The sequence below is a fragment of the Winogradskyella aquimaris genome (assembly GCF_042676105.1).
In the GTDB taxonomy this organism is placed as follows: domain Bacteria; phylum Bacteroidota; class Bacteroidia; order Flavobacteriales; family Flavobacteriaceae; genus Winogradskyella; species Winogradskyella aquimaris.
Map to the genome: position 1 here is coordinate 749730 of NZ_JBHTJQ010000016.1, position 57671 is coordinate 807400.

Annotated in this window: 57 protein-coding genes and 2 tRNA genes (2 of these 59 cut by a window edge); 37 read left to right on the forward strand and 22 right to left on the reverse strand. The window is 34.9% G+C overall.

The window, feature by feature from the left end:
- Together ACFQ1K_RS13405 and ACFQ1K_RS13410 are read left to right on the forward strand one after the other, a co-directional pair.
- Positions 1 to 1041, forward strand: partial view of a dihydroorotase gene (locus ACFQ1K_RS13405; protein ID WP_320554245.1) — the 3' portion only. It extends 303 nt beyond the left edge of the window; only the last 1041 of its 1344 coding nucleotides appear in the window; the start codon falls outside the window, past its left edge; its stop codon occupies positions 1039 to 1041.
- The gene (locus ACFQ1K_RS13410) at positions 1038 to 1487 is read left to right on the forward strand and encodes a DUF4296 domain-containing protein (RefSeq protein WP_320554244.1); all 450 of its coding nucleotides are present in this window, start codon (positions 1038 to 1040) and stop codon (positions 1485 to 1487) included. The genes ACFQ1K_RS13405 and ACFQ1K_RS13410 overlap by 4 nt, the downstream gene beginning before the upstream one ends.
- Here the strand turns inward: ACFQ1K_RS13410 and ACFQ1K_RS13415 are convergent.
- Positions 1484 to 2509, reverse strand: coding sequence for an NAD-dependent epimerase/dehydratase family protein (locus ACFQ1K_RS13415; protein WP_320554243.1), 1026 nt, complete (start codon positions 2507 to 2509; stop codon positions 1484 to 1486). The genes ACFQ1K_RS13410 and ACFQ1K_RS13415 overlap by 4 nt on opposite strands.
- A gap of 127 nt (positions 2510 to 2636) precedes the next feature.
- Between ACFQ1K_RS13415 and tyrS the strand changes: the two genes are divergently transcribed.
- Positions 2637 to 3932 carry a tyrosine--tRNA ligase gene (tyrS, locus tag ACFQ1K_RS13420; protein ID WP_320554242.1) on the forward strand — a complete coding sequence of 432 codons (1296 nt, stop codon included), beginning with the start codon at positions 2637 to 2639 and terminating at the stop codon, positions 3930 to 3932.
- 104 nt (positions 3933 to 4036) lie between these two features.
- Here tyrS and ACFQ1K_RS13425 read toward each other — a convergent pair whose 3' ends face one another.
- Positions 4037 to 5017 (reverse strand): LuxE/PaaK family acyltransferase, encoded by a 981-nt coding sequence (locus tag ACFQ1K_RS13425; protein ID WP_320554241.1) that lies wholly within the window; start codon positions 5015 to 5017, stop codon positions 4037 to 4039.
- Positions 5018 to 5089: 72 nt separating this feature from the next.
- On the reverse strand, positions 5090 to 7516 hold the full coding sequence (locus ACFQ1K_RS13430) for a lamin tail domain-containing protein (RefSeq protein WP_320554240.1): 2427 nt from the start codon (positions 7514 to 7516) through the stop codon (positions 5090 to 5092).
- A gap of 230 nt (positions 7517 to 7746) precedes the next feature.
- On the opposite strand from ACFQ1K_RS13430, the gene ACFQ1K_RS13435 reads away from it, so the two are divergent.
- Positions 7747 to 8430, forward strand: a complete 684-nt coding sequence (locus ACFQ1K_RS13435; RefSeq protein ID WP_320554239.1) for a response regulator transcription factor — start codon at positions 7747 to 7749, stop codon at positions 8428 to 8430.
- On the forward strand, positions 8430 to 9473 hold the full coding sequence (locus ACFQ1K_RS13440) for a sensor histidine kinase (RefSeq protein ID WP_320554238.1): 1044 nt from the start codon (positions 8430 to 8432) through the stop codon (positions 9471 to 9473). Before ACFQ1K_RS13435 ends, ACFQ1K_RS13440 begins: the two co-directional genes overlap by 1 nt.
- Here ACFQ1K_RS13440 and ACFQ1K_RS13445 read toward each other — a convergent pair.
- Positions 9456 to 10520 (reverse strand): glycosyltransferase, encoded by a 1065-nt coding sequence (locus ACFQ1K_RS13445; RefSeq protein WP_320554237.1) that lies wholly within the window; start codon positions 10518 to 10520, stop codon positions 9456 to 9458. The genes ACFQ1K_RS13440 and ACFQ1K_RS13445 overlap by 18 nt on opposite strands.
- A 76-nt stretch (positions 10521 to 10596) precedes the next feature.
- Between ACFQ1K_RS13445 and trmB the strand changes: the two genes are divergently transcribed.
- From trmB to ACFQ1K_RS13480, 7 genes are all read left to right on the forward strand, one after another.
- Entirely contained in the window at positions 10597 to 11271 is a 675-nt protein-coding gene (gene trmB / locus ACFQ1K_RS13450) for a tRNA (guanosine(46)-N7)-methyltransferase TrmB (RefSeq protein WP_320554236.1), read from the forward strand.
- A 3-nt stretch (positions 11272 to 11274) separates the two neighbouring features.
- Complete coding sequence (locus tag ACFQ1K_RS13455) at positions 11275 to 11907, forward strand: LysE family transporter (RefSeq protein ID WP_320554235.1); 633 nt, start codon at positions 11275 to 11277, stop codon at positions 11905 to 11907.
- On the forward strand, positions 11907 to 12236 hold the full coding sequence (locus tag ACFQ1K_RS13460) for an MGMT family protein (protein WP_320554234.1): 330 nt from the start codon (positions 11907 to 11909) through the stop codon (positions 12234 to 12236). Before ACFQ1K_RS13455 ends, ACFQ1K_RS13460 begins: the two co-directional genes overlap by 1 nt.
- Positions 12237 to 12368: 132 nt before the next feature.
- Positions 12369 to 13508 (forward strand): Mrp/NBP35 family ATP-binding protein, encoded by a 1140-nt coding sequence (locus ACFQ1K_RS13465; protein WP_320554233.1) that lies wholly within the window; start codon positions 12369 to 12371, stop codon positions 13506 to 13508.
- Positions 13509 to 13748 carry a NifU family protein gene (locus tag ACFQ1K_RS13470; RefSeq protein WP_320554232.1) on the forward strand — a complete coding sequence of 80 codons (240 nt, stop codon included), beginning with the start codon at positions 13509 to 13511 and terminating at the stop codon, positions 13746 to 13748.
- Positions 13749 to 13815: 67 nt separating this feature from the next.
- Positions 13816 to 14868, forward strand: a complete 1053-nt coding sequence (locus ACFQ1K_RS13475; RefSeq protein ID WP_320554231.1) for an NAD(P)/FAD-dependent oxidoreductase — start codon at positions 13816 to 13818, stop codon at positions 14866 to 14868.
- Positions 14861 to 15211 (forward strand): 2Fe-2S iron-sulfur cluster-binding protein, encoded by a 351-nt coding sequence (locus tag ACFQ1K_RS13480; protein WP_320554230.1) that lies wholly within the window; start codon positions 14861 to 14863, stop codon positions 15209 to 15211. The genes ACFQ1K_RS13475 and ACFQ1K_RS13480 overlap by 8 nt, the downstream gene beginning before the upstream one ends.
- 16 nt (positions 15212 to 15227) lie before the next feature.
- Here ACFQ1K_RS13480 and ACFQ1K_RS13485 read toward each other — a convergent pair whose 3' ends face one another.
- The 6 genes from ACFQ1K_RS13485 to ACFQ1K_RS13510 all read right to left on the reverse strand — a co-directional run bounded on the left by ACFQ1K_RS13485 (position 15228) and on the right by ACFQ1K_RS13510 (position 19990).
- On the reverse strand, positions 15228 to 16124 hold the full coding sequence (locus ACFQ1K_RS13485; RefSeq protein ID WP_320554229.1) for a metallophosphoesterase family protein: 897 nt from the start codon (positions 16122 to 16124) through the stop codon (positions 15228 to 15230).
- 29 nt (positions 16125 to 16153) lie between these two features.
- Positions 16154 to 16849: an SGNH/GDSL hydrolase family protein gene (locus ACFQ1K_RS13490; protein ID WP_320554228.1), complete on the reverse strand. Its 696-nt coding sequence runs from the start codon at positions 16847 to 16849 to the stop codon at positions 16154 to 16156.
- Positions 16850 to 16933: 84 nt separating this feature from the next.
- Positions 16934 to 18112, reverse strand: coding sequence for an acyl-CoA dehydrogenase family protein (locus ACFQ1K_RS13495; protein ID WP_320554227.1), 1179 nt, complete (start codon positions 18110 to 18112; stop codon positions 16934 to 16936).
- A 60-nt stretch (positions 18113 to 18172) separates the two neighbouring features.
- The gene (locus ACFQ1K_RS13500) at positions 18173 to 18886 is read right to left on the reverse strand and encodes a tRNA1(Val) (adenine(37)-N6)-methyltransferase (RefSeq protein WP_320554226.1); all 714 of its coding nucleotides are present in this window, start codon (positions 18884 to 18886) and stop codon (positions 18173 to 18175) included.
- Positions 18879 to 19409, reverse strand: coding sequence for a ribosome maturation factor RimM (gene rimM / locus ACFQ1K_RS13505; RefSeq protein WP_320554225.1), 531 nt, complete (start codon positions 19407 to 19409; stop codon positions 18879 to 18881). The genes ACFQ1K_RS13500 and rimM overlap by 8 nt, the downstream gene beginning before the upstream one ends.
- A 68-nt stretch (positions 19410 to 19477) precedes the next feature.
- Positions 19478 to 19990 carry a 30S ribosomal protein S16 gene (locus ACFQ1K_RS13510; RefSeq protein WP_320554224.1) on the reverse strand — a complete coding sequence of 171 codons (513 nt, stop codon included), beginning with the start codon at positions 19988 to 19990 and terminating at the stop codon, positions 19478 to 19480.
- 214 nt (positions 19991 to 20204) lie between these two features.
- Between ACFQ1K_RS13510 and ACFQ1K_RS13515 the strand changes: the two genes are divergently transcribed.
- The 11 genes from ACFQ1K_RS13515 (at position 20205) to ACFQ1K_RS13565 (ending at position 33212) form a co-directional block, all read left to right on the forward strand.
- Positions 20205 to 21404: a DUF6252 family protein gene (locus tag ACFQ1K_RS13515; RefSeq protein WP_320554223.1), complete on the forward strand. Its 1200-nt coding sequence runs from the start codon at positions 20205 to 20207 to the stop codon at positions 21402 to 21404.
- An 88-nt stretch (positions 21405 to 21492) separates the two neighbouring features.
- The gene (locus ACFQ1K_RS13520; protein WP_320554222.1) at positions 21493 to 22035 is read left to right on the forward strand and encodes a ferritin-like domain-containing protein; all 543 of its coding nucleotides are present in this window, start codon (positions 21493 to 21495) and stop codon (positions 22033 to 22035) included.
- Between the two features lie 135 nt (positions 22036 to 22170).
- Positions 22171 to 26556 (forward strand): DNA polymerase III subunit alpha, encoded by a 4386-nt coding sequence (dnaE, locus tag ACFQ1K_RS13525; protein WP_320554221.1) that lies wholly within the window; start codon positions 22171 to 22173, stop codon positions 26554 to 26556.
- Positions 26557 to 26639: 83 nt separating this feature from the next.
- On the forward strand, positions 26640 to 26939 hold the full coding sequence (locus ACFQ1K_RS13530; protein WP_320554220.1) for a hypothetical protein: 300 nt from the start codon (positions 26640 to 26642) through the stop codon (positions 26937 to 26939).
- On the forward strand, positions 26933 to 28087 hold the full coding sequence (locus ACFQ1K_RS13535) for a serine hydrolase domain-containing protein (protein WP_320554219.1): 1155 nt from the start codon (positions 26933 to 26935) through the stop codon (positions 28085 to 28087). Before ACFQ1K_RS13530 ends, ACFQ1K_RS13535 begins: the two co-directional genes overlap by 7 nt.
- Before the next feature lie 102 nt (positions 28088 to 28189).
- Positions 28190 to 28507, forward strand: coding sequence for a thioredoxin (gene trxA, locus ACFQ1K_RS13540; protein ID WP_320554218.1), 318 nt, complete (start codon positions 28190 to 28192; stop codon positions 28505 to 28507).
- Positions 28508 to 28574: 67 nt separating this feature from the next.
- On the forward strand, positions 28575 to 29504 hold the full coding sequence (locus ACFQ1K_RS13545; RefSeq protein ID WP_320554217.1) for a DUF58 domain-containing protein: 930 nt from the start codon (positions 28575 to 28577) through the stop codon (positions 29502 to 29504).
- Positions 29505 to 29578: 74 nt separating this feature from the next.
- Positions 29579 to 29652, forward strand: a tRNA-Asp gene (locus ACFQ1K_RS13550).
- A 468-nt stretch (positions 29653 to 30120) separates the two neighbouring features.
- Positions 30121 to 30291: a hypothetical protein gene (locus tag ACFQ1K_RS13555; RefSeq protein WP_320554216.1), complete on the forward strand. Its 171-nt coding sequence runs from the start codon at positions 30121 to 30123 to the stop codon at positions 30289 to 30291.
- Between the two features lie 133 nt (positions 30292 to 30424).
- Positions 30425 to 32461 carry an ATP-binding protein gene (locus ACFQ1K_RS13560; protein ID WP_320554215.1) on the forward strand — a complete coding sequence of 679 codons (2037 nt, stop codon included), beginning with the start codon at positions 30425 to 30427 and terminating at the stop codon, positions 32459 to 32461.
- An 82-nt stretch (positions 32462 to 32543) separates the two neighbouring features.
- Entirely contained in the window at positions 32544 to 33212 is a 669-nt protein-coding gene (locus ACFQ1K_RS13565) for a response regulator (RefSeq protein ID WP_320554214.1), read from the forward strand.
- A gap of 236 nt (positions 33213 to 33448) precedes the next feature.
- Here ACFQ1K_RS13565 and ACFQ1K_RS13570 read toward each other — a convergent pair whose 3' ends face one another.
- Positions 33449 to 33946: a DUF456 domain-containing protein gene (locus tag ACFQ1K_RS13570; RefSeq protein WP_320554213.1), complete on the reverse strand. Its 498-nt coding sequence runs from the start codon at positions 33944 to 33946 to the stop codon at positions 33449 to 33451.
- A 112-nt stretch (positions 33947 to 34058) separates the two neighbouring features.
- On the opposite strand from ACFQ1K_RS13570, the gene ACFQ1K_RS13575 reads away from it, so the two are divergent.
- Positions 34059 to 34535 carry a hypothetical protein gene (locus ACFQ1K_RS13575; protein ID WP_320554212.1) on the forward strand — a complete coding sequence of 159 codons (477 nt, stop codon included), beginning with the start codon at positions 34059 to 34061 and terminating at the stop codon, positions 34533 to 34535.
- Here the strand turns inward: ACFQ1K_RS13575 and ACFQ1K_RS13580 are convergent.
- From ACFQ1K_RS13580 to ACFQ1K_RS13595, 4 genes are all read right to left on the reverse strand, one after another.
- Positions 34532 to 35269, reverse strand: coding sequence for a Bax inhibitor-1/YccA family protein (locus ACFQ1K_RS13580; RefSeq protein WP_320554211.1), 738 nt, complete (start codon positions 35267 to 35269; stop codon positions 34532 to 34534). The genes ACFQ1K_RS13575 and ACFQ1K_RS13580 overlap by 4 nt on opposite strands.
- A 2-nt stretch (positions 35270 to 35271) precedes the next feature.
- Positions 35272 to 36135 (reverse strand): hypothetical protein, encoded by an 864-nt coding sequence (locus ACFQ1K_RS13585; RefSeq protein WP_320554210.1) that lies wholly within the window; start codon positions 36133 to 36135, stop codon positions 35272 to 35274.
- Positions 36136 to 36202: 67 nt separating this feature from the next.
- A complete protein-coding gene (locus ACFQ1K_RS13590) occupies positions 36203 to 37354 on the reverse strand; it encodes a glycosyltransferase (RefSeq protein WP_320554209.1) in 1152 nt (383 codons plus the stop codon).
- A complete protein-coding gene (locus tag ACFQ1K_RS13595; protein WP_320554208.1) occupies positions 37351 to 38319 on the reverse strand; it encodes a lysylphosphatidylglycerol synthase domain-containing protein in 969 nt (322 codons plus the stop codon). Before ACFQ1K_RS13595 ends, ACFQ1K_RS13590 begins: the two co-directional genes overlap by 4 nt.
- Positions 38320 to 38346: 27 nt before the next feature.
- Between ACFQ1K_RS13595 and ACFQ1K_RS13600 the strand changes: the two genes are divergently transcribed.
- From ACFQ1K_RS13600 to ACFQ1K_RS13640, 9 genes are all read left to right on the forward strand, one after another.
- Complete coding sequence (locus ACFQ1K_RS13600) at positions 38347 to 38985, forward strand: cell envelope biogenesis protein OmpA (protein ID WP_320554207.1); 639 nt, start codon at positions 38347 to 38349, stop codon at positions 38983 to 38985.
- Between the two features lie 74 nt (positions 38986 to 39059).
- Positions 39060 to 39620 (forward strand): hypothetical protein, encoded by a 561-nt coding sequence (locus ACFQ1K_RS13605; RefSeq protein ID WP_320554206.1) that lies wholly within the window; start codon positions 39060 to 39062, stop codon positions 39618 to 39620.
- 40 nt (positions 39621 to 39660) lie between these two features.
- Positions 39661 to 40215: a crossover junction endodeoxyribonuclease RuvC gene (gene ruvC / locus ACFQ1K_RS13610; protein WP_320554205.1), complete on the forward strand. Its 555-nt coding sequence runs from the start codon at positions 39661 to 39663 to the stop codon at positions 40213 to 40215.
- Positions 40216 to 40245: 30 nt separating this feature from the next.
- Entirely contained in the window at positions 40246 to 40632 is a 387-nt protein-coding gene (locus ACFQ1K_RS13615) for a hypothetical protein (RefSeq protein WP_320554204.1), read from the forward strand.
- Positions 40632 to 41765 carry a radical SAM family heme chaperone HemW gene (gene hemW / locus ACFQ1K_RS13620; RefSeq protein ID WP_320554203.1) on the forward strand — a complete coding sequence of 378 codons (1134 nt, stop codon included), beginning with the start codon at positions 40632 to 40634 and terminating at the stop codon, positions 41763 to 41765. The genes ACFQ1K_RS13615 and hemW overlap by 1 nt, the downstream gene beginning before the upstream one ends.
- Positions 41762 to 42511, forward strand: coding sequence for a cyclase family protein (locus ACFQ1K_RS13625; protein ID WP_320554202.1), 750 nt, complete (start codon positions 41762 to 41764; stop codon positions 42509 to 42511). The genes hemW and ACFQ1K_RS13625 overlap by 4 nt, the downstream gene beginning before the upstream one ends.
- Before the next feature lie 97 nt (positions 42512 to 42608).
- Complete coding sequence (locus tag ACFQ1K_RS13630) at positions 42609 to 43217, forward strand: DUF4230 domain-containing protein (RefSeq protein WP_320554201.1); 609 nt, start codon at positions 42609 to 42611, stop codon at positions 43215 to 43217.
- Complete coding sequence (locus ACFQ1K_RS13635; RefSeq protein ID WP_320554200.1) at positions 43214 to 43576, forward strand: MmcQ/YjbR family DNA-binding protein; 363 nt, start codon at positions 43214 to 43216, stop codon at positions 43574 to 43576. Before ACFQ1K_RS13630 ends, ACFQ1K_RS13635 begins: the two co-directional genes overlap by 4 nt.
- Positions 43577 to 43604: 28 nt before the next feature.
- Positions 43605 to 44168 (forward strand): PhnA domain-containing protein, encoded by a 564-nt coding sequence (locus ACFQ1K_RS13640; protein ID WP_320554199.1) that lies wholly within the window; start codon positions 43605 to 43607, stop codon positions 44166 to 44168.
- On the opposite strand, the gene ACFQ1K_RS13645 is transcribed toward ACFQ1K_RS13640, so the two are convergent.
- Entirely contained in the window at positions 44165 to 44305 is a 141-nt protein-coding gene (locus tag ACFQ1K_RS13645; RefSeq protein WP_320554198.1) for a hypothetical protein, read from the reverse strand. The two genes, ACFQ1K_RS13640 and ACFQ1K_RS13645, sit on opposite strands and share 4 nt — an antisense overlap.
- Before the next feature lie 328 nt (positions 44306 to 44633).
- Here ACFQ1K_RS13645 and ACFQ1K_RS13650 point away from each other — a divergent pair, with 328 nt between their 5' ends.
- Entirely contained in the window at positions 44634 to 44948 is a 315-nt protein-coding gene (locus tag ACFQ1K_RS13650; RefSeq protein ID WP_320554197.1) for an STAS domain-containing protein, read from the forward strand.
- Positions 44949 to 45035: 87 nt separating this feature from the next.
- Here the strand turns inward: ACFQ1K_RS13650 and ACFQ1K_RS13655 are convergent, their stop codons facing one another.
- The 5 genes from ACFQ1K_RS13655 to ACFQ1K_RS13675 form a co-directional block, all read right to left on the reverse strand.
- Entirely contained in the window at positions 45036 to 45479 is a 444-nt protein-coding gene (locus tag ACFQ1K_RS13655; RefSeq protein ID WP_320554196.1) for a YybH family protein, read from the reverse strand.
- 68 nt (positions 45480 to 45547) lie between these two features.
- Positions 45548 to 46648, reverse strand: a complete 1101-nt coding sequence (locus ACFQ1K_RS13660; RefSeq protein WP_320554195.1) for a DUF4407 domain-containing protein — start codon at positions 46646 to 46648, stop codon at positions 45548 to 45550.
- Positions 46649 to 46791: 143 nt separating this feature from the next.
- Positions 46792 to 49080 carry a M56 family metallopeptidase gene (locus ACFQ1K_RS13665; protein ID WP_320554194.1) on the reverse strand — a complete coding sequence of 763 codons (2289 nt, stop codon included), beginning with the start codon at positions 49078 to 49080 and terminating at the stop codon, positions 46792 to 46794.
- A gap of 2 nt (positions 49081 to 49082) precedes the next feature.
- Positions 49083 to 49448, reverse strand: coding sequence for a BlaI/MecI/CopY family transcriptional regulator (locus ACFQ1K_RS13670; protein WP_320554193.1), 366 nt, complete (start codon positions 49446 to 49448; stop codon positions 49083 to 49085).
- A gap of 313 nt (positions 49449 to 49761) precedes the next feature.
- Entirely contained in the window at positions 49762 to 51264 is a 1503-nt protein-coding gene (locus tag ACFQ1K_RS13675) for a toxin-antitoxin system YwqK family antitoxin (RefSeq protein WP_320554192.1), read from the reverse strand.
- Between the two features lie 354 nt (positions 51265 to 51618).
- On the opposite strand from ACFQ1K_RS13675, the gene ACFQ1K_RS13680 reads away from it, so the two are divergent.
- Positions 51619 to 53010 carry a M28 family peptidase gene (locus ACFQ1K_RS13680; RefSeq protein ID WP_320554191.1) on the forward strand — a complete coding sequence of 464 codons (1392 nt, stop codon included), beginning with the start codon at positions 51619 to 51621 and terminating at the stop codon, positions 53008 to 53010.
- Positions 53011 to 53012: 2 nt separating this feature from the next.
- Here the strand turns inward: ACFQ1K_RS13680 and ACFQ1K_RS13685 are convergent, their stop codons facing one another.
- The gene (locus tag ACFQ1K_RS13685; RefSeq protein ID WP_320554190.1) at positions 53013 to 54407 is read right to left on the reverse strand and encodes a dipeptidase; all 1395 of its coding nucleotides are present in this window, start codon (positions 54405 to 54407) and stop codon (positions 53013 to 53015) included.
- Between the two features lie 105 nt (positions 54408 to 54512).
- Between ACFQ1K_RS13685 and ACFQ1K_RS13690 the strand changes: the two genes are divergently transcribed.
- Both ACFQ1K_RS13690 and ACFQ1K_RS13695 read left to right on the forward strand, forming a co-directional pair.
- A tRNA-Leu gene (locus tag ACFQ1K_RS13690) sits at positions 54513 to 54594 on the forward strand.
- Positions 54595 to 55011: 417 nt separating this feature from the next.
- Positions 55012 to 57671: the 5' portion of a helix-turn-helix and ligand-binding sensor domain-containing protein gene (locus ACFQ1K_RS13695; RefSeq protein WP_320554189.1), read on the forward strand. It continues 145 nt past the right edge of the window; only the first 2660 of its 2805 coding nucleotides appear in the window; the start codon lies at positions 55012 to 55014; its stop codon lies beyond the right edge, outside the window.

Sequence of the window (57671 nt, forward strand, 5' to 3'; positions counted from 1 at the left end):
ACTACTGTAGAAAAATTAGAAGAGAAATTTGCGATTGCAGCTCAATCTTCTCATGCCAACTACTCGTTTATGTTTGGTGGTACCAATGATAATTTAGACGAAATACTAAAGGTAGATCCTAAAACAGTAGCTGGCTTAAAGCTGTTTTTGGGGTCTTCAACAGGAAATATGCTGGTAGATGATCCAAAAGTGCTCGAAAAGATTTTTTCAAGTACGGATATGGTCATCTCTGTACACTGTGAAGACGAAGGGACTATTCGAGAGAATTTAGCAAAGTATAAGGCAGAATATGGTGATGATATTCCGATGGAATTACATCCAATAATCAGAAGTGAAGAGGCTTGTTATTTGTCATCTTCAAAAGCTATTGAGTTAGCAAAAAAGACAGGTGCACGATTACACGTATTTCATTTGTCTACAGGGAAAGAAACCAGTTTATTTACCAATAAAATACCGTTAAAAGACAAAAAAATCACTTCAGAGGTTTGTATACACCACTTATGGTTTTCAGATGAAGATTATGCTAAAAAGGGAAGTCATATAAAATGGAATCCTGCTGTTAAAACCGCTAAAGATCGAGATCAGTTGCTTAAGGCATTATTGGATGATCGAATCGATGTTATCGCAACAGACCATGCCCCTCATACCTTGAAGGAAAAAAATAACCCATATACATCTGCGCCTTCTGGAGGACCATTGGTACAGCATGCCTTAGTCGCGCTTTTGGAAATGCATCATCAGGGAAAAATTTCAATTGAGAAAATTGTTGAAAAAGCGTGTCATAACCCTGCTATTCTTTTTGATGTTGAAAAACGAGGATATATTAAAGAAGGTTATTTTGCAGATGTGGTCATCGTAGATCTCAATAGCCCATGGACAGTGAATAAAGCCAATATTCTGTATAAATGTGGCTGGTCTCCTTTTGAGGGAAACACCTTTAAGAGTAGGGTCACTCATACCATTTTAAACGGTCAGCTAGTTTATAACAATTTTAAGGTGCTGGATGTTAAGGCGGCTAAGCGATTAACTTTTAATAGATGAAGCAAGCACTTTACATATTAATGTGTCTGGTTTTGGTGGTTTCTTGTAATGAGAACAATAAACCACCAAAACCAGAAAACCTCATCCCTAAAGACAAGATGGAACGTATTCTCTATGATCTTTATGTGATTAATGCCGCCAAAGGGGTAAATAGAAAACTATTAGAGGATAAAGGCATTGTGCCAGAATCCTATATTTTGAATAAACATCAAATAGATAGTGTTCAGTTTGCCAATAGTAATGCCTATTATGCTTTTGATCCAGATGCGTATAAGGAGATGGTTGAAAAGATCAAAAACAGATTAGAGAATGAAAAAAAAACGTTTGAAGATTTAGAAAAAAAAGAAGGTATTAAGGCTAAGCGACGAAGAGACTCTATAAGAAAACGTAACGAACTAAGAAGAGACTCTATTAAAGCGGCACTGAAAAAAGAAGTAGAAAATTAGTCTTTTTGTTTTAGGTCTTTTAAAAATAATTCACAAATTTCTTCAATTGACTGATCAATTGGTTTAAACTTAAAGTCTAAAGTGTTTTTAATTTTTGAATTATCATATTTGGTTATGCTATTTGCAGATTTAGCCGTTTGTTTAGCTAAGGCTCGTCGCTTTCCGAATAATTTGTGATTCAACCAATCTAGTCTCCAAGCTATATTTAGAAGCCAGGATTTAGCCTGTTTTTTAGGTGGGTTTACTTGTAAAACATTGGCAACTTTATATTGAAAATCCTTAAAACTTAGATTTTCTGAAACCAAAATAAAGCCTTCGTTTTTAACACTACTATCCATAAGCTTGATCATGACATCTACCACATCAAAAGCATCAACATACCCAACAACTCCGTTAACGTAGAAACGCATGCCCTCATATATTTTCCTAAATAGATTACCGCTGCTGCCACCTTTCCAGTAACCTGCGCCAAGGATAATTCCAGGATTTACAATAACTGCATCAATGCCCTCTTGCGTACCTCGCCAAACTTCGAGCTCTGCTCCATATTTAGTTATAGCATAAACGCTATTATCATCTTCTGGATTCCACGCTGTTTGCTCGTTGATGAGTTGCTCTGGGTTTTCATGATGTCCAAGAGCTGCGATGGAACTTACATAACAAAGTTTTTTTACGGAATGACTGATGCACAGGTTAACAATGTTGGCAGTCCCTTCAATATTTATTTTACGCAGTTGATGGTACTTGTCAGGCTCAAATGATACAAATGCTGCGCAATGATATACGTGTGTAATACCCTCAAAGGCTGTATTTAATTTAGGGATATCGTTAAGGTCTGCCTCAACCCATTTAATTTTTTTAAACAAATCATCATGCTGTTCTGAAAAGTATGAAAACACATGAGCAACACGTTTTAAAGTTTTTTCCCTTCTGTAAGTGGCACGTACATTTTTACCATTAGACACTAGCTCATATAGTAAATGAGCACCTACTAATCCTGTTCCTCCTGTAACTAAAATCATCTTTTCATACTGATTTAATTCAAACGCTCTAACTGGGTGTGACGAAGTAAAATTACGTTAAAATTGTCTTTTGTCTTTTAAAGTGGTAACATATCTTTGCCAACGGTCTAATAACACGAGTTTTACAATGAAGAATTTTATAGAGGAATTAGAATGGAGAGGCATGCTACATCAAAGTATGCCAGGAGTAGAAGAACATTTATTAGAAGCCATGCGAAGTGCTTATGTTGGTTTTGACCCAACTGCAGATTCCTTGCATATAGGCAATTTGGTTCCTATTATGTTATTGGCCCATTACCAGCGTTGTGGTCATAAACCGGTAGCTTTGGTAGGAGGTGCGACAGGTATGATTGGTGATCCTTCTGGGAAGTCTAGTGAGCGTAATTTATTAGATGAAAAAACGTTACGTCATAACCAAGAATCGATTAAGAAACAGCTATCCCATTTTTTAGATTTTGAAAGTAATGATGCTAATGCGGCAGTCCTGGTAAACAACTATGATTGGATGAAAGATTTCTCATTCCTGGAATTTATCAGAGATGTAGGCAAGCACATTACAGTAAACTATATGATGGCTAAGGATTCGGTTAAGAGTCGGATTTCTAGCGAATCGGATAGTGAAGGTATGAGCTTCACAGAATTTACGTATCAGTTGGTACAAGGCTATGACTTTTTGCATTTGTATAAAGAGAATCAATGTACCATTCAAATGGGTGGTAGCGACCAATGGGGAAATATTACAACTGGTACTGAATTGATAAGACGCATTGGTAATGGAAAGGGATTTGCTATTACTTGTCCACTTATTACAAAGAGTGATGGATCAAAATTTGGTAAATCTGAAGGTGGCAATGTTTGGTTAGATGCCAAAAGAACATCACCTTATAAGTTTTATCAATATTGGTTAAACTCGAGTGATGAAGATGCTGAAAAGTACATTAAGATCTTTACGTTTTTAAATGAAGAGGAGATTAATGAAATTATTAGATCCCATAAAGAAGCTCCACATTTAAGAGCACTACAAAAAAGGTTGGCCGAGGAAATCACAACTATGGTACATTCAAAGGACGATTTTGAAAATGCAGAACGCGCTTCAAATATTTTATTTAGCAAGACCTTTAAAGAGGATATCAAGACTTTAGATGAAACCACTTTTTTAGATGTCTTTGAAGGTGTTCCACAAGCCCATATATCTAGATCAGATTTTGATGAAGGATTAGATATGATTGGTGCATTGGCTGCAAAAACTAATTTCTTAAACTCTAATGGTGAAGCACGTAGGGCACTAAAAGAAAATTCTGTGTCAGTAAACAAGGAAAAGGTAACTGAAGATTATAGGTTGAGTGCTGATGATTTAATAAACAATACCTATATCATACTTAATAAAGGCAGGAGAAACACTTATATCATAAAAGTGGAATAATAAAAGTGCCCAAAATTTCTTTTGGGCACCTATAACCAATCAATCAACTATTGAAAATCTCTCTTTTCGATAGCCTTTGTTTAGTCGTAATTATTGGGTAAGCCTTACAAGGCCATTAAATTACAACCTCTAATATCGGAGTTGTCAAATCTGCCTATAATTTCAAATCGATTGCTTTCCGAAACCTTACCTAAATCTTGAGTAGCAATAAATGAGCAGGAATTCAAATTAGCCAGGTCTATAATATTTATCCCACCTGTTTTGTTCGGCGGCGTCAGTGTTAAAGCATCTTCCATATCTCTAGTAAAAACTTTCATCCAAGGAGGACACTCAAATATTCCACTACCTTGAGAATAGGCTTGACTTAAAAGCTCTGTCATGCCATATTCACTATGAATTTGATTGATACCAAAACCCGTTTTAAGCCTGTCGTGAAGTTCTTGTCTAATGATTTCTTTTCTTCTACCCTTCATACCACCAGTTTCCATTATAATGGTGTGTTTTAAATTAAATTGAAACTGTTCAACCATATCCAATAGTGCAAATGAAACACCAATCAATAATGTCTTTTGTCCTTTAGCTTCAAGATTATTTAGAGTTTCTGAGAGGTCTTTAAGATTGTTAAGGTAAAATCCGCTTTCAGGATGGTTAGATTTTTTAATCAAATCATCTACCATATAAATGAGTGAGGACCCTTCCCGTTCCAGATAAGAAGGCAATAAGGCTAAAACAACGTAATCTTCAATGTTACCGTAAAAATGATGAAAGCCTTTTAAATAGCTTTCTTGATAAAGGCTTAAATCTACCACATAATGGGTACTTGTTTTATTGCCTGTAGTGCCAGAACTGGTAAATAATTTTTCAGTCTTATTTCGAGAACTCAAGACTTTATGAGTTTTAAAAAACTGGATAGGTAAAAACGGAATATCTTTTATTTGTTTTACATCTGATGGATGCTTATAAAGTAAATCACAAAATGAACGATATACCATGTTGTTTTCAAACTGAAATCTAAAAACCTCAAGGGCCAATGCTTCAAATTCAGCACTGCTTTGGATATTAAAAATGGCGTCTTTAGAAATCATGCTGCAAAAGTATTGAAAATAAAAAAGCGCAGCTAAATCTTAACTGCGCTTTCTTTATGGTTTAAACAATCTTTATCTAATAACTAATTTCTTAGTTGTGGTTGCATTGTTTTGAGTAATCTTTAAAATGTACACACCAGTATTTAAATCAGATACATTAAGAGTATTGTTAGTTAAAGTTTCATTCTTAACTTGCTTACCAAGAATATCGAATACCTGTACATTCATTGCATCATTGTTAGATGATGAAATGGTTACTTTACCAGTATTTGTTGGGTTGGGGTAAACACTGAATGTTGTATTTGATAAACTTCCTGTAGAAAGTGTAACGTCATTTTCATTTCCTGGTGAAAATAATGCACCACCATTTCCTGTAATCGTAGAGTGGTCTACAAAAGCACCTGTAAAGTCAGGACTACGTCCAACAGATTGATCTGTTGCACCAACATAAGTGTAAGCGACAACAACAATACCAGCACCGTTCTTAATTACAACATCGTCACCACCATTGTTAAGGCCTAATCCACCTTCAGAAGAAACTTGGACAAGCCCTGGAATACCTGTTGGTGTACCACCACCAAATACTGTAATAAAACTGTTGCTTGGTATAATAGTACCACCTGGGAAGGTATGTCTTAAGCCAAATCCATCTTCAAGAGTGAAGCCAGAAATATCTAGGCTACTTCCACCAATGTTATATAATTCAACAAACTCATCTTGCGAGCCATCTCTAACTCCATCGCCATTAGCATCGCCAGTAATGTCTCCTGCAGGATCTGCATGGATTTCATTGATAACTAAATCAGTTGTTACAGGATCACATTGTGAAGATGGAACTGTACCAGATAAAGTAGTTCCATCGCAGTCACCACCATTTAAAGTCACACTCCATGCGTCACCCTCAGTTAAACCAGATATAGTTATAGTACCATCAGCAGTTAAAGCAGGGTCATCACCTCCAGGTGTTCCTCCAGTCGCTGAAACATTAACTATTGTATTGTCTAATCCAGTATAAGGAATATTAACAGTTACACCGTCATTATTATCACCAGCAGTGTTGGTCGCGCAAGTATAAGATTCTGTACCTAAAGTAACATCACAAACTGCACAATCAGAAACAGGTCTAGTCCCTAAGGTAGGACAAGAACCGAAAGCAGCTAAACTCATATTAGAAAGGTCCCAAGAAGAAAAACTTCCATCACTATCTAAGTATTGGATACCAACAAAAACTGCAGTCCCGGAAACACCAGATAAGTCAGCGCTGTAAGAACCAGAAGTACTAACAGTTAAAGCTGAGGTCCAATTAGCACCATCAGGACAATTAGCACTGTAATCAGTAGTATATTGAACATTTAAATCTGTACCGTCAAAACCTTCAGTTGCATCAAATAGTAATTCTAAATCAGTCACTCCAGTCATATCTAAAGGACCAAAAATTAACCAAGTGTTAGATTCTTCCATACATCCACCACCGCAGAAACCATTCATAGAGTATGTTCCTCCTGTTTCTGTCCATACATCACTATCAGAATTTGATGCAACAGTAACCAATTCAAATAATTCAGGTCCTGCACTAAGGTCAAAGCATGTGCTTGGTGTTGGGTCGCATTCTGCAGCAGGTACTGTGCCAGACGTAGTTGTGCCGTCACAGTCACCACCATTTAATGTTACGCTCCAAGCGTCACCTTCAGTTAGACCAGAAATAGTAATTGTACCATCAGCAGTTAAAGCTGGGTCATCCCCACCTTGAGAACCTCCTGTTACTGAAACTGAAACTATTGTGTTGTTTGAGCCAGTGTAAGGGATTTCTACAATAACACCATCGTTATTATCTCCAATAGTACTACTTTGACAATTGTATATAGCGGTACCTAAAGCAACACCACATGGCGATCCTGAATAACTAAATGTACCAATAGGAAAAGGAGAGGTACATGTAGCGTTAGTTGTACCTCCTTCGAGTTGGTTTGTGCCACTGTAAGTCCAATTTGAAGATGTAAATGTAGAGCCTTCAGGTCCTGTGCTGTCTAATCTATAGGCCCATCCGTCCGTGTGCTCCCACTCAGGACAAGTAGTTCCAGCTGCATTAGGGTCACAATCAATAGTTCCAAACACGTCAATTACTACAGGTGTAGTATCAACATTAGAAAATAATTCTATAGCATCATCACCATTTATACCCATAGCACCAGTGGTGTAATTAGGGGCAAAACCAAAAAAGTTAGCAAATTCAACGGCTTCTGTAGCTACATAAATGAATGAGCCTGCTGTAACAGCATCCGCAGGGAATGTAAATTCTACACCGTCAGAACCACCTCCATTATTTGCGCTTCCAATGCCGTAAGTACTTAAGTCTGCAATATTATTAATTACATATATTTCGACACCTTTAGGTGTTCCACCAGAGAGTGGTCCATCAAAAGCGCCTGTGATAACTAGATCTTGCCCAAAGGCGAAAAATCCTAACAAACTAAATAGTAAAAAGTAAAGTTTTTTCATAATTGATTTTTAAATACGTTAGACCTCAAATATAATAACATTTACTGAGTTTTGGCAGATGTTTTTATCAACAACATGCTTTTTTACAATAAGTTAACATGGGTATTTTACTCTATATTTTAAAACCACTGCATTTGAATTCAATGTTAGAGAATTGTTATCAATTTCTATATTAGTTATACTTAATAAGATATATTTTATCTTTACGGTAGCTTAAAATTATCTTAACAGTGAAAAAAAAGGACATTAAGATATTATTGGTAGATGATGAGCCAGATATCTTAGAAATTGTTGGCTATAACTTATCTTCTGAAGGATATCAGGTTATAACTGGTGAAAACGGTATGGAAGCCATTGAAAAAGCCAAAAAGCACAAACCGCATTTAATTATTCTTGACGTTATGATGCCAGAGATGGATGGCATTGAGGCTTGTGAACGTATCAGGCAAGACTCTAAACTTAACAATACTATCATTGCTTTTCTAACAGCAAGAGGTGAGGATTACTCTCAAGTCGCTGGTTTTGATGCTGGTGCTGATGACTACATAACTAAACCTATAAAGCCTAAAGTGTTAGTTAGCAAGGTGAAGGCCTTGCTAAGAAGACTGAAGGATACAGATAACCCAAATAGTTCTCTTAAAATAGGTGATTTAGTCATCAATAGAGAAGAATATAAGATTATAAAGAATGGCGAAGAGATTATCTTGCCTAGAAAAGAGTTTGAATTATTATCTTTGTTAGCAACCAAGCCTGGTAAAGTTTTTAAACGCGAAGAGATTTTAGACAAAGTATGGGGCAATGAGGTGGTCGTAGGAGGAAGAACCATCGATGTTCATATAAGGAAACTACGCGAAAAAATAGGAGATAAATCTTTTAAAACGGTAAAAGGTGTTGGGTACAAGTTTGTGGATTGATGTATAAAAAAAGCCTAAAAAAAACCTATAAGTTCGCCTTAAGAACTTCAATTTATGTTACTCTTTTTACAACACTCCTAGTGAGTGTTTTTTTGTACTACTATCATACATTCAATTGGCAAGTTATATTCTTTCCGTTAATGTGTTTCCCATTATGTTTTCTTATTATTCAGTATAGAGTGGAACGATTCATCTATAGAAGGGTAAAAAAAATATATGATGATTTAACACTTTTAGAGTCCACAAGCCTTAGGCAACAACCTATAACAACAGATATGGGAACATTAACCAAGGAAATTGACAAGTATGCGCGAGACAAAAAAATTGAAATTGAAACACTCAAAGTGAGGGAAGAGTACAGAAAGGAATTTATTGGTAATGTCTCTCACGAGCTTAAAACACCTTTGTTTACGGTACAAGGGTATATTGATACACTCTTAGATGGTGGAATTGAAGATGAGAAGCTGAGGAAAAAATATTTAAACCGAGCAAGTAAAGGAGTGGAACGTTTAACCTACATCATCAAGGATTTAGATATGATTACCAAGCTTGAGGTTGGTGATCTCAGTCTCAATAAAGAGCGCTTTGATATTGTAAAATTAGTTCAGAATGTATTTGAGCTTTTTGAAATGAAAGCCGCTAAAAAACGAATAACACTTACCTTTGATATGGATTACCCTAATCCAATAATGGTTTATGCAGATATTGAAAGAATCCAACAGGTACTCACAAATTTAATCGTTAATTCCATAAAATATGGAAGGGAGAAGGGAACAACAGAAGTCAGCATAGAAAACCTTATAAAAAATAAAGTTATCGTAAGGGTAACAGATAATGGTGAAGGTATAAAAAAAGAAAATTTGCCTAGATTGTTTGAACGCTTCTATAGAGTAGATAAAAGTGGTTCGAGAAAAGAAGGTGGCTCTGGGCTCGGACTTTCAATAGTAAAACACATCATTGAAGCTCATGAAGAAAAAATGTATGTAGAGAGTGAGCTGGGTGTAGGTAGCGAATTTTCGTTTACCTTAGAAAAGGCTAAATAGTTTTTTGTAATTAAGGTCGTACTGTAAGTACTTGAATCCGGAATAATTTTCAATATCCATTAACATCTCAACCTTAAACTCATTTTGTTTACAGGTTGGAGCAATAAGCTCATCTTCAAACTTTTTGGCTAAATATTCTTGTTCAAACTGTCCAGGTGTAGGGATGAGAAAAGCCTTTTTTTCTAATTTGGCATAATCCATTATAGAGGTATAACCAGATCTACTCAAAACAAGCGCACTTTCATTAAGTGCTTTTTCAAGTTCAGGGCTGGTCATAAAATTATAGGTCGTGATGTGGTTGGTTGTATTGATATGTTTTTCGTTTTCAATGAGGCCCTTTACAAAACAAACCTGGCCTTTAAAAAACTGTAATTCGTCGAGTAATTTATGCTCTAAATACGACCGTTGAGGTTCCGGTCCCGACAAAATCACGAGCAAATCATATTTTTTTGGAAGGTCTTGTTTTTTAAATCTACTTAAAGGCCCTAAATATTTAATAGAAGCGGTGTAACCCTCAAGATGGCCTAAATCGCCACTTAAGTTTTTAATTCCTAAATGGTCGGGCACCCAGCATTCATCAAATTTAGATATGATATTTTGATGAAGTTTAGAGCTCAACCAGGTGGTACTTCCGCTAAGAACACGCAACTGATGAGTGATAAAAACAGAAGGAACATCTTTGGATCTAACACCAAACCTATTGTCCGAAATAATTCCTGAAATATTTTCAGACCGCACCAGACTGTCGGTAACATTTTTCTCTCGTTTTATGGTCTTGAGTAAACTTGGAGAATCTTTGATGAGCTTAAGCTTAAAACTATTGGCTTTTTTAGAATAGGTGATATTGTATGACGGCAACTCAAAGGTTTCAAGTTGAGGAAATTCCTTTTGTAACAGTTTAAGTGCTTCACCATCGCTGGCAATTACAGGTTCAAACCGATTTGCTATTAAAGCATTTATAATAGGGATGCTTCGAGTTGCGTGGCCTAAACCCCAGTTTAGGGGTGCAACTAGAATACGATTTTCACTCTCCATTGGTATGGTCATAAAATGTAAGCTAAAAACAAAGATATACCTAAAAATGTTTCCTTAATTTTACCAAATTATTATTAAGTCGTAAAACGTGGGAAGCAAAAACAAACTCAAAAGATTTAAGGAAAATGAAACCTTTGATAACGTTTTTCAGCCGTCTAGGGCAGAGCTTATAGAAGGGCACTATAATCTAAAGGGTAATTGGAAACAAGTAGTGTTTAAAAACCAAAATCCATTGGTATTAGAATTAGGTTGTGGTAAAGGAGAATACACAGTTGGTTTAGCACAGCGTTATCCTAACAAAAACTTTGTTGGTATAGATATAAAAGGTGCCAGATTTTGGAGGGGAGCAAAAACGGCAATAGAAGAGAAAATAGACAATGCAGCTTTTTTAAGAACTCAAATTGAGTTGATAGAATTTGCTTTTGAAGAAAACGAAGTCGATGAAATATGGATCACGTTTCCTGACCCTCAGATAAAATATAAAAGAACCAAACACAGATTAACCAATATTCAGTTTTTAGAGCGTTATAAAAAGATTCTTAAGCCAAATGGGTTAATGCACTTAAAGACTGATAGTGAGTTTATGCATGGATATACCCTTGGATTGCTTCATGGTCTGGGTTACGAGGTGTTATATGCTAACCATAACGTTTACAAATTAGAAGGTAGTCCTGAAGAAGTGACGCAAATACAAACCTTTTACGAAAACCAGTATTTAGAAAAAGACAAAGCAATTACGTATATTAGATTTAAAATCAACTAAAATTTGAGCATTACCGTTGTCTTTTTCCTCGGACTTTTTGTTGCACTCATTGGTGTTATTCCACCTGGTTTGCTCAACATGACAGCAGCTAAAATTAGTCTTAAGGAAGGGCCGAGTCGAGGTATTACCTTTTCTTCTGGGGTCTGTTTAGTGGTTTTTATTCAAACATATATAGCGGCTATCTTTGCACGTTATTTATCAAACAGACCTGATATCGTAGAAATACTTCAGCGTGTGGCTTTTGTCATATTTGTATTGATAACCATTTATTTCCTTGTTATTGCAAGAAATCATAAAGAGAGCAGTGTAGAAGATGAAGATGTTATGAGTAAACGAAGCCGTTTTTTTCATGGTATGCTCATGTCTTCGCTCAATGTGTTTCCTATTCCTTACCAAGCCTACATGACTATCACCTTAGCCTCATTCGGTTGGATGGATTTTGAAAAAACGAGTATAGTGACCTACGTTACAGGTGCAGCTATGGGTACCTTTGTAATGCTCTACTTTTATATTTTCTTTTTTGATAAAATAAAAGACAAAAAATTCACTTCTCAAAAAAGTATGAATTACAGTATAGGCATCATTACTGGTATAGTGGCTCTGATAACGTTTATTAATATTCTGAAAGAATTATAATGAAGCCTGAAACTCTTGGGTTTTTCGAAAAAGTATATGATGTCGTAAAGCTCATTCCTTATGGAAGAGTCACGAGCTATGGTGCTATTGCAAAATATTTAGGTGCTACTAGAAGTGCCCGTATTGTGGGTTATGCTATGAATAATTCCCATGGAAACGATGTGCCTGCGCATCGCGTGGTGAACAGAAATGGACTCCTCACAGGAAAGCATCATTTTGAAGGCACAAACCTGATGCAGCAATTACTCGAAAACGAAGGTGTTACAGTTTATGATAACCAAGTTCAAGATTTTGATACTGTGTTTTGGGATCCCTCAAAAGAATTGTAATCTGAGTTCTCGGCTTCCTATTAAACTCCTTACATCTATTCTGTCAATCAAACCATAAATAACTTCTAGTTACCTACTTCTTACTTCTACCTTTATTAACTATCTTTGCATTTAGATTAAATCTAGATAAGAGTGAAGCTTAAAAAACAAGACATAATAAATGCTCTGAAAACCATAACCGTTCCTGGGGAAGGTGATAATATGGTGGACAGTGGAGCGGTAACCAATGTGGTGACATTTGCTGATGAGGTAATCGTAGATATCACGATTAAAAATCCAAGTCTTCAAGCCAAGAAAAAAACCGAAGTAGAAATATTGCAAACCATTCATAAGGAGGTTTATGAAAAGGCCAAGATTAAGGTAAATATTAAAGTTGATGCACCAGCAAAACCTGTTTCTAACGTAATTAAAGGAAAACCTATTCCTGGAATTCAAAACATTATTGCAGTGGCATCTGGAAAGGGCGGTGTCGGTAAATCTACTGTAACGGCTAATTTAGCCGTGACTTTATCTAAGATGGGTTTTAAAGTTGGTGTATTAGATGCAGATATTTATGGACCATCTATTCCTATTATGTTTGATGTTGCCAATGAAAGACCACTCTCGGTAAATATTGATGGTAAGTCTAAAATGAAACCTATCGAAAACTATGGAGTTAAAATCTTATCAATAGGGTTTTTTACAAAGCCAGATCAAGCGGTCATCTGGAGAGGACCTATGGCTTCAAAAGCACTAAATCAAATGATTTTTGATGCTGCCTGGGGAGAATTGGATTTTCTTTTACTCGACTTGCCACCTGGTACGGGTGATATCCATTTAAGCATTATGCAAGCACTTCCAATTACTGGTTCTGTAGTTGTAAGTACACCTCAAAATGTTGCATTGGCAGATGCCAAGAAAGGGGTTGCAATGTTTCAGCAAGACAGTATAAAGGTGCCCGTTTTAGGTATTATTGAAAATATGGCATACTTTACACCTGAGGAATTACCAAATAATAAATATTACATTTTTGGACAGCAAGGTGCTAAACATTTGGCAGAAGATTTAGAAGTACCGTTTTTAGGTGAAGTGCCTTTAGTTCAAAGCATAAGAGAAGCTGGAGATGTAGGTAGGCCTGCAGCGCTTCAAACGGCAACACCAATTGAACAGGCATTTGAAGTTATAACCAAAAATGTGGTTCAGGAAGTTGTGAATAGAAACGAAAACTTACCTGCAACGGAAGCGATAAAAATTACAACAATGGCAGGATGTTCTGCAGTAAATAAAAAATAGATGAGCTCAGAAGAATTAAAATTAAATGTGCAAAAGGCGTTAGATGAAATCCGACCTTTTTTACAAAGTGATGGAGGTGATATTAATTTATTGTCTATTGACGACGACAAATTCGTTAAGGTACAATTGGTAGGTGCTTGCACATCCTGCAGTGTAAACCAGATGACCTTAAAATCTGGTGTAGAAATGACCATCAAAAAATATGCGCCTCAAATAGAGCGCGTGATTAATGTAGAGTAGCAAGTGTGACATTTGTCACATTCTACCTTATACTACATTATTAATTTTGACGCCAACGCTTGATAACATGATTACGACAGATATACTTATTATAGGAGCCGGACCAACAGGATTGTTCACGGTTTTTGAAGCTGGTCTTTTAAAACTTAAGTGTCATTTAATTGACTCGCTTCCTCAACCAGGCGGCCAATGCTCCGAGATTTATCCAAAAAAACCTATTTACGATATTCCAGCTTACCCAGAGATTTTGGCAGGGGATTTAACGGACAAATTGATGGAACAATGTAAACAGTTTGAGCCTGGTTTTACATTGGGCGAGCGTGCGGATACTATTGAAAAACAAGAGGATGGTACCTTTATAGTTACTACAAATAAGGGGACCAAGCATAAAGCGCCAGTAGTAGCTATTGCAGGTGGTTTAGGAAGTTTTGAGCCAAGAAAACCACTCATAGATAATATTACGGACTACGAAGATAAAGGTGTAGAGTATATGATTAAAGAACCAGAAATGTACCGCAATAAAAGAGTGGTGATTGCTGGTGGTGGAGATTCTGCCTTAGACTGGAGCATATTCTTGGCCGATGTAGCTTCAGAAGTAACCCTGATTCACAGAAGGAATGAGTTCAGAGGGCATTTGGACTCAGTAGAAAAAGTACAAGAGCTAAAATCTGCAGGTAAGATTAATTTAATTACTCCAGCAGAAGTCATTGGTCTTGAAGGTGAAGGTCAACTAGAAAGTGTGACTATAAAACGAGAGGCCAAAGTTTTCAAAAAAGAGTGTGATCACTTTGTGCCATTATTTGGTCTATCTCCAAAATTGGGACCAATCGCTGATTGGGGTTTGGAAATAGAAAAAAATGCCATTAAAGTGAACAACGCTCTAGACTATCAGACCAATATCCCAGGTATTTTTGCCATAGGTGACGTTAATACATATCCAGGAAAGTTAAAGTTAATTCTTTGCGGATTTCATGAGGCGACTTTAATGTGTCAAGCCGCTTATCAAATTATCAACCCTGGGAAGCGTTATGTTTTAAAGTATACCACCGTAGCTGGCGTAGATGGATTTGATGGTACGCGCAAAGAAGCCCCAAAAGCTGTTGTTAAAGCCATTGAGTAAACTTATTTTGGAAAATCAAGACGTTAAAATTACAATTATAGATCGGGATGGTGTGACCCATCAAGTTGATGCACCAACTGATATGGCCATGAATCTCATGGAAGTTGTACGTTCTTATGAACTTGCACCAGAAGGTACTATTGGTGTGTGTGGGGGTATGGCTATGTGTGCATCTTGCCAGTGCTATGTGCTTAGTGATACCAAATTACCAGAAATGCAAGATGATGAAGAGGCAATGTTGTCAGAGGCCTTTTATGTGAAGGAAAATTCTAGATTAGGTTGTCAAATACCAATTACTCCAGAGTTGGAAGGCTTAGAGGTGGAGTTAGCGCCAGAGTCTTAATGATAAAGATTTATATTTAGGCCGTCTTATAATCTATCAAAGGTGTAGGACCTTCAAGAAGAACCCTTACTATTTTTAAAGTACCGTTATCGGTTGTGGCAATTTGCCATTTGATGAGCGAAATTTGTCCCTTTTCAATTTCAAGTCCAGTAATACTTCTAGGATGCACACAACTACCATCATTGAAAAATGCAATATCGCCTGGTTCTGGAAAACGAGGCCTGTGTGTATGTCCTGTAATAGTAACTAAGTTGTTGTTTGCTACAATCCATTTTTTAGTCCTGCGCTCTATTTTAATAAGCTCTTTGTAATTTTTCGCTGGACTAGTTGGATCTGCAATACCCATCACATTTAAAGGTTTCCATAGAATACGCACCATAAACCGACTCAACTTCCAGAATAAGTAATTCCACCAATCCGCTTGATGACCATGACAAAGAAATAATTCTTGCTTAGTTTCAGAATGTTCTAAAACAATTGCTTCATGATATTTGATATCACAAAATAACTCAACATCTCCTCCTACTTTTGGATCAAAGTAGGTCGATAGATTCTTATTAACATGCTTTTGGTCTTGGTAAACCATATCATGGTTTCCCCAAATCATATGTAGACGGTTGTCCTCATGAAACTGCTTCATGAGCATGTAGACATTTTTATGGGCATTTAGGATAGTATCAAATGATAAATTTTCCCAAAGTTCGTCTCCGTCGCCAAGTTCACAATAACTGAATCCTTCGTTGAAGTAATGCTTCAATGCGTGAAAATATATGTTTCGGTTATTTGCAAAGTCATCAGCAAAACTATTGTCACCACGATGGCAATCACTAAACAAAATGAATTTTGAGGTGTCATCAAAATGAATACGATGAGCATTTTTATAGGCACGATCTAACCTCGATTTAGAAGACATTTCTAATGTTTTTTCTAAAGTAGTAAAACTTATTGGATTTTTTCTGTTGCTATTGGTAACAAACGCTCAACAAATAAGGAATAGGCTAATTCAGAAGGATGTAATTGATCTTGAGCTACCAAATCAGGATTCTCTAATCCTTGTCGTGTAATATCGGTAATATAGACAAAGGTTATGCCATTGGCATTACAGTAATTCTGAGCAAAAGTATTGTACTGGTCTATTTCTTGGGATGTTGTGGGCGAATATCCAAAACTTTGGCCAAAGGGAGTGTAGGCATAATCTGGTATTGAAATAACAATTACTCTGTTGGCATTTCCTTGGGCCAATTCTAATGCTTTACTAGCTAAAATTGGAAACTCTTCTTCATATAAAGAAAAGGGTCTGTTTTGGTATTGATTATTGACGCCGATAAGTAGCGTAACTAAATCAAAGCTGTTTGGTGGGTTTTGTGAGTTGATGTTATTAATGAGGCTTGTGGTCGTCCAACCTGTTTGGGCAATAACCTGAAGGTTAAAACTATCTTCATTAGGAAATCGATTACTTAAACTATCCTTTAATTGCTCTGGGAAACGACATGTTTCACAAACGCTCTGACCTATAGTGTAACTGTCTCCTAAGGATAAAATATCATAGGTTTTAGGCGTTCTTGGTAATGAATCGTCGTTGTTATTGCAGTTCAAAAAACCTAAGAAAATCAGTAGAATAAACGCTCTCTTCTTCATAGCAGTAAAGTTAATATATTATCAAAATAAAAATGCTTCTCAAATCAGAGAAGCATTTTGACAAGGTAAGTACCTTTTACTTTTTTATTTAAAGGCATTTAAACCTGTGATATCTAAACCTGTAATTAATAAATGAATGTCGTGTGTGCCTTCATAGGTAATTACGCTTTCCAGGTTCATGGAATGGCGCATAATACTATACTCACCAGTAATTCCCATACCACCTAACATTTGTCTGGCCTCACGAGCTATATTAATGGCCATTTCTACGTTATTTCGTTTTGCCATGGAAATTTGTGCAGATGTTGCTTTATCTTCATTACGTAAAACACCAAGTCTCCAAGTAAGCATTTGTGCTTTGGTGATTTCGGTAATCATTTCAGCTAATTTTTTTTGCTGTAGTTGAAACTGGCCTATTGGTTTACCAAACTGAATACGCTCTTTACTATATCTTAAGGCAGTGTCATAGCAGTCCATAGCAGCGCCAATAGCTCCCCAAGCAATACCATATCGAGCAGAATCTAAGCAACCTAATGGTGCTCCCAAACCAGATTTGTTAGGTAATAAGTTCTCTTTTGGCACTTTAACGTTATCAAAAATAAGCTCTCCTGTTGCAGAAGCCCTTAAAGACCATTTATTGTGCGTTTCTGGGGTAGAAAATCCCTCCATACCACGTTCCACGATTAAACCGTGAATACGCCCTTCTTCATTTTTCGCCCAAACGACTGCCACTTGGCAAAAAGGTGCATTAGATATCCACATTTTAGCACCATTCAAAAGATAATAGTCCCCCATATCTTTATAGTTGGTCGTCATACCTCCTGGATTACTGCCATGGTCTGGTTCCGTTAATCCAAAAGAACCCATCCACTCACCAGAAGCTAACTTTGGCAAGTATTTTTGGCGTTGTTCTTCAGTGCCATATTTCCATATAGGATACATCACTAGAGACGATTGTACGGAGGCTGTACTTCGTACGCCAGAATCTCCACGTTCGATTTCTTGCATTATTAAACCATATGAGATTTGGTCTAAACCTGCTCCTCCATATTCTTCTGGAATATAGGGGCCAAAAGCACCAATTTCTGCCAAACCGCCAATAATGGATTTAGGAAATTCTGCTTTTTGCGCTGCTTCTTCAATGATTGGCGACACATCACGTTTTACCCATTCTCTGGCTGCATCACGAACCAATTTGTGTTCATCGGTGAGTAATTCGTCTAAATTATAGTAGTCAGGTGCTTCGAATAAATCTGGCTTCATATATCTTTTATTTTATAGGAAGCAAAAGTAACGAAATCGTTTTCATTGCCCAACAAAGCTTTACATTTTCAGATAAAAATCTTTGGTTAAATCAATATAATCTTGGGTGTAATTATGTCTCGAGGTTTCAATTATTAATTCTGAAGTCTTCACCGCTGTTTCATGATATGAAAACTCAATAAGACTGCGTTTTATTTCAGCTTCAGGATGACCTTTCACGTGAAGGATGCGTTTAGGGGAAAGACCAATACTAGAAGCCAATTCAATAAAGCTACTCTCCTCTTTTTTGGGAATAACGGTTGAAAATATGCCATCTTGCCCAAGTAAATGGGCTACAGCATAAATAATGTGTCTAAAAGGCATGGCATCATTAAAACGTGCCAGGTCTCTAGTTTTGTCTTCGGTTTTATAATCTTCAGAATAAAATGGAGGATTACAAATGATTAAATCGAAAGTATCTTCAACCTCTTCAACAAACTCTAAGAGAGAAGCATGGTAACAAAACAAACGTTCATTCCATGGTGAGTTTTCAAAATTCTCTGAACATTGTTCAAAAGCATTGTCTTCTATTTCTATGGCTTCAATTTGTTGTGCATTGCTACGTTGTGCCATTATTAGACTTAAAACCCCAGTACCAGCACCAATATCCAGGACATTAAAAGGATTGTGTTTTAATGAAGTCCAAGTTCCTAACAATACTCCATCCGTGCCAATCTTCATGGCGCATCGGTCTTGGTTTACTGTAAACTCTTTGAATTTAAAAGGCTTACTCATTAAGGTAAAGATCTATAAGCCCTTCTGGTGTTTTTACCTCAATAGTTCTATTGGTTTTATCAACGTTGACTATGAATTCATCATTCATGGGTATTAAGATTTCAATACCATTTCTGTCAATTTCGAAAAGAGCCTGGGCTGTCGAGTCGTTAATTGCTGTGATTGTTCCGACCTCACCAAAGTTGCTATCTATGACTTTAAAACCGATAACTTCATGAAAGTAAAATTTATTCCCATCCAATTTTGGGAGTAACTCCAATGGTAAATAAAGCTCGCTTTTTAATAAAGCTTCAGCATCTACCTCGGTATCCACATCTTCAAATTTTAGCCTCAGTAAATCCGATTTATGTAATTGAGAGGATTCTACGAAAAAGGGAACAAGATTTCCTCTAAGGTCCATGAAGACCGCATCTATATTTTCGTACAGTTCAGGTTCATCCGTGTCTAGTTTAACTAAAAGCTCACCTTTGTAGCTGTACTTTTTTACAATTTTTCCTAAGTAAAAACAATCTTCTTTTTTCATGAGATTTTAAATCAAACAAAAAACCCTGACGATACATGTCAGGGTTTAAAAGTATAAAAATAAATTTTTTATTCTTCTTCGTTAGATGCAGTTGTTTCTTCTACAACTTTCTCAGCAACCTCTTCTTCAACTACTGGTGCATTGGCTGCAATTCTCGCTTCGTTAACTGCTTTTTCTGCTTCAAGTGCTTTTGCTTTTGCATCTGCACTCGCTTTAGATAAGCCATCAGCTTTGGCTTGAATTTTATCGGCTTTTTCTTCTAACCAAGCATTGAATTTAGCTTCTGCTTGCTCTTCAGTTAAAGCTCCTTTTTTAACACCACCAGCAAGGTGTTTTTTAAGCAACGCACCTTTGTAAGATAGGATAGCTCTGGCAGTATCTGTTGGCTGTGCACCATTTTCTAACCACTTTACAGCTCCGTCTACATCAAGGTCTATTGTTGCAGGATTTGTGTTTGGATTGTAAGCACCAAGTTTTTCTAAGTATTTACCATCTCTTTTAGCGCGAGAGTCCGCTGCTACGATCCAGAAAAAAGGTTTTCCTTTTTTACCGTGTCTTTGTAATCTAATTTTTACAGGCATAATAATTAATTAGTGAGGTTCTCGACCTCTGTTATTAATGAGGGCGCAAAGATAATACAATTTTTTAATTTTCAAGCCTTTTTGCCATTTTAACTGAAAGATATTGTCTTTAAACAAAAGTGTCATCTCCGATAAGTCTAGAATAAAAAATTATTATACTTTTGAACCTCTTGTTTCGTTATATTTGAAACTGAGGATAATTTCTACATAAATAATGAAAAAACTAATTGTCTTATCTCTCATCTTGTTATCTGTGTTTAACTGTGGCGACGAAGTTCAATTCAATTCTCCAGCTTTTCAAGGTGATAGGGCTAACAAGCTTTGGAGAGCAAAAGCATTCTCCGCTAGTATTGATAATAGTGGTTTTTTAACCATTACTGGGACCAATAATATAGAAACCGTAAATTTAAGAGTGCCTTCTGTCACTACTGGTACTTTTGTTGTTGGAGTTGTAAACTCTATGGAAGCTGAGTATATTGATGGTTTTGGAACAACATTTTCAACCAATAACCAACCTGATCCAAGTATTTCCATTTATCCGGAAATTGGAGAAATAGTCATTGAAGAAATCGATGTTACCAACAATACCTTTACGGGGACCTTTAGATTTTTAGCCTTTGACTCATCGGGTTTAAATTTTGTAGGCTACACTAATGGTATATTTTTTAAGGTGCCTTTAATCTCAGGGACAATTCCTACGGATCCATTGACATGTATAGATACAGAGATGGCATCAGAAACAGCCCTTGCAGCTTATCAGTCCACTTTTGATGCGTCTTTGGAGTTTGTGAGTAGTGCAGAATTTGAATCGGCTTGTAACGCTTACCGTCAAGCCTTAACGACTCAACGTGACTATTGTGGTGATCTAGATGGTTCTATTCAGCAAATGATAGATGATCTAGGGGATTGCCAGTTAAGTTGTGAAATAGCTACAAACAATAGAAACGAAGCTGAGGTACAATACAATACAGCTACCATTGGTAATTTTGATGAGAAATGCGCCCAATATCAGCAATATTTACAAGAGCAAATTCAATTCTGTGGTGACGACGAAGGTCTTATTCAAGCTGAATTAGATAGCTTAGATTGTGGTGATGACGATGGTGACGGTGTAGCAAATGTTTTTGAAGATTTTAATGGAGATGGTGATCTCAATAATGATGATACAGACATGGATGGTATTCCTAATTATTTAGATGATGATGATGATGGGGATGGTGTACCAACATCTTTGGAGGCTGTTGATGCAGATGGAAACCCAATAGATACAGATGGTGACGGCGATGTTGACTATTTAGATAATGATGATGATGGTGATGGTATACTTACAGCAGACGAGGATGCCAACATGGATGGTGATCCAACCAATGACGATTCTGATGGAAATGGTGTGCCGGATTATCTACAAGCATAAAACGTACAAAAACGGTTCAAAAGCGCTATTCGATGTTTCGGATGGCGCTTTTTTGTTAAAGGCTGTTAAACTTGTTAAATTATTTGACTTGAAGGCATATCGATGTTATACTATAGATGCAGATGTGAAACAATACGCATCTATAAAGAACTTATTGAAATTAAAAAATGAAAATGATATTATGAAGTACGAGAAAATAGTTTCAGACAAATTAAACGAATTACTGGTAAAAAATTATGATGCCGAAAAAGGATATATTAAAGCCATGCAAGACGTTGATAATGTCGAAGTAAAAAAGTTCTTTAAAAAAAGAGCAGAAGAGCGTTCGAGATTTGCCCAACAATTAAGAACCGAAATTCTAACCTATGGAGAAATTCCTGAAGAGTCCGGTAGCTTAAAAGGAGTGATGCACAGAAACTGGATGACTTTAAAGGCTACATTTTCTTCAAACAATGAAGAAACAATCTTAAAAGAGGCTTTGAGAGGTGAAAAGGCAAGTTTAGATGAATATAATGAGTTATTGAGCAATAACCATTTCCCTTCTAGATTAATTGAGTTGCTGCGTGAGCAAAGAAATGCAATTGAAGCAGCAATAAACTCAGTAAAACTTTACGAAGAAGTGTTGTCATAATAACACTAATTTAGGTTAAGTTTAAAACCACGCGAAAGCGTGGTTTTTTGTTTACAACTGTTTATAACTTTTGCTCAAAAAAGAGGGTTTATTTAGTAATTTTAAAGTTCCATTTAGTCTAAGATAACAGCATTTATGTATTTAATTTTTGATACGGAAACAACTGGTTTACCAAAGCGTTGGGATGCCGCAATAACTGATACTGATAATTGGCCAAGAGCTATTCAAATTGCCTGGCAATTACATGATGCCATGGGCAATTGTATTGATCAGCAAGATTATTTAATTCAGCCAAACGGGTTTAATATTCCATACGATGCTGAAAAAATACATGGCATTTCCACGGAGTTAGCGCAAGAGCAAGGCATACCCTTAATAGAGGTTCTAGAAAAATTTAATGTCGTTTTAGAACAAGCCAAGTTTGTAGTTGGTCAAAATGTTGGTTTCGATCTTAATATCATGGGTGCGGAGTTTGTGCGAGAGGATATTGCAAACCAATTGCAAGAACTTCCTGTTTTAGACACCTGTACAGAGCATACAGCAGAGATGTGCAAAATTCCTGGCGGTAGAGGTGGTAAATTCAAGTTGCCCACCCTGACCGAGTTACACGAGTTTTTGTTCAATCAGCCATTTGCTGAAGCTCACAATGCCACAGCGGATGTTGAGGCGACTACACGTTGTTTTTTAGAACTGATAAGAAGAAGAGAGTATACCAAGGAAGAATTGGATGTGCAACCAGATTATTTCGAGAAATTCTCTGAAGCTAATCCACAACCTATTCAACTAATAGGGTTAAAACACCTTAATCTTAAGCGCGAAAGTGCCAAGATTAATCAAAGATTGCAAAAGGAGCAATCGCAAGAAGTACCGACTCAAACCAATAAGGAAGCTATTGCAAAGTTGGCAGATGCTGAATTTGTACATCTTCATAACCACTCTCAGTTTTCAATTTTACAGTCTACCATTAGTATTAATGATTTAGTCGCAGCCACTGCTAAAGAAAATATGCCTGCCGTTGCTCTAACTGATCATGGTAACATGATGGGAGCATTTCACTTTGTTCAGGCAGTCTCAAATTATAACAAATCCGTAAGAGCAAAACATAAGGAAGCAGAAGAGAAAGGTGAAGAAAAAAAGGGTAAACTCATTAAGCCTATTGTTGGTTGTGAGTTTTTTGTATGTGAAGACCACACGGACAAAACCAGAAAGGACAATGGTTACCAAATTGTGCTTTTGGCCAAGAATAAAAAAGGGTACCATAATCTGGCCAAGTTGTCATCGGCAGCATTTACAGATGGGTTTTATTATGTGCCAAGAATTGATAAAAAACTGATAGAACAATACAAAGAAGACCTTATTTGCTTAACTGGAAATCTTTATGGCGAAATTCCCAGTAAGGTCCTGAATATTGGCGAAAATCAAGCTGAAGAAGCTTTGGTATGGTGGAAAGACACCTTTGGTGATGACTTATATATAGAGTTGATGCGTCACAATCAAGAGGATGAAAACCGTGTGAACCAGGTATTGCTTCAGTTTGCCCATAAATATGATATTAAGCTTGTAGCAACAAACAACACCTATTACGTAGAACAAGAGAATGCCAATGCACACGATATTTTATTGTGTGTTAAAGATGGCGAAAAGCAAGCCACACCTATAGGTCGTGGTCGTGGGTATCGTTATGGATTGCCAAATCAGGAATATTATTTTAAGTCTACCGAAGAAATGAAGGCGCTTTTTAGGGATATTCCAGAGGCCATCGTGAATATTCAAGAAGTCGTTGATAAAATTGAACCTTTTGAGTTAGCACGCGATGTATTACTTCCTGCATTTGATATACCAGATGAGTTTAAGCATGAAGATGATGAAAAAGATGGTGGTAAGCGAGGTGAGAATGCCTACTTGAAACATTTGACTTACGAAGGCGCAAAAAAGCGATATGGTGAAATTACACCTGAGATAAAAGAACGGTTGGATTTTGAGTTAAGTGTTATTGAAAACACAGGTTATCCTGGTTATTTTTTGATTGTTGAAGATTTTATTCGCGAAGCCAGAAAAATGGATGTGTCTGTTGGTCCCGGTCGAGGCTCAGCGGCTGGTTCTGTGGTGGCATACTGCTTGTGGATTACAAATATAGACCCTATTAAATACGATTTACTTTTTGAGCGTTTCTTAAATCCAGATCGTGTAAGTATGCCGGATATTGATATTGATTTTGATGATGAAGGTCGTGGCCGGGTCATGCAATATGTTATCGATAAATACGGAGCCAATCAAGTAGCTCAAATCATTACCTATGGTACTATGGCGGCTAAGTCTTCAATTAGAGATACAGCTCGTGTTTTAGACTTGCCTTTAAACGAAGCCGATCATATAGCAAAGCTTATTCCGAATATGTCCAAGCTCGGGAAAATATTTGGTAAGAGCGAAAAAGAATTAGCTAGTAAGTTTAGAGCCGAAGAACTAGAGAAAGTTAATCAGTTACTAAATATTTCAGATGGATCCGATTTACAAGCAGAAACTGTTAACCAAGCCAGGGTCTTGGAAGGGTCTGTTAGAAATACAGGTATTCATGCCTGTGGAGTTATCATTACACCAGGCGATATCACTAACTACGTCCCTGTTTCGGTAGCAAAAGATTCTGACTTATATGTGACGCAATTTGACAACTCAGTAGTGGAAAGTGCTGGGCTGCTAAAAATGGATTTCTTGGGCCTAAAAACTTTGACCTTAATTAAGGATACTGTTAAGATTGTTAAAGCAAGACATGGTATTGAGCTCGACCCAGAGAATTTTCCATTAGATGATGAAGAAACCTATGCCTTGTTCCAAAGGGGTGAAACCGTTGGAATTTTCCAATATGAATCGCCAGGGATGCAAAAACATATGAAGCATTTAAAGCCTACGGTATTTGATGACCTAATAGCTATGAATGCATTGTATCGCCCTGGACCAATGGAATACATTCCAAGTTTTATCAATAGAAAACACGGTAAGGAAGAGATTGTGTACGATTTGCCAGAAATGGAAGAATACCTAAAAGAAACCTACGGTATTACGGTTTACCAAGAGCAAGTAATGTTATTGTCCCAAAAGCTAGCAGATTTTACAAAAGGTGAAGCTGATGTACTGCGTAAGGCCATGGGTAAAAAGCAGAAGGCTGTTCTGGATAAAATGAAGCCAAAGTTTATTAATCAGGCTGCGGCTAAGGGAATGGATAAGGAAAAATTAGAAAAAATATGGAAGGATTGGGAGGCCTTTGCCAGCTATGCGTTTAACAAATCGCATTCAACCTGCTATGCTTGGATTGCCTATCAAACTGCCTATTTAAAAGCACATTATCCTGCAGAATATATGGCAGCCGTACTGTCTAACAATATGAACGATATTAAGTCGGTAACCTTCTTTATGGAAGAATGTAAACGCATGCGTTTGCCAGTCCTTGGCCCAAGTGTTAATGAGAGTTATTACAAGTTTTCGGTAAACAAGGATAATGCAGTACGGTTTGGAATGGGAGCCATAAAGGGTGTTGGTCACGGAGCGGTCAAAACCATTGTAGAAAACAGAAAGGAAGGAGGGCATTACAAGTCTATTTTTGATCTAGCCAAGCGTGTAGATCTTAGGGCAGCAAACAAAAAGTCCTTTGAAGGTTTAGCCTACGCAGGAGGATTTGATTGCTTTGAAGATACGCATAGAGCACAGTATTTCGCAAATGATGGTGATGGTATTACCTTTTTAGAAAAGGCCATGCGTTATGGTGCCAAGTACCAAGAAAACGAAAATTCAGCTCAAGTGAGTCTGTTTGGTGAGTCCAGTGACGTGCAGATTCCAGAACCACAGGTACCACCATGTGAAGAGTGGGGTACTATGGAAAAACTGTCTCGAGAAAAAGAAGTGGTAGGAATTTATATTTCTGGTCATCCTTTGGATGATTTTAAGATAGAAATGAAAAACTTTTGTAATGGAACCATTTCTGTCTTTAATGATTTACAATCCATAGTTAATAGGGAAATCACTTTTGGAGGTGTTGTTACAGATGTTCAACATCGCATAAGTAAACAAGGAAAGGGTTGGGCTTTGTTTACTATCGAAGATTATACCGATAGTTATGAATTCAGAATTTTTGGTGAAGATTACTTAAAATTCAGGCATTTTTTTGTAGTTAATTCGTTTGTTTATGTACGTGCCTATGTGCGTGAAGGTTGGACAAATAGAGAAACTGGGCAGAAAGGGGATCCTAGAATCCAGTTTAACAATTTTCAGTTGCTACATGATGTTATGGAAACCTATGCAAAAAAGTTATCCATACAGTTAAACATTCATGATTTAGAAGCAGATGTGATTAAACAATTACAAGATTTAATACGAATGCATGAAGGAAATAAAAATTTAAATTTTTTAGTATATGACAATTCTGAAAAACTAAAATTAACCATGCCAAGTCGTAAGCAGAAAGTTAAGATATCACAAGAATTATTATATGAATTAAAGGATTTGGATGTTAAATACAAATTGAACTAAATAGAAAAATGGGAAAAGTAAAAATAAATTATTGCTCGGCTAGGACGAATACTCAAATTATCGGAACAAATAATGAACATGTAATGTCTATCGTTTATTTTAGTATAAATGGCAGGAGTTATGAATGCAAAGTCCAACAACCGTATGGAGGATCTGATGGTACTTTTGAAGAAGATCCACTTGAAGTATTTATACCCGATGAACTAAAAAATGAATTGAACTATGAGCAATTTCGTCAGGCGACGGAAAAATATTATAGAATGTGTGTTGGTAGTGAAGGAATGTTAGGTGTTAAAGGTGAAAATATTCAATTGTCATCATTGTTTTTTGAAAGAAACCATGTAGAAGAGATTGAAACCACAACAAAAAGTGGCGCATGGTAAAAATAAAGTATTTGTTTTGTTTTGTTTTGTTTACAATTTATTTTAGTTGCAAAGACTCCAAAGCATCTTCGACATTATCTGAAGATAAGTCAGAAATCCTTCAAACTATTATAGATTCCATTTATAAACATAATAGAGATACTGTCGGTCTTTTGGTCCATGTAGAATCCCCAAAACATGGGATTTCGTGGAGTGGAGCTGCGGGTTATTCAGATAAGGACAAATCCAAGCTTCAACCTGATCATCCTTTTTTAATAGCAAGTAACACTAAAACTTATGTCAGTGCTGCTATTTTAAGATTAGTGGAGCAATCTAAATTAGATTTAAATCAAGCCATCGATACTTTAATTTTCGATAAGACCAAAGCGCTTTTAAGAAATGATGGGTATAAGACTGATTTAATAAAAGTTGTTAATCTTCTAAACCATACTAGTGGTATTCACGATTACGCTGTTACGGATGACTACATGAATATGCTCAGTAAGAATCCAAGCCATAGATTTACAAGAGACGAACAAATAAAATTAGCCACAGCATTGGGAGAGCCCTTAGGTGATCCTGGTGAGGTTTTTTCTTATGCCGATGTTAATTATTTATTGCTCACTGAAATTATTGAAAGGATTACCCAAAAACCATTCTATACATCAATTAGAGAATTATTAAAGTATAAAACGCTGGGGTTAGATAGAACATGGTTTTCTTCACTCGAAGACTATCCAGAAGAAACGTTGCCATTAGCATATCAATATTCAACATCTGAAGGTTTAGACAGTTATGTTTTAGATCATTCGGCGGATTTGTATGGTGGTGGAGGCATCGCCTCAACAAGTAGGGACTTAGCGGTATTTTTCTATAGTTTATTTAACCATAAAATTTTTGATGAGCCAAGTACATTAGATTTAATTTATACCAAGGCGGACCCAGTTCAACCAATGGAAGGTGAGTATTTCTTGGGGCTGACACCAATTGAGGTTAATGGTGTTAAAGGTTTTGGGCATAATGGTTATTGGGGAACAGTAGTCAGTTATTTTCCTGATTTAGATACTAGCATCGCTATAGCTGTTTTAGAAAGGGACCATAGGGTTATTCGGCAAAATCTTAATGAAGCTATTGTGCAAGTCCTAAAAAAATACAATAAAACGCAGTAATGACTATATAGTCAAATCAAATACTGTCTTTGTAAGGTTTGGCAAAATTTTTGACTAATTTTGCAAATATCAATAGAAGTAAAATATATTAAACTAAATATTATGGCATTAGAAATAACAGATGCAACGTTTGAAGAAACAGTATTGAAAAGCGATAAGCCTGTAATGGTAGACTTTTGGGCAGCTTGGTGTGGGCCTTGCCGTATGGTAGGACCTATCATAGATGAAATCAGTCAAGAATATGAAGGTAAAGCCGTAGTTGGTAAAGTTGATGTAGACGCCAACCAGGAATTTGCTGCAAAATATGGTGTAAGAAACATTCCAACAGTTTTGGTTTTTCAAAATGGTGAGGTTGTAGGACGTCAAGTAGGTGTAGCACCAAAAAATGCTTATGCAGAGGCAATCGATGCACTTTTATAAATAGACTCCTTAAAGAAATGATAAAAGGTTTGCCATTACGGTAAACCTTTTTTAGTTTAGATATATAATGGATGTACAATTAGAGCTTAATAAAGCAGGCGGATTTAAAAACCTTGAACTGCTTGCAAAACAGGTGGTGGAAGGATTTATTGCAGGGATGCATAAAAGTCCTTTTCATGGTTTCTCTGCAGAATTTGCTGAACATAAAATTTATAATCAAGGTGAGAGTACCAAGCACATTGATTGGAAATTGTATGCAAAAACAGACCGGCTTTATACCAAGCGCTATGATGAAGAAACTAACTTGAGGTGTCATCTCATTTTAGATAATAGTACCTCAATGCACTATCCACAAACTGCTGGTACATCAATAGATAATCTTAATAAATCGGCATTTTCTGCTCTTGCTTGTGCTTCATTAATGCACATTTTAAAAAAGCAACGTGATGCCGTTGGACTTAGTATTTATAGTGATGCATATGATTTCTATGCTCCAGAAAAAGGCAGTGAACGCCATCACCAAATGTTGTTGAGCAAATTAAGTGAAGCGGTAGTTTCGCAACCAAATTCAAAACGCACCGAAACCTATACATATTTACATCAAATTGCCGAAAAGATCCATAGAAGATCATTGATATTTGTTTTTACGGATATGTTTCAGACTTCGGAAGAGGATGATAGATTATTTGAGGCATTGAGACACCTAAAGCACAATAAGCATGAAGTGGTTTTGTTTCACGTGTTTGATAAGTCCACTGAGCTGAAGTTTAATTTTGATAATAGACCAAAACGATTTATTGACGTCGAAACCGGTGAGCACATCAATCTATATCCAAATAATATTAAGCAGAACTACCAAGAATCTGTGAGTAATTATTTTAATAGTATAAAATTAAGATGTGGACAGTACCGAATTAAATATGTTGAAGCAGATATAAAAAAAGGCTTTAATCAAATATTGACAACTTACATGATTGAGCGTCAAAAATTTGTTTAACAGGGTGATATTTTTTTCTTTTTTGTTTGCGGAATTAAAAATGCAGTGTATATTTGCCCTCGCAATAATGCAACGGTCTGGTAGTTCAGTTGGTTAGAATATCTGCCTGTCACGCAGGGGGTCGCGGGTTCGAGTCCCGTCCAGACCGCAAAAAGCTTCAGGATCATGAAGCTTTTTTGATATAAAGACGTTGTGTTGTGCTCAGAATAAATTCTGAGTAAGTGTAGAAATCCAATTCAAATTGGATATTTACCAATGAAAGGCTTTCCTTTTTTCTTTTCAGAAAATCGGGATGCTTTTTTGTTTTTGAGCGTTGTGATTATTGGTGTTTTCAACAAGATGTGAACAAAAATAAAGCAATTTAACGATAAAATAATACATTTTATCGACGATTCTTTTGCTTATGATGCGAATACTTATATATTTGTGGTTCTTGTAAGCCCTCAAATCAAACTTCCAAGAAAAATCCATTTTACATTTAACTAAAACGTCCCTCGTTTTATTTTAGTACAGTTTTAGGTTTAGACCTATAATAGTTAATTATCCATTCCCTTCCCTCAGCGTAGCGAAAGTCGTTACACTAAAATATTGACTATATAACCCTAAATTGATACTTATGAAAACCCTAAAAATTACTTTAGCTTTAGTAGCCATTGCCATGTTAACAGTATCTGGTGTGCAATCTGATAAGGTAGAAACTGCTGAAAATAGTAATATTTCGCAGCCAACAAAAATTGACTTATTGGCGCACAGTAAAAAGTCGGTGAAATTACCTTCCCAAGGATAATTGTTATTTATATAAATGATTTTAGCCTGTAGCATTAATGTTACAGGCTAAAGTTGTTGATTATTCTTATTGTTTAATTAGTTGAAGATACTTCTCGAAAAAATTATAACTTTGAGCGTATAAAACAACGCCATTGAAAGTTAAAATATTTTTTTTTCTACTTTCTTTTTTATTCTTTTCTTCCGTTTTTGGTCAAGAGAAAGATGACCTACTAGACTCTATTTATGCACTTAGAGAAACTTCAAAAAAATCTTCCTTATCAAAGGAAGAACGCATTAATTATGCTAAAAAAGCAGTTGCACTCTCATTAAGAACTAAAAGCGATACAACCCTTTTAAAAAGTGAGAGAAACCTTTCTTACATTTACTTGCTGACTGGTGAGTATGATTTGTTCAGAGATTCTACACTTCAAAACCTGACCTTTGCTCAAAGGCTAAATGATTCGTCTGCTATCGCTAACTCTAGTAATAATCTAGGATTTTACTATTATCAGATAGAGGATAATGCATCGGAATCTTATAGTTATTATCTACAGGCGCTAAAATATTATGATGCCTTAAATATTTTGAATGAAAAAGCAGCTGTTTTGACTGCAATCGCAACAATTCAAGATGATGAAAAAGATTATTTAGGAAGTGAACAAAATGCAATAGAAGCCCTTAAAATTATTAATAGTTTAGATGCATATGAAACTCAAAATTTAGATAAATACTATGCGTACAATCTCCTAGGCATAGTTTCATTAAAACTTGAAAATTATGTGCAATCCATAGATTATCATAATCAAGCACTAAATACTACAACACTAATTGATGATAGCGAGTCACTAAAATTGATGACCTTAAATAATTTAGCATTTGCATATCGGGAGAAAGGTGATATGGATAAATCTCTAGAGATATTTGAAGAATTAGTTCAGAATAAGTATTTAAAAGAAAATGATATCAGTTTTTATGCATTGATTTTAAATAATTATGCCTTCACAAAGTTTTTAAAGGGGGGATATAATTACCAAAATTTAGAAAAGGATTTTAATAAAGCTTTTAAAATAGCTGACAGTATCGATGATGCTTACACAAAATTAGCGGCATCAATAGATCTAGCGAAATTTTACAAAGCCAATAAAAAGTTTGATTCAGCATTTAACTATGCTAAGCAAAGCTACAGGATCTCTAAAGATATACCGATAAATGACTTATTATTGGAATCCATGATGATTCTAGCAGACCTAACAGAGGGTGAAGAAAGCACCAAGTATCTCAAAGAACACATTAAGTTAAGTGATAGTCTTTTAAAGGTAGAACGAGCTGTAAGAAATAAATTTGCACGGATAGAATTTGAAACTGATCAGCTCGAAGCTGAAAATAGGCAAATATCAAGAGAGAACCTTTATCTAATTATTTTATCCACAGCGCTACTATTAACGGCTATACTTGTGTATTTGGTAATCTCCCAACGTGCCAAAAACAGAAAATTAAAACTTATACAAGTACAGCAAAAGGCTAATGAAGATATCTACAACTTAATGTTGAGTCAACAAGACAAAGTTGATGAAGCGAGGACACTTGAGAAAAAACGAATCTCGGAAGAGCTTCATGATGGTGTGCTGGGACGACTTTTTGGTACTAGACTAAGCCTGGATAGTATCAATTTTAAAGAAGGTAAGGATGCCATGGTAGCGCGTTCAAATTACATCGGCCAATTAAAAACTATTGAGGATGATATACGTAAGATTTCCCATGAGTTGAATACCGATTTTGTTTCTGGCTCTGGTTTTATGGATATTGTTTCTGAACTTATTGAAAATCAAACACAAGCTTATGGCTTAGCAAAGGAGTTTAATTATACAGATGATATTAACTGGGATATGGTATCTAATAAGACAAAAATTAATATCTACAGAGTTATCCAAGAATCCATGCAAAATATTTATAAACATGCTAAAGCCAATAGCATCAAAATTAGTATTTCATTAGAAAAAAATGTAATTTGCCTAGACATCATTGATGATGGTGAAGGATTTGATACATCTAAAAGTAAAAAGGGTATTGGTTTAAAAAATATGAGATCCCGAGTGGAAGATATAAATGGAAAAATTACCTTTACCTCGAAGCCTGGAAATGGTGCGACTGTTAGTGTTAAGATTCCGTACAGAACCTCAGTAGCATGAAATGAGCCATAATATTCTTGGTTTTCAATCGATATTTTTTTTGGTGATTTTATATGTCCCTAATCTTTGAATAAAATAAAACATGAAGCATATTAACATTTTAATGGTAGATGACCACCCGATAATAATAGAGGGTTACCAAAATGTTTTAATGGCAACGAAAGATGACGATCAAACGTTACTTATTGATACTGCGAACAATTGTGATACGGCACAATTGATGATAAATCGATCTGCTAAAAGTACACCTTATGATGTGTGTTTTTTTGATATAAGTCTACCACCTTCAGAAGATGGTAAGTATGCCTCTGGTGAAGATTTAGCCCTACTCACAAAACAGGTCCTTCCAAAGGCAAAAATTATTATTCTAACGATGTTTAACGAGTCGTTTAGGATTCACAATATTATCAAGGAAATAAATCCTGATGGGTTTTTGATAAAAAGTGACTTAACCTCCATGGAATTGGCAGATGCCTTTCAACAGATACTTAAATATCCACCATATTACAGCAGTACGGTAAGTAACTACGTGAAGAAAACCATTACCAGTGAAATTTATGTAGATGACATTAATAGAAAAATTTTACATCTACTCTCACAAGGGATAAAAACCAAAAGTTTAAGCGAGTACATTCCACTGTCTATGAGTGCCATCGAAAAGCGAAAAAAACAACTCAAATTATTGTTTTCGGTAACGGATGGCAAGGACGAAACTTTACTGCAAGAAGCCAGGGAAAAGGGATATTTATAAAGGAGACAATAAAAAACCGCATATTTAATCCATTTAAAATAGTCTGTAAACCGTTGCTAATGCTAGAAATTACGGTTTTTCCGCAGCAAGTGTGTGGTTTTACCACAACAAAAATCTAATATGTTGTCATACCTTTACCTCAGGTCAACAAGAATTAATTAATCCCTCTTAGTAATTGTTGAGTTAATAGCAAGAAGATTAACCTAGTTATTTTTATAACTAGGTTTTTTCTTGTTTTAAAACCAAGAGGTATTATGTTTCAAAAGCTTATCAATAAAAAAGCCGAAAAAGATAATGGCTGTAATAAACTTTAAAAAAGTTGAGGCTACAAATCCCAAAAATGAGCCGAAAGCTGCTTTCATGGCCTTATTAATATCATTCCGGTGTACCATCTCGCCAACTAATGCTCCTAAAAACGGACCAATAATAATTCCGAAGGGAATTGGTGTTAGCAATCCAACAACTAATCCCAATGTGGTGCCAATCATGCCTTCCTTGCTTCCTCCAAAACGCTTGGTACCAACAGCCGGAATAATATAGTCAAGTATATAGATAAAAATGGCGACTAATAACGTAATAACCAGAAAGGTGTTACTAAGTTGTACACCTTTTGTGAAGTGCAGTGCTAAAAGCCCAACCCAACTCGTAAGCGGACCTGGTATTATTGGCAAAAAACTGCCTAGAATACCTAAGATCATTAGAATAATACCAAGTATAACTAGAAAAATTTCCATATCAACTATTAAAGCTCAATGATATGACGCAAGATTAATAGTTTAGTTACAATATTTTAGGTTTGAATTAAATCCTAAAATTATTGTACATTTCGCTATTAGAAATGTGCTAATGAACCGACTAGCTTGTTTTTTATTACTTGTTCTGTTAACTGCCTGCGATTACTTTGAGAATCAAAAAGTAAATTCAGAAGATTTACTCAAGGAAGAATTGCAAACCTTCAATTGGAATGATGTAGATACGTATCCAACTTTTAGTAGTTGTGATAGTATGACTCTAAAAGAAGATAGCAGGGTATGTTTTCAGAATACCTTGTTAAGTCACGTTAACCATTATTTAGCAAGCCAGAATATTGTGGTTTCAGAAGATGTAAACGATACTATTCGGTTAAAACTGATGATTGATAACAGAGGGCATTTGGAAATAGAAGATATTGCTATAAAGCCTGAGACTCGGTTTCAGATTCCAGAAATTGATAGTTTATTGCGTCAAAGTTTAAAAGGGATTCCAAAAATATTTCCTGCGATAAAAAGAGGTCAACAGGTCAAAACAGCTTTTGAGTTGCCTGTGATTGTAAGGATAGATTAGAACCTGATTGCCAACTTCTGCATTAACCGTAACACCTCCACATACAACCAAATCAATGTAGCTAAAAGTCCCCAAGTCGCCAACCATTCCTTTTGTTTTGGTGCTTTATTTTTATAGCGTTCTATGTAATCAAAATCCAATAATAGCGCAAAGGACGCCACTATCGCAGCCAAAATATTAAAAGCAATGGCAAACCAAGAGGTTCCCCAAATGTAGGTTTTAATACCAAAAAAGCTCAAAATCCAAGATATCAGATACACGACCATAATACTTACCGTGGCAGTAATAACAACACTTCGTAGTTTTTTAGTCACGACAATGATTCTAAATTGATAAAGTAAAAGCATTACAAAAAACGTAACAATTGTCACTCCAATGGCTTGGTATGGTAATTCTGGGAAGTTACGGTGAGCATAAGCAGAAAACCCTCCTAAAAAGAAGCCCTTGGCTATGATATAAAGCGGCACCAAGAAAGGTGCCCAATTATGACGTACTGAAATTAAAACACTCATCACGATAGCTCCTAACATACCGCCTAAAGTAAACCAATGCATGGATGTTCCATTTTCGTTAAGTTTCCATAAATAGGCTGTAATAGCTGCAATAACCAAAATGCCAATCATGGATTTAATGAAAATGCCAGCTACAGACATTGTGTTTGAAGACGATTTGCCATCATTCCAAAAATAATCGTTGAATACAGGATTGGAGGTTCTAAAATTTCGTAGGCTCATTATTAGAGATTGAATTTATAGCCTACAGCAATATCGGTAGAGAAATTCCCTTGATTATCTAAAAGCAGTGCAAATAGTTCGCCATAAATAATGGTGATATAACTGTTATTGCCCACTTTAATGTCGGAACCAATGCCAAATATAAAAGGAATATCAAATGCCGTTTCGTTTGAATTAACTTCTAAGTTATCCTGGTTTAAGAACGTGACATTGGAAAAGTTCAAGGTCGCTAATTTCACTTGTCCATAAATAGAAAAAGACTCTTTATTTATAAACCTAAAGCGATATCCTAATGATAATTCAGTAGTACTATATTTAAAATCATCATTTTCAAAAGTATATCTTGCTTGCAAAAATCCAGAATGTCTAGGTAAGACGTTAGCCTCATAAATTTCTAATTCGGCACCAATCATAGGTGTTTTAATGTTATCAGGATTACCAACAAAGGGATTATTTGTAAGTCCACCCGACAACCCTAACCGAAACTGTACGTTGCTTTCTGTAGTTGTTGAAGTATAACTAGAATCTACAGAAGCGTTGTAAGCATCTAAATAATTTCTAAGGCTGTAAAGTGTTAACTTAAGCTTGTCCGTAGCCATCCCATTGGTAAGGTTACGTAATGTAGATTTATATTCTTCTTTATAATTTTTATCCTCGTCTTTTGTGTTTTTTAATTCAGTTAAAGTACCATCCTTTGTTCTCACAAAATAGCGGAATTGACCATCTATAACATTCCAAAGTAAATCCAAATCCCCATCAATCTCGGTTTTAAGCTCTAAAGATTCACCATTAACAGTGTAGGTTTCTTGGCTGAAATTCAACTGAAAAGCTAAACAGCACAGTATTGTGATAATAATTTTCTTCATTTGTTAGTTTTTTAGTGATTTGTGGTCTTGGTTTCAGTAAAGCTATTAAAAATATCTTAAGTAAAAGTTACTTTTTAAAAGTTCTACCCTTCCACTGATACGACTTAAATAGAGATAATATAGCGATATACACACTAAAGAATGGATAAAGAAGGCAAGACCAAACATAAGAAAACAAGATGCTTTCCTGTTTGAAAAAGCGAGCCGTTTTAAATAATAAGAGAAAATCGATACTCAATTTAATAACCAATAAAGCTATGGCAATCCTCGGTGTTATGTATCCCAAAAGTAAAACAGGAAGCACGGCAATACACGCTAAATTCCCCGAAAAAACAATAAGTCCAACCAATTTTGAAAACCAACTAGGGTTACGACTGGTCTTTGAAGCCCAACGCAGACGTTGTTGGATTAATGGTTTGAAATCTGCCATAGGCTTTGTAGTCACTATAGCTTTATCGGATTTTAAATAAAAAACGCTTTTAGGCTCTTCTTTTTTAAATTTTTCAAGTAGAAAAATATCATCACCACTCGCCAGATTATTGTTTCCTGTAAAGCCATCAACTGACTGAAATAAGGCTTTTCGGTAGGCAAAATTGGCTCCATTGGACAGAAATGGGATCTTTAATCCAAATCCACCAATAGCAGCTCCCTGCAAACTCAAAATATCTAAAATTTGAAAGCGTTTTAAAAACGAACTTCCATCTGAATAAGTCACCGGTGCAACAATACAATTTGGTTGATTGGTTTGAATGCATTCATCAAAAGCATCTAACCAGTATTTTGGTATAACACAATCTGCATCTGTGGTAACAATCCAATCGTGTTGTGCCATTTTCATAGCTGTAGTTATCGCATCTTTTTTAGGAGAATTAGATATTCTATTGTTTTTAATAATCGTGATGATGTCAGTTCGAGTGATATCTTTTTCAAAGGATTTTGTATCGATAACGTTTCGAATTGTTTTCATCGAATCATCCTCAGAATCATCATCAACCAAAATAACTTCAAATAGTGTTTTGGGATAATTCAACTTAATAAATGAGTCTAATAATTCTGGAAGATTTGCTGCTTCATTTCTAAAAGGGACAATGATTGAAAACTTAGTTTGAGGTTTTAAATCCTTCAATTTAAATTCTTCAACTTTATCAAAACCAAAAACAAGGCTTCCTATTAAGCACAGGTAAAAAAGGATAACAATTATGAAGACAATGGTAATCATTCGTCTGTGTTTGGCAGTTTAAAATTCAATACAAAATAACTTCCAAATACACTTGGAATGGCAAAATTAAGCAACCACATTAAAGTAATTATCGACAAAACCGTTAACTCATTAACCTGAACAAAACCAAACAAAAATACAGCAACACTTCCTTTTATAACGACATCGAATATGGTAATGCTCGGTATAATAGAGGCTAACAAATACATACTCGTAATAACGACCATAGCTTTTAAATACTGGACCTCTACACCGAAAATCGTAAGTAAATAGTAAAACTGAAAAGAGAAAATAAGATATCTTATTAAAGCCAAAACAAGGTTGTACAAGTGAACCTTTAAGGGCATATTTTTTATAAACTCAATGACACGATTTATAGAAAACCCTTTGATACCAAACTTTTCTTGCTTTATGCTAAAAAAGGCGAAAGTGCTCACTAAAATAATAATAACAGCAAATCTTGCAAGCTTGTAATAGTCCACTTCAATTTGATATCTATTTATAAATATGACCAAGCCAACAATTCCAAAGAATGTGGTTATTGCCATTTGCGACATGTTGCCAGCTAGATTTAATAATACAATGCGTTTTCGGTGAGGTTTGCTGTAGTAAACTGCTTTGGCACCATAATCACCAATTCTGTTGGGTGTTATTAATGAGGCCGTTAATCCACCTAAACTTTGTTCCAAAGCCTCAATAAAAGAAATGTTCTTAAAGGTTTTTACTAACGTCTTCCATTTCAGAATTTCAAAAAACCAGTTAAAAATGGTCAAAATGATTAAAAAAATGATGTTTTTGGCCGAGAATGAGTTGTTTTCTTTCAAAAAAGCCAAAAAATCACCCAATCGCATTTGTTGGTTTTCTGTCAATCTTGAATAAATGAAAAATAAGGCACCTACAACGATACTTAGCTTAATGAGCACAAATAAGAATTGCTTAGTTTTGTAAGGTATATTATAATACATGATGCAAATTAAACCAAAAACTAACACATGAAGCTTAATTTAAAACTGCGGTTATTTTTATTTCTCGTTTTTTGTGTTTCGCTGCACAGTAATGCACAATTTAAAGATACAAGCAAATGGAAAGCGTTATTTGCATTAGGTTTTAATTATCCTACTACAGATGGTTTTGTAGATGGTACATATGCACAACCCGTTAACTTCCCAACGGTTAATATAGGTATACAGCATATGTTTAAGCGTACCTATGGTGTAAAATTGGATTATGGGTTTAATCGTTTTAAAAATGATGATGGTTCACCAGAATTTAAAATCAATTATTCTCGCATTAATACACAATTTGTATTTGATCCAACAGAATACTTAGGCTTTTTACCACTACGCTTTAGAACCATTTTACATGCAGGACCAGGTTTTAGTTTCGTAAAACCACTTGGCTGTTTAGGAGATAATAAGCAATCATACTTAAACCTTTTAGGAGGTTTGGAATTACATTATGCCATTAACGAAAAAGTGTCTGTATACACAGACATAGCTTACATCTATGGTTTAACCTCTTTGGATGACTACGATCCTGTTCTTGATGGGTTAGGAGCATTTAATGGAAGTGTGTTCAATGTTACTTTTGGTATTGCCGTATCTTTAAGTGGATGTCAGTATTGTGATTAGATAAGTTTTTATAATTAACTATGGAATGATAATTGTTGCATTTGACGTTGAGATTATTAATTAAAAAAACCAATATGATGTCATTGAAAGCAATCACCAAATTGAAAATTAAAAATTCTGCACTAACTTTTTTCACTCTAACCTTAGTTTCAGCTTTAAGTTATGGTCAAGAAAAGGAAATAAAAAAAGAGCCAGAAGCTATAGAGATTACTGAAAAAATTGAGATTTCAGAAATTGACGAATCAGAATTTATACCTTTTGCGGTTGTTGATAAAGTGCCTTATCCGTCGGATTGCGAGTCTTTCGGTACGAAAGAAGCAATCAAAAAATGTACTGTGGCCTATATACAGAACCATACCCTGAAAAATTTCAATACTGGTTTGGGAAAAGAACTTAAGTTGACTAGCGGCAAGAAACGTATTTTTGTTCGATTTAAATTTGATACATCTGGCTATATCGTGGATATTGAAACTCGTGGGCCGCATCCTGAAATTGAGAAAGAAGCAGAGCGAGTTATCAAGTTATTGCCAAAATTCACACCGGGCGAGCACCAAGGAGAATTCGTAAAAGTGGCTTATGCTCTGCCAATAGTTTTTGCTGTATCAGAAAAGACTACTAAAGCTGATAAACAATAGTTATCTTAGCAGTATATTTAAGGGCTTCGAGAATAACTAAATGTCAAAAGAGAAAATCATATTAGGTATAGATCCAGGTACAACCATAATGGGTTTTGGACTCATTAAGGTAATTGGCAAACAAATGCAGTTTATACAGCTCAATGAATTACATCTCAAAAAGTACGAAGATCATTACCTAAAACTTAAGCTCATTTTTGAGCGTACCGTAGAACTTATAGATAATTATCATCCTGATGAAATAGCCATTGAGGCCCCATTTTTTGGTAAGAACGTACAAAGTATGCTCAAACTTGGACGAGCTCAAGGTGTAGCTATGGCAGCAGGATTATCAAGAGAAGTTCCCATTACAGAGTATTCACCTAAAAAAATAAAAATGGCGATTACAGGCAATGGTAATGCTAGTAAGGAACAGGTGGCTAAAATGTTACAAAGTACTTTAAAGCTAAAGGAATTACCTAAAAACCTTGATTCTACCGATGGTTTAGCAGCAGCAGTTTGTCATTTTTACAACCAAGGTAGAGTTGAGGTGGGTAAAAGTTACACAGGCTGGTCTGCTTTTGTAAAACAGAATGAGGATAGGGTTAAAAAATAGTTTAATGGTTGCTGTATCAATCCAACGTTAATGGAGGGTCTATTTTTTATGAAACGTATTATCACATTTTTAATTTTTAATTGCTCGCTTTTAATCTTTAGCCAAGTACAGGCAGAAATGAATGATAGGGCCTATGAAAGCTATTATCAATCCTATAAGGTAAAAGATTCTTTGGTTAATGAAATACTAATGATTAATAAAAATGACTCGACCTTTATTAATAATTTTGAAGCGTCTGAAAAACTATGGAACGCTTTTGTAGATGAGCAGTTTAAGATTATATTTCCAGAATATGAATCATGGGAAACTAGAAGGGAAATTTACGGGAGTCAATTTGATATGCGTTATTATCAGTTTTTGAAATTATATTGTGATTTAAGAATAAGTACTTTATTTGATATAAAGGAAAATAATTAATGGCAGGCATCTACATACATATTCCCTTTTGCAAGCAGGCTTGTTATTATTGTGATTTTCATTTTTCAACGTCATTAAAAAAGAAAGATGAACTCCTTGAGGCATTAGTCAAGGAAATAGAATTGCGTAAGGCGGAGTTTAAGGATATAGAAGTACAAACCATCTATTTTGGAGGTGGTACACCAAGTTTATTGACAAATGAAGAATTACAATTACTCATTAGTGCAGTTAACGATAATTATAAGGTGGTTACTAGTCCAGAAATTACCCTTGAAGCCAATCCAGATGATTTATTATCGAAACGTATTATTGAATTATCAAACACGCCAATAAACAGACTCAGTATTGGAATTCAATCCTTTTTTGAAAGTGATTTAAAATTAATGAACAGAGCCCATAATGCAGAAGAAGCAAAAGCTTGTCTAGAGGAAGCTATAAAACATTTTGATAATATTTCTCTTGATTTAATTTATGGTATTCCAGGTGCTTCAAATGACCAATGGCTTCAGAATATTGACATGGCATTGAACTACAATATCCCTCACATATCTAGCTATGCCCTAACCGTTGAACCCAAAACCGCTTTGGCGTCCTTCATAGAAAAAGGTGTTATTGATAACGTTGATGACGAGCAAGCACATGAACAATTTCACTTACTAAAAGATAAGTTGGAAGCATCAGGTTTTATCCATTACGAGCTTTCCAATTTTGGTAAGGAAGGGTATTTTAGCAAAAATAACTCAGCTTATTGGCAAGGTAAATCCTATATAGGTATTGGTCCGTCAGCCCACTCGTTTAATGGTTGCCAACGTGGTTGGAACGTTAAGAATAATACCAAATACATTAAAGCAATAAAGGGAGGTGCTTTACCTATGGAAATGGAAACCCTTACAAAAACCGATAGGTACAATGAATATATTATGACAGGTTTACGGACCATTTGGGGAGTATCTTTGGAGAAGGTAGAACAGGATTTTGGTTCAACCTATAAAGATTACCTAATTGAGCAGGCTAATGTTTTTATAAACCAACATTTATTGTATATTGATGATAGGCACTTACGTGTTACCAAAAAAGGGCAATTTTTAAGTGACGGTATTGCCAGTGAACTTTTTAAACTTAATTTAATTTGATTGCACAAATACAATACAACTCAAGAAAGCTAAAAATAGATTTATCTCAACCTTTGGATATTTCAATACCTGTTAAAGGGGGGAGTTCAAATGTAAATGCTTGGTATATAGATCCGCCAAATATTGTACCTGAAGTTTTTGAGAACGGTATCATTAGTGTAGAGGAAGGTGCTTCCGTAAACTTTAATACCATTACGTTTAATCCGCATTCACATGGAACACATACAGAAACTGTTGGGCATATAACTGAGCAAAAATATTCTATCAATCAGTATTTAAAGCAATTTTTCTTTCTAGCTGAAGTCATTACGGTTGCTCCGGAAAAGCGAGGAGAGGATTATGTGATTTCAGCCAAGCAACTTCAATTTGCCATAGGCAATAAAAAACGAGAGGCCTTGGTGGTAAGAACAATGCCAAATACCAATGAGAAAAAGAAAAAACAGTACTCTAATACCAACTGGACATACCTCGAAGAAGACGCTATTAAGCTATTGGTTAAAAAAGGTATAAAGCATTTATTGGTGGATTTACCAAGTGTGGATAAAGAGGAGGATGGTGGTGCATTAAAGGCTCATAATGCCTTTTGGAACACCAAAGGAAAGATTAGGAAGGATGCCACGATTACGGAGTTGATCTACGTGTCTAATAAGATTGAGGATGGTGTATATATGCTTAATCTTCAGATTGCACCTTTTGAAAACGATGCTACACCTAGTAAACCTATTTTATATAAAATTCTAGAATAGATTAATATGGTATCATGCTTAATGATTGCAGCATCTCTAACTTACATGACATATTGTATAATGACATGTACTTCATATAAGATTCTTAATTACACCTATGGAAATATTCTTTAGTATTATAGTTAGTATCCTGGTAACTTTAGGTTTGGTTACCATTTATAGACAATGGAAAGCACAAAAGAAAACAAATGAGCAATCTATTTTGCTGTTGGACAAGATAAAACGTGTTTGTAAGTTTATAACGGTAGAGGGTGATTTTGCAGAGATTTATCATTATGAAGATGTTAAGGAAAAATTCCTAAAATTAATTTCTAGCAAAAAGAAGGCGTTAGTGGTAATTAATGCAAAAGCACATGTTGGTTTCGATTTAAGTAAGGTGCAAGTGCGTTCTGACTTAAAATCTAAAACCGTAGTCTTATCTCATTTTCCACAACCCGAAGTCTTATCGATAGAAAGTGATATTAATTATTACGATAAAAAAGACGGGATGTTTAACAAATTTGAAGCTTCTGACTTAACGGATTTGCATACCAAAGCAAAGGAACATATAATGGATAAAATTCCTGAGAGCGGTTTATATAATGTGGCGAAGCAGGAAGCTTTAGAGTCTATCCTGTTGATAGAGAATTTGGTGCAGACCATCGGTTGGACACTAGATTATTCTTCCTTAAAAATTGAAGGTGATGATAAGCCACTATTAAAATGAACATAGAAGACTATAGAAATTACTGTTTGAACAAAAAGGAAGTCACCGAACATTTTCCTTTTGATGACGATGTACTGGTTTTTAAAGTCTGTAATAAGATGTTTGCACTCGCATCCTTATCAAAGTGGGAAAGTGGTGAAGGGTTTGTAAATCTCAAATGCGACCCAGATTATGCAGAAGAGTTACGTGCAGAGTATAACGGAATCAATCCTGGGTATCATATGCACAAAAAACTTTGGAATAGCGTAAAAATTCATCATACAGATGTATCCACAAAACTTATTCTAAATCTTATAGACCATTCCTATGATGAGGTCGTAAAAGGACTTCCTAAAAAAGTAAGAGAAACTTTAAAATAAGATTACTTTTGCTTCAAATTGAAATTAGATGAGTTTAGAAAGAACACTGCAGCAACGAAGTAATAATTGTTGTGAATTATGTGGCAATAACGAAAAACTTTCGGCATATGAAGTGCCAGACGCAAAAGAATTGGCACTATATGGTTGCGAGACATGTATCACTCAAATGAACGATATCGATGCAATCGAAGCTAATCACTGGAGATGTTTAAACGATAGTATGTGGAGTGAACATACAGCAGTTAAGGTTATGGCATGGCGTATGCTACACAGAATTGATGCGGATTGGACGCAAGATTTGCTCAATATGTTTTACATTGAGGATGAATTATTAGAAGTAGCAAAATCATCTGGTGATGGAGAGGATGAAGAAAACAAAATTGTGCATCGCGATGTTAATGGCGTGATTTTGGAACATGGAGATTCTGTAGTATTAATAAAAGATCTAAAGGTCAAAGGCTCTAGTATGGTCGCCAAACAGGGTACAGCAGTTAGAAATATTAGATTAGATCATGAAAATGCTGAATATATAGAAGGAAAGGTAGATGGTCAGCAGATTGTAATCATTACACAATACGTTAAAAAGATTTAATCTGTATTCTTTTTGTTGAAGAAATCAAAACTCAAAGGAATCATGAATACCAAAAACAAGTAGCGGCCAGTGATGAGGCCAAATAGCGTTATTCCTGCGAGAATAACCATTAAAACAACCTTGTATTTGTATTTCATAGTGTAAAGATAATAGACTTCCTAAGTAAATTCAAACTATAATAATAATCTGTTTAAGCTTAAACTGAGGCTATTGCAGCCCACATAATTCAAAATGCAGATTAGGCTAAGAGATGTTTTTTCTTACAATATATCTATTTGTAAACGTGTTGTTTATCGAAAAAAACAACAGTCGATTTCAAATAATCCAAGCAAAAATACCATTGGTCGAATTTCTGGAAAATAAACGAATTTATGTCGGATATTAGGACTATCCCTTAAGATTAATAGCACCAAATTTACAGATTAATAGCCCTAAATTAATATTAATGATTTAACATTATGACTTATGGATTTACAAATTACTAGTTACAACAACCGTTTTCAAATTAAGGGAACCTTAAATAAGCTTAGCATTAAAACTTTTAATGCGCATTTTGAAAATATTTTTGATCGATTAGATAACATCTTGTTGGATATTGAAAGTGTCGAAAGCATTGATAGAGCAGGTGTAGTAGCCTTGGCACGATTACATAATGAATCGATCGTGAAATCTAAGAAACTATCTATTGTAGGTCTAGGTTGCAAAGAGTTATACGACCATTTTAAATCTGAAGAGCCTGAAACCATTCAAGTGCCTACTGGTTCTATTGTAGCTGCATAATCCAATATACATTTTAAGAATAATTGTACAAAAGTGCATCAAATGCGTTTATGGTGATAGATAAACGGTTTGTTTGCACTTTTTAATTTAACAAGACATATCAGCTATAATTTTCCATTGGCCATTAATCTTTTTAAAGATAATGATGAAGATGCCATCACTATCACCAATGGGTCTCTTGAGATGGTATTCGCCCATTACCCAATAATTGCCCTCCTCAATTTTAGAAATATCATTAATCACAAAATTTAAAGTCCCACTTTCAGCTTTCGTAGGATAGCCTTTTTTGTAATTCTTTAGTGTATTCTCCCAACCATTTTTAAGACCACTACTACTATAGAATTTAAGTGTGTCACTCTTCCAATACCCTTGCATAAATCCTTCCAAATCATGCTTGTTCCAAGCATCTTCTTGTGCGTGTAGAACTTTTAGGATTTCTGATTTATCAGTTTCAAAAGTATTGTTTTGTTGCTCTTGATGACTATTGCAGTTAAAGAATAGAAGTGCAAATATGATATAGGTAAATTTCATTACGATTAGGTTTTAGGTCCTTCTAAAAGTAATATTAAATTTGGAAAAATACCTTTAAAGTCCTAAGGTTATAATATACCTTTCTGCTTCTTTAAAAAGGCATCAGCTTGAAACCGCATAAGTTCACGAGCTTTTTTGCGTTTGTAATCCATTACCTCTTCTTCATCAGCAATTTCGGTATAAACTTTATTGTTTATATCATTATCTGTTTTAACCAATAGTTGACGTTCGGCCACTTGTTGGTTGACCCAAAATTTTACTATAGTTTCTTGATCCTCGAGTTTATAATCAAACTCTCCTTTAGGAGATAAGAGTTTTGCGACGATAGGTGAGGTTTCAATCGCAAGGAACAACAGGAAAATAAAAAATGAAGGCAACCAAGGCAATTTGCCTAAAGCATTGACACGTGCCATCAAGCCATCAAAACTATCAATAATCGGTTGTGAGTCGGCAACATTGGCTTTATATTCGCCTTGTAACGCTATAATTTGGTTTTCTAAGGCTGCAATCTTTGCCTTGTTGTCGGTTTTCAGTTGTTGTAACTCCGCTAAAGCAGCGTCGTGTTTCTCTCTTTTTTCTTTATAAACAGGTCCTTTGCCAAGTTTTAAGGTGCCAGAAGTACCTTCTGCTTCAGTAATGTAAGTGTCATAGAGTGCATTAACTTCTGCTTCTTTAGTATCAATTTCACTTTTTAAAACTAATATCTCATTTTCTGTTTCTGCTATTTTAGGATTAAATTGTTGCGCAATTTGGTTTTGATTTGCAAGGGTTAAATCATTCTTTTGTTCTAGTAAAACTTGATTGATTTCCTTCTCAAAAATCTTTAATTCTAAAGGTTTAGAAATCACTACGGCAATAATAACGGCCAACAAAATACGAGGTGTAGCTTGTAGTAATTCGTCTATAAAATTATCCCTCTTTTTAATGGTAGAAACGATGTAGCGGTCTAAATTAAAAATGAGCAAACCCCAAATAACCCCGAAAAATAGGGAATAATACAAATTATCAAAAACAGTATAAAGGGCGTAACAGGCTGCAATGGTAGCCATTAAGGCGGTAAAGAATACTGTCGCACCGATACCAGCATATTTATTTTGTTCACCATTTGAGCAGTTGTTTAGGATGTCTGTATCTGCTCCAGAACACAGGATAAAGAATTGTTTTAACATAACGGTTTGTTTTTTGATTGATTGATGATAAGACAGGTGTAATGCAAGCCTTATAGAGTATTAGAACGCTAAAACTTTGATTTTGTTACATTTTTAGAAGAAAAAAAGCCTCGAACTTCGAGGCTTTTTTCTTTAATTAATAATTAATTTTTAATTACTATAAGGAGTGGCGGAACAACAATATTTTTAGTGTTTTTAATATCATAAACAGAAACAACCTGTTCGTTTTCTAAGTATTGGATTTTGGTCAATGCTTTTTCATTTAATTTATTTCCTTGAATAACCATTGGTTTATTATCTGGAAAAATAATTTCAAATTCATTAACGGCGCTTTCATTTAGGGATAGTTTTAAATCTTTCAACTCATCAATAGTTAGTATGATTTCACTTCCTTTTACTTGTCTTCCATTTACAATAATGTATGCTGAGTGAGTTTCTTTTGGTTCTGGTGGAGGCGGAGGAGTATCTTCTATATTCTTTTTTGCTTTTGGAGGCTCGGGTACTGATGGTGGCGGTGGCGGTGGCGGTGGTAAATTTGGCCAAGCTTCAGCTTTCTTTCGCTGTGCTTCTGACATTAGATTTTTGTAGATGTTATAGTATTTATTATATTCTTTTTTCTTTATTACAGGATAATAGCTTTTATTTTTGGTCTCTTTAGCTTTTTTAATAGCAGTATTCATTTTTTTTGCCCAAGTATTATATTCAGCTATTTGTTGCTTAGTTGCTTGTTGTTGTTCATTAGGTTTCACGTCAAGACGGGGGAACGGAAATTCAACCGCCTTATTTTTTTGATGTGATGACATTCTTTTATAAATGTCTGAAAATTTAATGAGGTCTTGTTCATCTATTGGAGGATACCATGAAGCATCATATGAAACCTTTTTACTTTCTGTTTGTATCTTTTTAGCCCAAACATTATAATCGTAAATTTCTTTTTTTGTAGGTAGGTTTTGTTCATTTTTAATAATGCTTTTTGAACCTATTACAGTAATTAAAAAGTGATCAGTTTTTTTATGTAGTTCATTTAGATTATTTAAAAAGCTTTGCGAGCAATTTTCTGATTTTAAATCTATTTTAGTTTGCTCAAAATCTTTTGATGTCCAGCTTTTAGTAATTTTATTAAGATCTTTAACATAGGTGTCAAGACTAGACTTATGATTATCTATATAAAGCAAATCGTTGGTGGCTTTTATGGTAATGACTTTTTCATTTTTCACTGCGTTAATAATAGCGGTCGATTTTGTCATGCCTAGCTGGTTAACGGCTTGTTTTTTGTTTTCTGGTAAAGAAAAGGCAAGGTCTATCCAAGCAGTACCTTTCAAACCGTTCAGTTCAACGCCATTTCGATTGGGTTTGATAGAAAATGCGAAATCATCGGTGTCCAATGTTTTGCCTTCAGAGAAACCATAGTCGTTGATAATATAAGGTTCCGATTTGGGTTCGAGCACTAATTGACTCCACTTGCAACCATTTTCGCATCTAAGTTCTAAGATGTCTCCTTTTTTTTCAACAACAACTAAAAATGAATTCGTTTCTCTTAAAAGGTTTTCGGTTTTGTTCTTTTGAACATACTCTCTTTCAGCAAAGCTGTAAAATAGAATGGCTAGGATTGGTAATACCAATAAGGTGCTTAACCAAATACGAGTTTTTGAGGTTTGTGTTTTCATAACTGTAAATCGTTTTTTGATTGATGAATAATTGATGGCACTCGCTAATTGTTGATTGTGAGTGTTTGATGAAAATTGTAATAATATATTTTGATAGCTTTTAGCTACAAAGCCTTGTTGTAAAACGGCGTCGTCTGCTAAAAACTCATGATTGAGTTTTACATGGTGCTTTAGGATGTAAACCAATGGATGAAACCAAAAGATAATTTGCAACAGTTCCAGGAACAAAATATCCAGACTGTGCCATTGCTTGGCATGCGTTTCTTCGTGAAGCAAAACTTCTTTAGGTATGTTGTTGTTTTCAAATAAAGATTTATTTAAAAAAATATATTTAAAAAATGAATGTGGAATACGATAGGTCTTTAGTAATACGTAAATAAAATTTTGGTTACGTTGTTTGTCGTTTTTTGAAATTTGTTTATAAAGTCTATTAAGGTTGCCAATAAAGCGAATAAAAAATAGAATTGCTCCAAGAATATAAATGGTCCAAAGTATTGCTTCTAGTGAAATAACAGAGGTGCCTTCAATGGGTTCAGCGGTAAGTTCTGCCTCTTGTGCAGCATAGTTGCTAGTAACTTCAAAATTCTGAACTATTGGTTCTACATACTCAATAATAGTAATTTGAGGAATGACCAATGCAACAGCAAAGGAACCTATTAAGTAGAATCTTTTAAAACGGTGCATTTGTTGCTTTTCTAATAACAGCACATAGACTAGCCAAAAGACTAAAAGGCAAGCAGAAAATTTTAGTAGGTACAGTTCCATAATCACTTATTTTTAATTTCCTTATCTATGATGGCTTTTAACTCTTCTAGTTCTTTTTTAGTTAAATCTGTTTTTCTGGTAAAGAAAGAGGCAAACTGTGAAGCACTATCATTAAAAAAAGTTTTAATTAACCCATTAACGTGTTTAGAGAAGTAGTCTTCTTTTTTTACGAGTGGGTAATATTCTCTCGATTTACCATAGGTTTTATAATCAACAAAACCCTTTCCAATCATGCGCTTTAATAACGTTGCAACAGTTGTTGTTGCTGGTTTTGGCTCAGGATAGACTTCTAAGATGTCTTTCATGAAAGCTTGTTCGAGTTTCCAGAGATATTGCATGAGTTGTTCTTCGGTTTTAGAAAGTTCCATTGTTCTACAATATTAGAAATAACTCTACAAATGTAGAATAAAAATTTGGATTAGAAAATATTCGAATGTCAAATTTTTCCAATTCACTTTCTTTGTTTTAACTTTTAAACGCTGTTTTTTTAATGAAAAGACCTTTATTTATAATAGGTTCATATCTTGATAATTTTCAATATCAAAGCACAATAAAAAGAAGATTTAATGAGCAACTTTAGTAAATCTAATTTGTAAATTATGGTTGCAGTACTTTTTGAATATTTAAAGATGACCATAAATAAAATGTGTTGGCTTAGTAGTTTAAAGTAACCTTAATAAATTAATTGTTGCATGTAATTAAAACCTCTGTTTTACCGTAATTATCTTTGGAAATATCTTTTTTTCTGAAATCGTAGGTTTGACCTCGAACAGATTTTTTATAGTCGCCGTTCCACCTGAAACTTTTACTTGCTGCATAGTAATATATAATGCCGTTTTTGGTATCGTATATATAAGCTTCATCACCAGAGGCTATATTGTACCAGCCTTTAGACTCCCATTCGTTAGTTTTTAAGTTGACGCCCCTTATAGCAACAGAAATATCCTCTCTGCATTTATTTTTAAAGTACACACGGTAAAATGTTTCCTTTGGCTCACTAGCTTTAGATACCAACACACCATCTACCCAGGTTTCCTTATCGACTATGGTGTTGTTTTTAATAATATATTTTATTGTTTTAACTAATTTATTGTTTTTGTAGTGTTTTTCACCGTCCGTATATACTCCTGGACCGTCAGTATTGTAGGTATAGTGCACACCGTCTTTTACATTACTGATTTCTTTACCATTATCGTAAATTGTATATTCATTTTGGTTACCATCCCTATTGTAATAGACCCATTTGCCATCTCTTTCGCCATTACTGTAATTGCCTTTTTTAGTTATACGAGTTTTTTTAGAATGGATGTTAGTGCTGTAAAATGTCCAGGAGCCATGTCTTTTATCGTTCAAATAATCCCCTTCTTCCTCTAAGTTACCGTCTTCATAAAACTTCCAATGACCAGATTTCTTCCCATTGGTATATTGTCCTTCTTCTACATCACCGCTGTAATTTTTGTCTTTCCAATAGCCGTTTTTTTCATTATTGGCGTAAGTTTTTATACTTTCTAATTCACCATCTTCATCATATTCTTTAAAGGTTCCATGTTTTTCACCCATTTTATAGGCTCCAACCTCTCTTAATTGCCCATCGGAATAATAAGCCTTATACTCACCATTAGGCTCGTCATTTGCCATAATGCCGATAGATCTAAGCTGACCATTTTCATAATAGTCTTTGCACAAACCATTCATTTTACCATCTAATAGTTTAAGTTCTGCTTTAAGGTTGTCATTGTCGTAGAATTCATTTACTAACCATACACCAACCTCTTCACCATTTTTGTAAGTCCCTTTTTTTAATAATTTTTTACTCTCGTGATATTGAATGAATTCACCAATGGGAATGCCTTCATTAAGTGTGGCTTTAGCCATTAAACTGCCATCTTCAAAATAAGCAATGAACTCGCCATCTTCCTTTCCCTCTTTAAAATAGCCTTTAGATTCGAGCATTCCGTTTTCATAATAACTAACAAAAGCTCCATCTAATTCATCATTTTTGTAATTCTCAATCTTTTCGATTTGACCATTTTTATAGTAATACTGCCATTTACCTTCCATTTTCCCATCTACCATTTTGCCTTCAGACATAAGCTCTCCACTCCTGTAAAATTCTTTTTCAATTTGAGAAAAACTGATGTTGATGCAAACTAAAGTTGAAATAAAAAAAAGTATCGATTTCATGATAAGCTAGTTAAGTTTTTGTAGTTAATGTAAATGTAAAAAAAATTGCTAAATTGATGATTTACATGAATTTGTTCCTATAGTTCACCTTATAAATGCAGTATTTTAAGGCTTACTAAAGCTTTATTTTTAAAATAAAAGTGTAAAAAGTTCTTACCCCTAAAGGAATAAATTCCGTTAATTTATGTAATTACTCAAAAGTTCTAACATCTAGATGAGTCTTAATGAATGTAATGCAATTAAAAAGACAGCATAGACATTATTGAAAATTCTATCTTTGTGAAAAATCAATGACTTTTTTAATCAAAGGGTTATAACTGTAACCTAAGTACGTCCGTTAATTATAACAATAAAATGTCAAATAAAATTTTAAATAGCTTTCTGTTCTGTGTCCTCGCATTTGGCTTTTCACAAGGTCAAACTATAGAGGATTTAATGAATCAGGTGAGTACTGCCAATTTACAAACTAGTGTAGCTCAACTATCGGGAGAGCAGTCAGCAACCATTAATGGAAGTACACAAACTATAACTTCTCGTGTTCATAGTAATAATGATTTAGCAGCGGATTACATAAAGGAGCATTTAGAGACTATGTCTAATCTAACGGTTGAATTTCAGGATTTTAACACGACAGGTAAGAATGTTATTGCTACGCAGTTCGGACAATCCAATCCTGACGATATTTATATTATTTGTGCACATTATGATTCGGTCACCACGTATTGTGCAGATGATAATGCAACAGGTGTTGCAGCAGTTATGGAAATAGCAAGACTCCTTTCGAATCAATGTGCTGATAATACTATTGTTTATGCCCTTTGGGACGAAGAGGAAATAGGACTGCGCGGTGCCAACTATTATGCACAGCAAGCCGCTGACGAAACCAATGGCAACACAAGGGACAATATCCTAGGTGTAATTAACATGGATATGATTGGTTATGATGGTGATGCTCCGGGTACCGCAGGTGATAATGACTTTGATATTGATGTAAGGAATATTGCAAATTCAATAGCTATTAAAGATGATTTAATCAGCATTTTAAACACCTATTCATTCGATTTAAATGAAATTGTTGTTAATCCAGGGACAACAGCTAGTGATCATTCACGTTTTTGGAATCAAGGCTATTCTGCTGTTTTAGTTGGTGAATCTTGGGAAACTAATGACCAAACTCCAGACTATCATACCTCGAATGATAGAGTAGAGGATATCGATTTTCAGTATATGACAGAGTTAACCAAATTAGTATTGGCTTATACGGCGACTAAAGCCAATTTAATTGCTGTGGATAATACTGTCACACAAACGGCCACAGATTTAACATCTAATCAAGCAACAGGATCCTATCAATGGATTAATTGTGATACCAATACACCAATATCTGGTGCAACCAATCAATCCTTTACACCATCAACTAATGGGAATTATGCTGTTGAGGTCACTAATGGTGGTTGTACTGAAATAAGTAATTGCGTTAATTTTTCCGTTTTATCTAATGAGGAATTTCAACCTAATGAAATAAAGGTATATCCGAATCCGGTGAAATCCATTATTAAGATTGATAATTTTACAGAGTCCGAAATTGATATCACAGTTAATACTATTTCAGGAAGAGTAGTTAAAAAAACAAACTCCCGACAGGACTACATTGAAATTGAATTCGATAGTACTGCTTCAGGAGTTTATTTTGTGAATATTAAGTCAAAAACAAAGGCTTCGACCTTTAAAATCATAAAGGAATAAAATTATTCAACCGATTTTAATTCGGTAAAATACTTATAGAACCAAGGAATGGTTTCAATGCCTTTTAAGTAATTCCATACACCAAAATGCTCGTTTGGTGAATGTATAGCATCGCTATCCAAGCCAAAGCCCATAAGAATGGTTTTGCTTTTTAATTCTTTTTCAAAAAGTGCGACAATAGGAATACTTCCTCCACTGCGCTGAGGGATTGGAGTTTTACCAAACGTTTGTTCATAAGCTTTTGAAGCCGCTTGGTAACCAACACCATCTATAGGTGTTACATAGCCTTGGCCACCATGATGAGGTTTTACTTTTACTTTTACTGCCTTTGGTACTATGCGTTCAAAATGTGTTTTGAATAATTGCGTAATCTCTTCCCAATCTTGGTTTGGAACCAAGCGCATGGAGATTTTGGCGTAAGCCTTACTTGCAATAACGGTTTTAGCACCTTCACCGATGTAACCTCCCCAGATACCGTTAACATCCAATGTTGGTCTGATGGAATTTCGTTCGTTGGTTGTGTAACCTTCTTCACCATAAACAGCATCTATATCCAGAGCTTTTTTATAAGCCTCTAATGAAAATGGTGCTTTAGCCATTTCAGCACGTTCTTCGTCAGAAAGATTTTCAACTTTATCGTAAAAACCAGGAATGGTAATATGATTATTTTCATCATGAAGCGACGCAATCATTTTAGTCAATACATTGATTGGGTTGGCAACAGCTCCACCATAAAGTCCGGAGTGTAAATCTCTATTTGGTCCAGTCACCTCTACTTCAACATAGCTTAAGCCGCGAAGTCCAGTAGTGATGGATGGGACATCTTTGGCAATCATACCTGTATCTGAAATAAGAATGACATCGTTTTCTAATTTCTCACGATTGGCAGCAACGAATTTACCAAGATTAGCACTGCCAACTTCTTCTTCACCTTCTATCATAAACTTTACGTTACAAGGTAGCTCATTATTTGTAGTCATGTATTCTAAAGCCTTGACATGCATATACATTTGACCTTTATCGTCACAGGCACCTCTAGCAAAAATGGCACCTTCTGGATGTAGGTCTGTTTTTTGTATTACAGGTTCAAAAGGTGGTGAGTTCCATAAATCTAATGGATCTGGTGGCTGCACATCGTAGTGGCCATAAACTAAAACAGTTGGTAAATTTTTGTCAATTAGTTTTTCGCCATATACAATAGGATAACCATCGGTTTGGCAAATTTCAACATTGTCACAGCCAGCCTTTAGAAGACTTTCTTTTATAGCATCTGCAGTATTTAGGACGTCTTTTTTGTAAGTAGAATCTGCACTTATTGAGGGAATTTTTAGTAAATCAATGAGTTCGTCAATGAAGCGTTGTTTGTGCTCATTGATGTAAGCGTTTATATTTTGCATAATAGTAATTTGATTTCTAACAAAAGTAACAATTATGAGAGGATTATTTTCTTAAATAAAACCTATTTGAATATTGAAACTATTGTTTATATTTGCAATCCTTTTGCAGGCGTGGTGGAATTGGTAGACACGCTAGACTTAGGATCTAGTGCCGCGAGGTGTGCGAGTTCGAGTCTCGCCGCCTGTACAGTTAAAAAGCCGAAACATTTGTTTCGGCTTTTCTGTTTTTTGCCTGAGTATTGGAATTCCTATATTTTTTTAAAAAGTAACTTCGAATTTGTTTTATAGGTCAGAAATGGAAAATAAAATTGATATGTTCTATTTCGAGGAAGCTTTTTATATCGTAAAGGTTAAGAATGTGTAAGGGGGAAAAATTAAAAAGGTTATTCTTGATTGAGATAAGATTTAATGAATTTGTTCAAAATATTATTTTTAATTATAAATCTGACTTGGCCTAGAACAATGCATACTTTTAATGATGTCCAGACTTATAATACCGCTACAAAAGTTCTCCAAGTTCTTATAATTACTTATTTTAGTAGCTTAACATTAATGTTGTGTTGATGTTTTGAGAAAGATTAATTTAATAAACAGCTATTGTTTAATGAATATCTTAAAAAATTTCTTTCTTTGTTTTGTCTTTATCTTGTCTGCATCTATGTTTGGGCAAGAAATCCCACCTATACAAACTTTTTCGCCACAAGATTACCAAGCAGAAGACCAAAACTGGGATATCTCGCAAGATAAAAACGGTATAACTTATTTCGCAAATAACAAGGGCTTATTACTGTATAATAGTGCGCGATGGGAATTATTTCCCACACCAAATCAATCCATATTAAGGTCGGTTAAAGTTATAAACGAAAGGATTTACACAGGTTGTTACATGGATTTTGGCTATTGGGAAAAGGATAGTTTAGGAAATTTAAAATACAATTCGTTAATAAAAAATCGCGAAATTGATATTAAGGAAGATGAAGAATTTTGGGATATAATAGAAATTGATAATTATATCTTATTTCAGTCTTTAGATAGAATCTACATATATAATGTTGAGAATGATAGCTTTAAAATTATTGATTCTGAAAATAGAATAAATAAGATTTTTAGAGTTGATGACACTATCTTCTTCCAAAAAAACAAATACGGTCTTTATGAAATTCAAAATGGTGTAGAGCATCTGTTCATCACTTCTGAAGAACTTAATGATAATGAGATCATAAACATTTACAGAATGGACCGATCACTGTTGTTGGTCACCAAAGAAAGAGGTATTTACAGTTATTCAGATGGTGTGTTGAGTCCATGGAACTCTACAGTAAATGAAATTCTTAATGGGTTTAGCATTTATAGCAGTATTCGATTAAAGGATGGAAGTTTCCTGTTTGGAACGATTTCTCAAGGTATAATACAGATTTCGGCTAATGGTAAGTTGATTCTATCTGCGAGCCAGTCAGATGGTTTAAGCAATAACACTGTACTATCACTGCATGAAGGGATAAATGGTAATGTCTGGTTGGGTTTAGATAATGGTATTAATTGTATAAATATTGATTCAGCATACAGGGTCTATAAGGATAAACAAGGTGTCTTAGGAACTATTTATGCGTCGATTAAGGTTAATGACTACATATATCTTGGAACCAACCAAGGTTTGTTCTATAAAAAGGTAACAACGAAATCGAGATTCAATTTTGTGGAAGGCACAAAGGGTCAAGTTTGGAGTTTAAAATATTTTTATGGTACCGTATTTTGTGGTCATGATAAAGGAACATTTATCATTAAAGATAATGAGGCAAAGCTGATTAAAGGAGAAATTGGGACTTGGACTTTAGACAGTATTGAGGGAAGGCCTAATTCATTGATTCAGGGTAATTATAAAGGCTTAAGCATAATAGAATTTAAAAATGACCAATGGTCTTATCGAAATAAGATTGAAGGATTTAATATTTCTTCGAGATACTTTGAGTTTATTGATGCTAATGAATTATTGGTAAGTCATGAATATAAAGGGGTATACAAAGTACGGATAGATGATGGTTATCAAAAAGTTGTAGATTCCGAAAAATTAGATATTCAAAATGGTGCAAAATCGAGTGTCAAAAAATACCAAGGCAGAGTATTGTATTCCAATAAGGAAGGTGTTTATGTGTTTGATAATGCAGAGTCAAAATTTAAAAAGGATGAGGGTCTCAGTGAATTAATAAGTGGTGATAATTATGTTTCAGGAAAATTGATATATGATGACTTAACAAACAGGTTATGGCTGTTTTCTAAAAATAGCATTATTTTTATAGAGCCAGGTGCGTTATCGGCAAAGCCAAAAATCAATACAATTCCAATTCCGTATTACCTTAGAAACAGTAAGGTGGGTTATGAAAATATTCTTAGTCTTAACAGAAATGAGTTCTTAATTGGGACTACAGATGGTTATCTTATAGTAAATATTGGGGCAATACAACATGATGCCAAAAGCATTAAAATAGATCAAGTTTCAAATAACTCGTTATATTATAAATCTGCTCAACTACGTCTTGACCAATCTCCTCAATTGGCAAATAAGAATAACAATATAGTTTTTAAATATAGTATTGTAGATTACAGCAGTTTTTCGGCAACAAAATATCAATATAGATTATTAGGTATTTATGATAACTGGAGTGATTGGTCCGCTGAGTCAGAAGCATATTTTGAAAATCTCCCTCATGGTGATTATAAATTTGAAGTAAAGGCCTATTCTGCAGGTGTAGAATCCAGTAATATAGCATCATACCATTTTTCAATTGAAAAGCCATGGTATCTTAGACCTGTGGCCATCGGCACATACATAATTGTAGGGTTGTTACTTCTCATAGGTATTCAATACTTTAATAGTAGATATTATCAGCTACAAAAACAAAAACTTATAGAAAAGAAACAACGTGAATTGGAACTAGAACAATTGGAAAACCAAAGACAGCTCATTCAATTCAAAAATCAAAATCTTCAGTTGGATATAGAGAATAAAAATCGTGAGTTGGGTACAGCAACGATGAATTTGGTTAAAAGAAATGAGTTGCTTAATAATATTAAAGATGCCTTATCTAAAAGCAAATCTTTAGACGATGTGAGAGGTGTAATCAAATTGATTAATACCAATTTAAACAATACAAGCGATTGGAAACTTTTTGAGGAAGCTTTTAACAATGTAGATAAGGACTTTATGAAAAGGATAAAAACACTCCATCCAACTATAACGCCAAATGATTTAAGACTCTGTGCCTA

What these genes read in the sequence shown, in the direction of transcription:
- ACFQ1K_RS13410 (WP_320554244.1), top strand. Translation starts at nt 1,038, where the DNA reads ATGAAGCAAGCACTTTACATATTAATGTGTCTGGTTTTGGTGGTTTCT.
- ACFQ1K_RS13415 (WP_320554243.1), bottom strand. Translation starts at nt 2,509, where the DNA reads ATGATTTTAGTTACAGGAGGAACAGGATTAGTAGGTGCTCATTTACTA.
- tyrS (WP_320554242.1), top strand. Translation starts at nt 2,637, where the DNA reads ATGAAGAATTTTATAGAGGAATTAGAATGGAGAGGCATGCTACATCAA.
- ACFQ1K_RS13425 (WP_320554241.1), bottom strand. Translation starts at nt 5,017, where the DNA reads ATGATTTCTAAAGACGCCATTTTTAATATCCAAAGCAGTGCTGAATTT.
- ACFQ1K_RS13430 (WP_320554240.1), bottom strand. Translation starts at nt 7,516, where the DNA reads ATGAAAAAACTTTACTTTTTACTATTTAGTTTGTTAGGATTTTTCGCC.
- ACFQ1K_RS13440 (WP_320554238.1), top strand. Translation starts at nt 8,430, where the DNA reads ATGTATAAAAAAAGCCTAAAAAAAACCTATAAGTTCGCCTTAAGAACT.
- ACFQ1K_RS13445 (WP_320554237.1), bottom strand. Translation starts at nt 10,520, where the DNA reads ATGACCATACCAATGGAGAGTGAAAATCGTATTCTAGTTGCACCCCTA.
- ACFQ1K_RS13460 (WP_320554234.1), top strand. Translation starts at nt 11,907, where the DNA reads ATGAAGCCTGAAACTCTTGGGTTTTTCGAAAAAGTATATGATGTCGTA.
- ACFQ1K_RS13470 (WP_320554232.1), top strand. Translation starts at nt 13,509, where the DNA reads ATGAGCTCAGAAGAATTAAAATTAAATGTGCAAAAGGCGTTAGATGAA.
- ACFQ1K_RS13475 (WP_320554231.1), top strand. Translation starts at nt 13,816, where the DNA reads ATGATTACGACAGATATACTTATTATAGGAGCCGGACCAACAGGATTG.
- ACFQ1K_RS13485 (WP_320554229.1), bottom strand. Translation starts at nt 16,124, where the DNA reads ATGTCTTCTAAATCGAGGTTAGATCGTGCCTATAAAAATGCTCATCGT.
- ACFQ1K_RS13490 (WP_320554228.1), bottom strand. Translation starts at nt 16,849, where the DNA reads ATGAAGAAGAGAGCGTTTATTCTACTGATTTTCTTAGGTTTTTTGAAC.
- ACFQ1K_RS13495 (WP_320554227.1), bottom strand. Translation starts at nt 18,112, where the DNA reads ATGAAGCCAGATTTATTCGAAGCACCTGACTACTATAATTTAGACGAA.
- ACFQ1K_RS13500 (WP_320554226.1), bottom strand. Translation starts at nt 18,886, where the DNA reads ATGAGTAAGCCTTTTAAATTCAAAGAGTTTACAGTAAACCAAGACCGA.
- rimM (WP_320554225.1), bottom strand. Translation starts at nt 19,409, where the DNA reads ATGAAAAAAGAAGATTGTTTTTACTTAGGAAAAATTGTAAAAAAGTAC.
- ACFQ1K_RS13510 (WP_320554224.1), bottom strand. Translation starts at nt 19,990, where the DNA reads ATGCCTGTAAAAATTAGATTACAAAGACACGGTAAAAAAGGAAAACCT.
- ACFQ1K_RS13515 (WP_320554223.1), top strand. Translation starts at nt 20,205, where the DNA reads ATGAAAAAACTAATTGTCTTATCTCTCATCTTGTTATCTGTGTTTAAC.
- dnaE (WP_320554221.1), top strand. Translation starts at nt 22,171, where the DNA reads ATGTATTTAATTTTTGATACGGAAACAACTGGTTTACCAAAGCGTTGG.
- ACFQ1K_RS13530 (WP_320554220.1), top strand. Translation starts at nt 26,640, where the DNA reads ATGTCTATCGTTTATTTTAGTATAAATGGCAGGAGTTATGAATGCAAA.
- ACFQ1K_RS13535 (WP_320554219.1), top strand. Translation starts at nt 26,933, where the DNA reads ATGGTAAAAATAAAGTATTTGTTTTGTTTTGTTTTGTTTACAATTTAT.
- trxA (WP_320554218.1), top strand. Translation starts at nt 28,190, where the DNA reads ATGGCATTAGAAATAACAGATGCAACGTTTGAAGAAACAGTATTGAAA.
- ACFQ1K_RS13545 (WP_320554217.1), top strand. Translation starts at nt 28,575, where the DNA reads ATGGATGTACAATTAGAGCTTAATAAAGCAGGCGGATTTAAAAACCTT.
- ACFQ1K_RS13555 (WP_320554216.1), top strand. Translation starts at nt 30,121, where the DNA reads ATGAAAACCCTAAAAATTACTTTAGCTTTAGTAGCCATTGCCATGTTA.
- ACFQ1K_RS13565 (WP_320554214.1), top strand. Translation starts at nt 32,544, where the DNA reads ATGAAGCATATTAACATTTTAATGGTAGATGACCACCCGATAATAATA.
- ACFQ1K_RS13570 (WP_320554213.1), bottom strand. Translation starts at nt 33,946, where the DNA reads ATGGAAATTTTTCTAGTTATACTTGGTATTATTCTAATGATCTTAGGT.
- ACFQ1K_RS13575 (WP_320554212.1), top strand. Translation starts at nt 34,059, where the DNA reads ATGAACCGACTAGCTTGTTTTTTATTACTTGTTCTGTTAACTGCCTGC.
- ACFQ1K_RS13580 (WP_320554211.1), bottom strand. Translation starts at nt 35,269, where the DNA reads ATGAGCCTACGAAATTTTAGAACCTCCAATCCTGTATTCAACGATTAT.
- ACFQ1K_RS13585 (WP_320554210.1), bottom strand. Translation starts at nt 36,135, where the DNA reads ATGAAGAAAATTATTATCACAATACTGTGCTGTTTAGCTTTTCAGTTG.
- ACFQ1K_RS13590 (WP_320554209.1), bottom strand. Translation starts at nt 37,354, where the DNA reads ATGATTACCATTGTCTTCATAATTGTTATCCTTTTTTACCTGTGCTTA.
- ACFQ1K_RS13595 (WP_320554208.1), bottom strand. Translation starts at nt 38,319, where the DNA reads ATGTATTATAATATACCTTACAAAACTAAGCAATTCTTATTTGTGCTC.
- ACFQ1K_RS13600 (WP_320554207.1), top strand. Translation starts at nt 38,347, where the DNA reads ATGAAGCTTAATTTAAAACTGCGGTTATTTTTATTTCTCGTTTTTTGT.
- ACFQ1K_RS13605 (WP_320554206.1), top strand. Translation starts at nt 39,060, where the DNA reads ATGATGTCATTGAAAGCAATCACCAAATTGAAAATTAAAAATTCTGCA.
- ruvC (WP_320554205.1), top strand. Translation starts at nt 39,661, where the DNA reads ATGTCAAAAGAGAAAATCATATTAGGTATAGATCCAGGTACAACCATA.
- ACFQ1K_RS13615 (WP_320554204.1), top strand. Translation starts at nt 40,246, where the DNA reads ATGGAGGGTCTATTTTTTATGAAACGTATTATCACATTTTTAATTTTT.
- hemW (WP_320554203.1), top strand. Translation starts at nt 40,632, where the DNA reads ATGGCAGGCATCTACATACATATTCCCTTTTGCAAGCAGGCTTGTTAT.
- ACFQ1K_RS13630 (WP_320554201.1), top strand. Translation starts at nt 42,609, where the DNA reads ATGGAAATATTCTTTAGTATTATAGTTAGTATCCTGGTAACTTTAGGT.
- ACFQ1K_RS13635 (WP_320554200.1), top strand. Translation starts at nt 43,214, where the DNA reads ATGAACATAGAAGACTATAGAAATTACTGTTTGAACAAAAAGGAAGTC.
- ACFQ1K_RS13640 (WP_320554199.1), top strand. Translation starts at nt 43,605, where the DNA reads ATGAGTTTAGAAAGAACACTGCAGCAACGAAGTAATAATTGTTGTGAA.
- ACFQ1K_RS13645 (WP_320554198.1), bottom strand. Translation starts at nt 44,305, where the DNA reads ATGAAATACAAATACAAGGTTGTTTTAATGGTTATTCTCGCAGGAATA.
- ACFQ1K_RS13650 (WP_320554197.1), top strand. Translation starts at nt 44,634, where the DNA reads ATGGATTTACAAATTACTAGTTACAACAACCGTTTTCAAATTAAGGGA.
- ACFQ1K_RS13655 (WP_320554196.1), bottom strand. Translation starts at nt 45,479, where the DNA reads ATGAAATTTACCTATATCATATTTGCACTTCTATTCTTTAACTGCAAT.
- ACFQ1K_RS13660 (WP_320554195.1), bottom strand. Translation starts at nt 46,648, where the DNA reads ATGTTAAAACAATTCTTTATCCTGTGTTCTGGAGCAGATACAGACATC.
- ACFQ1K_RS13665 (WP_320554194.1), bottom strand. Translation starts at nt 49,080, where the DNA reads ATGGAACTGTACCTACTAAAATTTTCTGCTTGCCTTTTAGTCTTTTGG.
- ACFQ1K_RS13670 (WP_320554193.1), bottom strand. Translation starts at nt 49,448, where the DNA reads ATGGAACTTTCTAAAACCGAAGAACAACTCATGCAATATCTCTGGAAA.
- ACFQ1K_RS13675 (WP_320554192.1), bottom strand. Translation starts at nt 51,264, where the DNA reads ATGAAATCGATACTTTTTTTTATTTCAACTTTAGTTTGCATCAACATC.
- ACFQ1K_RS13680 (WP_320554191.1), top strand. Translation starts at nt 51,619, where the DNA reads ATGTCAAATAAAATTTTAAATAGCTTTCTGTTCTGTGTCCTCGCATTT.
- ACFQ1K_RS13685 (WP_320554190.1), bottom strand. Translation starts at nt 54,407, where the DNA reads ATGCAAAATATAAACGCTTACATCAATGAGCACAAACAACGCTTCATT.